This is a genomic window from Pseudonocardia broussonetiae (assembly GCF_013155125.1).
In the GTDB taxonomy this organism is placed as follows: Bacteria; Actinomycetota; Actinomycetes; order Mycobacteriales; family Pseudonocardiaceae; genus Pseudonocardia; species Pseudonocardia broussonetiae.
This window is the reverse complement of the sequence record NZ_CP053564.1, coordinates 2,199,249-2,253,942: the sequence shown is the minus strand read 5'-3', so window position 1 is coordinate 2,253,942 and position 54,694 is coordinate 2,199,249. Positions and strand designations below refer to the sequence as shown.

The 54,694-nt window shown below is 74.0% G+C and carries 62 protein-coding genes and 2 pseudogenes (2 of these 64 only partly in view); 33 read left to right on the top strand and 31 right to left on the bottom strand.

Going from position 1 to position 54,694, the window contains the following annotated elements; all coding sequences use genetic code 11:
* The 3 genes from HOP40_RS11155 to HOP40_RS11145 form a co-directional block, all read right to left on the bottom strand.
* Window positions 1-162, bottom strand: partial view of a sensor histidine kinase gene (locus HOP40_RS11155; RefSeq protein WP_275691348.1) — the 5' portion only. 1,029 nt of this gene lie to the left of the window's left edge; 162 of the gene's 1,191 nt are visible here — the first part of the coding sequence; it begins with the start codon at window positions 160-162; its stop codon lies off the left edge, out of view.
* A gap of 246 nt (window positions 163-408) precedes the next feature.
* On the bottom strand, window positions 409-1,152 hold the full coding sequence (locus tag HOP40_RS11150; protein ID WP_172157412.1) for a phosphoglyceromutase: 744 nt from the start codon (window positions 1,150-1,152) through the stop codon (window positions 409-411).
* A complete protein-coding gene (locus HOP40_RS11145) occupies window positions 1,149-1,655 on the bottom strand; it encodes a MarR family winged helix-turn-helix transcriptional regulator (protein WP_172157410.1) in 507 nt (168 codons plus the stop codon). The genes HOP40_RS11150 and HOP40_RS11145 overlap by 4 nt, the downstream gene beginning before the upstream one ends.
* Window positions 1,656-1,728: 73 nt before the next feature.
* Between HOP40_RS11145 and HOP40_RS11140 the strand changes: the two genes are divergently transcribed.
* Window positions 1,729-2,235 carry a VOC family protein gene (locus tag HOP40_RS11140; protein ID WP_172157408.1) on the top strand — a complete coding sequence of 169 codons (507 nt, stop codon included), beginning with the start codon at window positions 1,729-1,731 and terminating at the stop codon, window positions 2,233-2,235.
* Here HOP40_RS11140 and HOP40_RS11135 read toward each other — a convergent pair.
* Genes HOP40_RS11135 through HOP40_RS11120 form a run of 4 tightly spaced genes read right to left on the bottom strand, consistent with a single transcriptional unit; the run spans window position 2,184 to window position 6,005 of the window.
* Window positions 2,184-2,690, bottom strand: coding sequence for a MarR family winged helix-turn-helix transcriptional regulator (locus HOP40_RS11135; protein WP_172157406.1), 507 nt, complete (start codon window positions 2,688-2,690; stop codon window positions 2,184-2,186). The two genes, HOP40_RS11140 and HOP40_RS11135, sit on opposite strands and share 52 nt — an antisense overlap.
* Window positions 2,691-2,748: 58 nt before the next feature.
* Entirely contained in the window at window positions 2,749-3,801 is a 1,053-nt protein-coding gene (locus tag HOP40_RS11130) for a helix-turn-helix domain-containing protein (RefSeq protein WP_172157404.1), read from the bottom strand.
* A gap of 60 nt (window positions 3,802-3,861) precedes the next feature.
* A complete protein-coding gene (locus tag HOP40_RS11125) occupies window positions 3,862-4,821 on the bottom strand; it encodes an alpha/beta hydrolase (protein ID WP_205347155.1) in 960 nt (319 codons plus the stop codon).
* An 8-nt stretch (window positions 4,822-4,829) separates the two neighbouring features.
* Complete coding sequence (locus HOP40_RS11120) at window positions 4,830-6,005, bottom strand: serine hydrolase domain-containing protein (RefSeq protein WP_172157402.1); 1,176 nt, start codon at window positions 6,003-6,005, stop codon at window positions 4,830-4,832.
* A gap of 174 nt (window positions 6,006-6,179) precedes the next feature.
* Here HOP40_RS11120 and HOP40_RS11115 point away from each other — a divergent pair, with 174 nt between their 5' ends.
* Together HOP40_RS11115 and HOP40_RS11110 are read left to right on the top strand one after the other, a co-directional pair.
* A complete protein-coding gene (locus HOP40_RS11115) occupies window positions 6,180-6,728 on the top strand; it encodes a dihydrofolate reductase family protein (RefSeq protein ID WP_172157400.1) in 549 nt (182 codons plus the stop codon).
* A gap of 23 nt (window positions 6,729-6,751) precedes the next feature.
* Window positions 6,752-7,177: a VOC family protein gene (locus tag HOP40_RS11110; protein ID WP_172157398.1), complete on the top strand. Its 426-nt coding sequence runs from the start codon at window positions 6,752-6,754 to the stop codon at window positions 7,175-7,177.
* Between the two features lie 6 nt (window positions 7,178-7,183).
* Here HOP40_RS11110 and HOP40_RS11105 read toward each other — a convergent pair whose 3' ends face one another.
* Window positions 7,184-7,516: a YnfA family protein gene (locus HOP40_RS11105; RefSeq protein ID WP_172157396.1), complete on the bottom strand. Its 333-nt coding sequence runs from the start codon at window positions 7,514-7,516 to the stop codon at window positions 7,184-7,186.
* A gap of 144 nt (window positions 7,517-7,660) precedes the next feature.
* On the opposite strand from HOP40_RS11105, the gene HOP40_RS11100 reads away from it, so the two are divergent.
* The 4 genes from HOP40_RS11100 (at window position 7,661) to HOP40_RS11085 (ending at window position 9,778) form a co-directional block, all read left to right on the top strand.
* A complete protein-coding gene (locus HOP40_RS11100) occupies window positions 7,661-8,272 on the top strand; it encodes an FMN-binding negative transcriptional regulator (protein WP_172157394.1) in 612 nt (203 codons plus the stop codon).
* A 68-nt stretch (window positions 8,273-8,340) separates the two neighbouring features.
* The gene (locus tag HOP40_RS11095; RefSeq protein WP_172157392.1) at window positions 8,341-8,673 is read left to right on the top strand and encodes an ArsR/SmtB family transcription factor; all 333 of its coding nucleotides are present in this window, start codon (window positions 8,341-8,343) and stop codon (window positions 8,671-8,673) included.
* Window positions 8,670-9,152: an SRPBCC family protein gene (locus HOP40_RS11090; protein ID WP_172157390.1), complete on the top strand. Its 483-nt coding sequence runs from the start codon at window positions 8,670-8,672 to the stop codon at window positions 9,150-9,152. Before HOP40_RS11095 ends, HOP40_RS11090 begins: the two co-directional genes overlap by 4 nt.
* 11 nt (window positions 9,153-9,163) lie before the next feature.
* Window positions 9,164-9,778, top strand: a complete 615-nt coding sequence (locus HOP40_RS11085; protein ID WP_172168211.1) for a maleylpyruvate isomerase family mycothiol-dependent enzyme — start codon at window positions 9,164-9,166, stop codon at window positions 9,776-9,778.
* A 250-nt stretch (window positions 9,779-10,028) separates the two neighbouring features.
* Here HOP40_RS11085 and HOP40_RS11080 read toward each other — a convergent pair whose 3' ends face one another.
* Window positions 10,029-10,478 carry a hypothetical protein gene (locus tag HOP40_RS11080; RefSeq protein WP_172157388.1) on the bottom strand — a complete coding sequence of 150 codons (450 nt, stop codon included), beginning with the start codon at window positions 10,476-10,478 and terminating at the stop codon, window positions 10,029-10,031.
* A gap of 249 nt (window positions 10,479-10,727) precedes the next feature.
* Between HOP40_RS11080 and HOP40_RS11075 the strand changes: the two genes are divergently transcribed.
* From HOP40_RS11075 to HOP40_RS11050, 6 genes are all read left to right on the top strand, one after another.
* Complete coding sequence (locus tag HOP40_RS11075; protein WP_172168209.1) at window positions 10,728-11,078, top strand: ArsR/SmtB family transcription factor; 351 nt, start codon at window positions 10,728-10,730, stop codon at window positions 11,076-11,078.
* The gene (locus HOP40_RS11070; RefSeq protein WP_240157625.1) at window positions 11,075-11,749 is read left to right on the top strand and encodes a cation efflux transmembrane domain-containing protein; all 675 of its coding nucleotides are present in this window, start codon (window positions 11,075-11,077) and stop codon (window positions 11,747-11,749) included. The genes HOP40_RS11075 and HOP40_RS11070 overlap by 4 nt, the downstream gene beginning before the upstream one ends.
* Before the next feature lie 171 nt (window positions 11,750-11,920).
* Window positions 11,921-12,781 carry a sugar phosphate isomerase/epimerase family protein gene (locus HOP40_RS11065; protein ID WP_172157385.1) on the top strand — a complete coding sequence of 287 codons (861 nt, stop codon included), beginning with the start codon at window positions 11,921-11,923 and terminating at the stop codon, window positions 12,779-12,781.
* 568 nt (window positions 12,782-13,349) lie between these two features.
* The gene (locus HOP40_RS11060; protein ID WP_172157383.1) at window positions 13,350-13,739 is read left to right on the top strand and encodes an ATP-binding protein; all 390 of its coding nucleotides are present in this window, start codon (window positions 13,350-13,352) and stop codon (window positions 13,737-13,739) included.
* A gap of 374 nt (window positions 13,740-14,113) precedes the next feature.
* A complete protein-coding gene (locus tag HOP40_RS11055) occupies window positions 14,114-14,599 on the top strand; it encodes a VOC family protein (RefSeq protein ID WP_172157381.1) in 486 nt (161 codons plus the stop codon).
* Between the two features lie 50 nt (window positions 14,600-14,649).
* Window positions 14,650-14,955, top strand: coding sequence for a hypothetical protein (locus HOP40_RS11050; RefSeq protein ID WP_172157379.1), 306 nt, complete (start codon window positions 14,650-14,652; stop codon window positions 14,953-14,955).
* Window positions 14,956-15,269: 314 nt separating this feature from the next.
* On the opposite strand, the gene HOP40_RS11045 is transcribed toward HOP40_RS11050, so the two are convergent.
* Window positions 15,270-15,791: a hypothetical protein gene (locus HOP40_RS11045; RefSeq protein WP_172157377.1), complete on the bottom strand. Its 522-nt coding sequence runs from the start codon at window positions 15,789-15,791 to the stop codon at window positions 15,270-15,272.
* A gap of 214 nt (window positions 15,792-16,005) precedes the next feature.
* Entirely contained in the window at window positions 16,006-17,097 is a 1,092-nt protein-coding gene (locus HOP40_RS11040; protein ID WP_172157375.1) for a DUF1152 domain-containing protein, read from the bottom strand.
* Between the two features lie 88 nt (window positions 17,098-17,185).
* Here HOP40_RS11040 and HOP40_RS11035 point away from each other — a divergent pair, with 88 nt between their 5' ends.
* The 9 genes from HOP40_RS11035 (at window position 17,186) to HOP40_RS10995 (ending at window position 24,440) form a co-directional block, all read left to right on the top strand.
* Window positions 17,186-17,932, top strand: a complete 747-nt coding sequence (locus tag HOP40_RS11035; RefSeq protein WP_172157373.1) for a GntR family transcriptional regulator — start codon at window positions 17,186-17,188, stop codon at window positions 17,930-17,932.
* 108 nt (window positions 17,933-18,040) lie between these two features.
* Window positions 18,041-18,475, top strand: a complete 435-nt coding sequence (locus HOP40_RS11030) for a plasmid replication, integration and excision activator (protein WP_172157371.1) — start codon at window positions 18,041-18,043, stop codon at window positions 18,473-18,475.
* Between the two features lie 106 nt (window positions 18,476-18,581).
* Entirely contained in the window at window positions 18,582-18,989 is a 408-nt protein-coding gene (locus HOP40_RS11025) for a hypothetical protein (protein ID WP_172157369.1), read from the top strand.
* Window positions 18,986-19,291, top strand: a complete 306-nt coding sequence (locus tag HOP40_RS11020; RefSeq protein ID WP_172157367.1) for a WhiB family transcriptional regulator — start codon at window positions 18,986-18,988, stop codon at window positions 19,289-19,291. Before HOP40_RS11025 ends, HOP40_RS11020 begins: the two co-directional genes overlap by 4 nt.
* 56 nt (window positions 19,292-19,347) lie before the next feature.
* Window positions 19,348-19,605 (top strand): hypothetical protein, encoded by a 258-nt coding sequence (locus HOP40_RS11015; protein ID WP_205347154.1) that lies wholly within the window; start codon window positions 19,348-19,350, stop codon window positions 19,603-19,605.
* A complete protein-coding gene (locus HOP40_RS11010; protein ID WP_172157365.1) occupies window positions 19,605-21,197 on the top strand; it encodes an FtsK/SpoIIIE domain-containing protein in 1,593 nt (530 codons plus the stop codon). Before HOP40_RS11015 ends, HOP40_RS11010 begins: the two co-directional genes overlap by 1 nt.
* Window positions 21,194-22,843, top strand: coding sequence for a replication initiator (locus HOP40_RS11005; RefSeq protein WP_172157363.1), 1,650 nt, complete (start codon window positions 21,194-21,196; stop codon window positions 22,841-22,843). Before HOP40_RS11010 ends, HOP40_RS11005 begins: the two co-directional genes overlap by 4 nt.
* Window positions 22,840-23,049, top strand: coding sequence for a helix-turn-helix transcriptional regulator (locus HOP40_RS11000; protein WP_308112777.1), 210 nt, complete (start codon window positions 22,840-22,842; stop codon window positions 23,047-23,049). The genes HOP40_RS11005 and HOP40_RS11000 overlap by 4 nt, the downstream gene beginning before the upstream one ends.
* Window positions 23,046-24,440 carry a tyrosine-type recombinase/integrase gene (locus HOP40_RS10995; RefSeq protein ID WP_172157361.1) on the top strand — a complete coding sequence of 465 codons (1,395 nt, stop codon included), beginning with the start codon at window positions 23,046-23,048 and terminating at the stop codon, window positions 24,438-24,440. Before HOP40_RS11000 ends, HOP40_RS10995 begins: the two co-directional genes overlap by 4 nt.
* A 194-nt stretch (window positions 24,441-24,634) precedes the next feature.
* Here HOP40_RS10995 and HOP40_RS10990 read toward each other — a convergent pair whose 3' ends face one another.
* From HOP40_RS10990 to HOP40_RS10955, 8 genes are all read right to left on the bottom strand, one after another.
* Entirely contained in the window at window positions 24,635-26,206 is a 1,572-nt protein-coding gene (locus HOP40_RS10990; protein WP_172157359.1) for a 4-coumarate--CoA ligase family protein, read from the bottom strand.
* Between the two features lie 308 nt (window positions 26,207-26,514).
* Complete coding sequence (locus HOP40_RS10985; protein WP_172157357.1) at window positions 26,515-26,865, bottom strand: hypothetical protein; 351 nt, start codon at window positions 26,863-26,865, stop codon at window positions 26,515-26,517.
* A 73-nt stretch (window positions 26,866-26,938) separates the two neighbouring features.
* A complete protein-coding gene (locus HOP40_RS10980) occupies window positions 26,939-27,919 on the bottom strand; it encodes a DUF4349 domain-containing protein (protein ID WP_172157355.1) in 981 nt (326 codons plus the stop codon).
* Between the two features lie 100 nt (window positions 27,920-28,019).
* Window positions 28,020-28,406 (bottom strand): hypothetical protein, encoded by a 387-nt coding sequence (locus HOP40_RS10975; protein WP_172157353.1) that lies wholly within the window; start codon window positions 28,404-28,406, stop codon window positions 28,020-28,022.
* A 24-nt stretch (window positions 28,407-28,430) separates the two neighbouring features.
* Window positions 28,431-28,934, bottom strand: a complete 504-nt coding sequence (locus HOP40_RS10970) for a type III secretion system chaperone family protein (protein ID WP_172168203.1) — start codon at window positions 28,932-28,934, stop codon at window positions 28,431-28,433.
* An 8-nt stretch (window positions 28,935-28,942) separates the two neighbouring features.
* Window positions 28,943-30,241: a D-inositol-3-phosphate glycosyltransferase gene (gene mshA, locus HOP40_RS10965; protein ID WP_172157352.1), complete on the bottom strand. Its 1,299-nt coding sequence runs from the start codon at window positions 30,239-30,241 to the stop codon at window positions 28,943-28,945.
* A 7-nt stretch (window positions 30,242-30,248) separates the two neighbouring features.
* Window positions 30,249-33,122, bottom strand: a complete 2,874-nt coding sequence (locus HOP40_RS10960; protein WP_172157350.1) for a sacsin N-terminal ATP-binding-like domain-containing protein — start codon at window positions 33,120-33,122, stop codon at window positions 30,249-30,251.
* A complete protein-coding gene (locus HOP40_RS10955) occupies window positions 33,119-33,910 on the bottom strand; it encodes a DUF3027 domain-containing protein (RefSeq protein ID WP_240157624.1) in 792 nt (263 codons plus the stop codon). The genes HOP40_RS10960 and HOP40_RS10955 overlap by 4 nt, the downstream gene beginning before the upstream one ends.
* Window positions 33,911-33,937: 27 nt before the next feature.
* Between HOP40_RS10955 and HOP40_RS10950 the strand changes: the two genes are divergently transcribed.
* Genes HOP40_RS10950 through HOP40_RS10940 form a run of 3 tightly spaced genes read left to right on the top strand, consistent with a single transcriptional unit; the run spans window position 33,938 to window position 36,921 of the window.
* Complete coding sequence (locus tag HOP40_RS10950) at window positions 33,938-34,714, top strand: glutaminyl-peptide cyclotransferase (protein WP_172157348.1); 777 nt, start codon at window positions 33,938-33,940, stop codon at window positions 34,712-34,714.
* A 38-nt stretch (window positions 34,715-34,752) separates the two neighbouring features.
* Window positions 34,753-36,444, top strand: a complete 1,692-nt coding sequence (locus HOP40_RS10945) for an MFS transporter (RefSeq protein ID WP_240157623.1) — start codon at window positions 34,753-34,755, stop codon at window positions 36,442-36,444.
* A 9-nt stretch (window positions 36,445-36,453) separates the two neighbouring features.
* On the top strand, window positions 36,454-36,921 hold the full coding sequence (locus HOP40_RS10940; protein ID WP_172157344.1) for a DUF2771 family protein: 468 nt from the start codon (window positions 36,454-36,456) through the stop codon (window positions 36,919-36,921).
* Between the two features lie 18 nt (window positions 36,922-36,939).
* Here the strand turns inward: HOP40_RS10940 and HOP40_RS10935 are convergent, their stop codons facing one another.
* Window positions 36,940-37,329: a cold-shock protein gene (locus tag HOP40_RS10935; RefSeq protein ID WP_172157342.1), complete on the bottom strand. Its 390-nt coding sequence runs from the start codon at window positions 37,327-37,329 to the stop codon at window positions 36,940-36,942.
* Window positions 37,330-37,503: 174 nt separating this feature from the next.
* On the opposite strand from HOP40_RS10935, the gene HOP40_RS10930 reads away from it, so the two are divergent.
* On the top strand, window positions 37,504-38,676 hold the full coding sequence (locus HOP40_RS10930) for a cytochrome P450 (RefSeq protein ID WP_172157340.1): 1,173 nt from the start codon (window positions 37,504-37,506) through the stop codon (window positions 38,674-38,676).
* Here HOP40_RS10930 and HOP40_RS10925 read toward each other — a convergent pair.
* Window positions 38,673-40,331 (bottom strand): AMP-binding protein, encoded by a 1,659-nt coding sequence (locus tag HOP40_RS10925; RefSeq protein ID WP_172157338.1) that lies wholly within the window; start codon window positions 40,329-40,331, stop codon window positions 38,673-38,675. The two genes, HOP40_RS10930 and HOP40_RS10925, sit on opposite strands and share 4 nt — an antisense overlap.
* Window positions 40,332-40,456: 125 nt before the next feature.
* Here HOP40_RS10925 and serS point away from each other — a divergent pair, with 125 nt between their 5' ends.
* Window positions 40,457-41,722 carry a serine--tRNA ligase gene (serS, locus tag HOP40_RS10920; RefSeq protein WP_172157336.1) on the top strand — a complete coding sequence of 422 codons (1,266 nt, stop codon included), beginning with the start codon at window positions 40,457-40,459 and terminating at the stop codon, window positions 41,720-41,722.
* A 27-nt stretch (window positions 41,723-41,749) separates the two neighbouring features.
* Here the strand turns inward: serS and HOP40_RS10915 are convergent, their stop codons facing one another.
* Entirely contained in the window at window positions 41,750-42,925 is a 1,176-nt protein-coding gene (locus HOP40_RS10915; protein ID WP_172157334.1) for a S8 family peptidase, read from the bottom strand.
* Between the two features lie 143 nt (window positions 42,926-43,068).
* Here HOP40_RS10915 and HOP40_RS10910 point away from each other — a divergent pair, with 143 nt between their 5' ends.
* Window positions 43,069-43,683, top strand: a complete 615-nt coding sequence (locus tag HOP40_RS10910; protein WP_172157332.1) for an AMIN-like domain-containing (lipo)protein — start codon at window positions 43,069-43,071, stop codon at window positions 43,681-43,683.
* 762 nt (window positions 43,684-44,445) lie between these two features.
* On the opposite strand, the gene HOP40_RS36765 is transcribed toward HOP40_RS10910, so the two are convergent.
* From HOP40_RS36765 to modA, 4 genes and pseudogenes are all read right to left on the bottom strand, one after another.
* Complete coding sequence (locus HOP40_RS36765; protein WP_420821816.1) at window positions 44,446-45,012, bottom strand: TOBE domain-containing protein; 567 nt, start codon at window positions 45,010-45,012, stop codon at window positions 44,446-44,448.
* Between the two features lie 39 nt (window positions 45,013-45,051).
* Window positions 45,052-45,477 (bottom strand): annotated as a pseudogene (locus tag HOP40_RS36760) (ABC transporter ATP-binding protein); the annotation flags it as partial.
* Window positions 45,478-45,547: 70 nt separating this feature from the next.
* Window positions 45,548-46,315, bottom strand: coding sequence for an ABC transporter permease (locus HOP40_RS10900; protein WP_172168197.1), 768 nt, complete (start codon window positions 46,313-46,315; stop codon window positions 45,548-45,550).
* Between the two features lie 56 nt (window positions 46,316-46,371).
* Window positions 46,372-47,211, bottom strand: coding sequence for a molybdate ABC transporter substrate-binding protein (gene modA / locus HOP40_RS10895; RefSeq protein WP_338053058.1), 840 nt, complete (start codon window positions 47,209-47,211; stop codon window positions 46,372-46,374).
* Window positions 47,212-47,280: 69 nt separating this feature from the next.
* On the opposite strand from modA, the gene HOP40_RS10890 reads away from it, so the two are divergent.
* The 3 genes from HOP40_RS10890 (at window position 47,281) to HOP40_RS10880 (ending at window position 49,970) form a co-directional block, all read left to right on the top strand.
* Entirely contained in the window at window positions 47,281-48,486 is a 1,206-nt protein-coding gene (locus HOP40_RS10890; protein ID WP_172157318.1) for an acyl-CoA dehydrogenase family protein, read from the top strand.
* Window positions 48,487-48,634: 148 nt separating this feature from the next.
* Complete coding sequence (gene moaA / locus HOP40_RS10885; RefSeq protein WP_172157316.1) at window positions 48,635-49,696, top strand: GTP 3',8-cyclase MoaA; 1,062 nt, start codon at window positions 48,635-48,637, stop codon at window positions 49,694-49,696.
* Between the two features lie 13 nt (window positions 49,697-49,709).
* Window positions 49,710-49,970 (top strand): MoaD/ThiS family protein, encoded by a 261-nt coding sequence (locus HOP40_RS10880; protein ID WP_275691347.1) that lies wholly within the window; start codon window positions 49,710-49,712, stop codon window positions 49,968-49,970.
* A 7-nt stretch (window positions 49,971-49,977) separates the two neighbouring features.
* Here HOP40_RS10880 and HOP40_RS10875 read toward each other — a convergent pair whose 3' ends face one another.
* The gene (locus HOP40_RS10875; RefSeq protein WP_172157312.1) at window positions 49,978-50,952 is read right to left on the bottom strand and encodes a P1 family peptidase; all 975 of its coding nucleotides are present in this window, start codon (window positions 50,950-50,952) and stop codon (window positions 49,978-49,980) included.
* 164 nt (window positions 50,953-51,116) lie between these two features.
* Between HOP40_RS10875 and HOP40_RS10870 the strand changes: the two are divergent.
* Window positions 51,117-51,698 (top strand): annotated as a pseudogene (locus HOP40_RS10870) (2OG-Fe(II) oxygenase).
* Between the two features lie 30 nt (window positions 51,699-51,728).
* Here HOP40_RS10870 and HOP40_RS10865 read toward each other — a convergent pair.
* The gene (locus HOP40_RS10865) at window positions 51,729-52,817 is read right to left on the bottom strand and encodes an alpha/beta hydrolase fold domain-containing protein (protein WP_172157310.1); all 1,089 of its coding nucleotides are present in this window, start codon (window positions 52,815-52,817) and stop codon (window positions 51,729-51,731) included.
* Between the two features lie 123 nt (window positions 52,818-52,940).
* Here HOP40_RS10865 and HOP40_RS10860 point away from each other — a divergent pair, with 123 nt between their 5' ends.
* Window positions 52,941-53,534, top strand: a complete 594-nt coding sequence (locus HOP40_RS10860) for a TetR/AcrR family transcriptional regulator (RefSeq protein ID WP_172157308.1) — start codon at window positions 52,941-52,943, stop codon at window positions 53,532-53,534.
* Here HOP40_RS10860 and HOP40_RS10855 read toward each other — a convergent pair.
* The 3 genes from HOP40_RS10855 to HOP40_RS10845 form a co-directional block, all read right to left on the bottom strand.
* Window positions 53,531-53,776: a hypothetical protein gene (locus tag HOP40_RS10855; protein WP_172157306.1), complete on the bottom strand. Its 246-nt coding sequence runs from the start codon at window positions 53,774-53,776 to the stop codon at window positions 53,531-53,533. The genes HOP40_RS10860 and HOP40_RS10855 overlap by 4 nt on opposite strands.
* A 58-nt stretch (window positions 53,777-53,834) precedes the next feature.
* Window positions 53,835-54,596, bottom strand: a complete 762-nt coding sequence (locus tag HOP40_RS10850; RefSeq protein ID WP_172157304.1) for an SRPBCC family protein — start codon at window positions 54,594-54,596, stop codon at window positions 53,835-53,837.
* Between the two features lie 72 nt (window positions 54,597-54,668).
* Window positions 54,669-54,694: the final stretch of an FAD binding domain-containing protein gene (locus tag HOP40_RS10845; protein WP_172157302.1), read on the bottom strand. Its footprint extends 826 nt past the window's final position; only the last 26 of its 852 coding nucleotides appear in the window; its start codon lies beyond the right edge, outside the window; the stop codon is at window positions 54,669-54,671.

The window sequence follows — 54,694 nt, the reverse complement described above, 5'->3', positions numbered from 1 at the left end:
GGAGCGGAACACCCGCTGCAGGAGGTCGGCCATGGGCGGGCCGGGCGTCGGCGGGGCCGGGACGGGAGCGGGCTCGACGCGCCGCCGCGCGGTCCGCGCCCCGACGACGACGCCGAGCGCGAGAGCGGCGGCCGCGATCAGCACGCACAGCAGTGCGGTCACGGGCGGCATCGTAGGCAGGCGGGGGGCCGCGATGGCCAGCCCCGGGGCCCGGTCGTGACCGCCGTGACGTCCGGGAACGCGATATTTCGGCCGTCGTTCACGCGGCGTTCACGACGCCCGCCGTCCACCACCCGATTGCAGGAAAGCCACGTTCACGCAACGAGGTTGCGTGAACGTGGCTTTCCTACAACTCGGGAGGGCGCGCCGCGAGGGCGCCGCGCGGGGCTGCGCGAGGGCTGCGGGCCCTCAGCGCCCCTGCGCCGCCACCGCCGCCGCGGCGTCGGCCGCCGCCTGCGGGTCGAGGTAGGTGCCGCCGGCGACCGTCGGGCGCAGGTCGTCGTCGAGGTCGTAGCGCAGCGGCATGCCGGTGGGGATGTTGAGCGCGGCGATGTCGGCGTCGGAGATGCCGTCGAGGTGCTTGACGAGCGCGCGCAGCGAGTTGCCGTGCGCGGCCAGCAGCACGGTCTTCCCGGCGCGCAGGTCGGGCACGACCGCCGACTCCCAGTAGGGCAGGAACCGCTCGACGACGTCCTTGAGGCACTCGGTGCGCGGGACGGGCGCACCGGCGTACCGGACGTCGCCGCTCTGGTCGAACTCCGAGCCGACCTCGATCTCCGGCGGCGGCGTGTCGTAGGAGCGGCGCCACAGCATGAACTGCTCCTCGCCGAACTCGGCGAGCGTCTGCTTCTTGTCCTTGCCCTGCAGGGCGCCGTAGTGCCGCTCGTTGAGCCGCCAGTCGCGCGTGACCGGGATCCAGTGCCGGTCGCACGCGTCGAGGGCGAGGTGCGCGGTCGAGATGGCGCGGCGCAGCAGCGAGGTGTGGACGACGTCGGGCAGCAGCCCCGCCTCCCGCAGCAGCTCACCGCCGCGGCGGGCCTCCTGCTCGCCCGTCTCGGTGAGCGGCACGTCCACCCATCCGGTGAACAGGTTCTCGGCGTTCCACACGCTCTGCCCGTGACGGAGCAGCACCAGGGTTCCCATGGCGATCACTCTGCCAGCCGGGCCTCCTGCCGCGGGGACCGGCCGGGGAACGCGGCCGGGGCGTCGAGCCCCTCCAGGATCGCGGCGCCGATCTCCCGGAGCTGGCACACCTGCTCGGCGGACAGGCGGTCGAAGACGTGGGAGCGCACGGTGGCGACGTGCCCGGGGGCCGCGGCGGCGAGCACCTCGAAGCCGGCGTCGGTGAGCCGGGCCAGGGTGCTGCGGCGGTCGTCGGGGCAGGGGACGCGGCTCACCCAGCCGTTGGCCTCCAGGCGCGACACGGCGTGCGAGAGCCGGCTCTGCGAGCTCTGCGTCATGACGGCGAGGTCGCTCATCCGCGCCGTGCGGCCGGGGACGTCGGACAGCATCGCCAGGATCAGGTAGTAGGTGTGGGGCAGCCCGGAGTCGCGCTGGAGCTGGCGGTCCAGAGCCGCGTCGAGCAGCGTCGTCGCGGCCTGGAAGGTCAGCCAGGCCTCCAGCTGGTCCTCGGTGAGCCACCGGTCGTCCGTCACGGCGCCACCGTAGCGCAAATCAGTTGAGCTTTCATGTGTTAGCCTGTTGAACGTTCAAGCGAAGGAGGCTCCGATGCCCGTCCAGCGGCTCAACCACGCCGTCCTCTACGTCCGCGACGTCGACGCGAGCGCGGCGTTCTACCAGCAGGCGCTCGGCTTCCGGCCGGTCGCCGGCATGCCCGGCCGCGCGGTGTTCCTGCAGGCCGAGGGCTCGACCAACGACCACGACCTCGGCCTGTTCGCGATCGGGGCGCAGGCCGGAGCGTCGACGGCGGGCCGCGGCACCGTCGGGCTCTACCACCTGGCGTGGGAGGTCGACACGCTCGCCGAGCTGCGCCGCATCGCCGGCGTCCTGCGCGAGCACGGCGCGCTGGTCGGCGCCTCCGACCACGGCAGCACGAAGGCGCTCTACGCCCACGACCCCGACGGCATCGAGTTCGAGGTGAGCTGGCTCGTGCCCGCCGACCTGCTGGGCGAGGACACGGGGATGCGCACCGCCGCGCTCGACGTCGACGCGGAGATCGCCCGCTACGGCGCCGACACCCGCGGCGGCGTGGGGGTCTCGATCCCGGTCGGCTGATCGGGGTCGGCCGCCTCGTGCAGGCTGCCGGTGAGCTCGGTCAGGACCGACCGCAGCTCGGCGATCTGGTCGTGGCTCATGCCCGTGGCCTGCACGACGCGGCGCTGGATGTCGGGCACGCGCTCGCGCAGGGCGCGGCCGGCGTCGCTGAGCGAGACCAGGACCGAGCGCTCGTCGCTCTCCTGGCGGCGCCGCGCGACGAACCCGGCCGCCTCGAGGCGCTTGAGCAGCGGCGACAGCGTGCCCGTCTCCAGCTGCAGCGCCGACCCGATCGCGGTGACCGTGGCCTCCTCGCGCTCCCAGAGCACGATCATCACGAGGTACTGCGGGTAGGTGAGACCGATGGCGTCGAGCTGGGGCCGGTAGCAGCCGATCATCGCGCGGGAGGCGGCGTACAGCGAGAAGCACAGCTGCTCGTCGAGGTCGGTCGACGCTGCGGTCTCCGGCTGGGCCATCGACCCACTGTAGGCCCGTGAGCACGTGCTCTCACCCCGGCCCCGCGAACCGGGACGTTCAGCCCATCGGGTTGCCCCGCACAGGTGCGGGGAGGTCGAGGACCCGGGAGTGCCGCAACCGCCACACCAGGTACGCCATGCCGACGCGCGAGCGCCCGAGCCCGTCGAAGGGGTCGAAGCCGAGCACGTCGGCGATCACGTCGAGGCGGGTCTGCATCGTGCTGTGGTGGACGCCCGCGAGGCGCGCGGCCTGCCGCACCGACCCCGCGCGCACCACGGCGTCGAGCGTCGGACCGCCCCAGGAGTGCGTCATGACGGTGTCGAGCACGTCGACGTCGGGCAGGTCGGCGTCGGCGGGCGTGTCGGCGAGCAGCGCGACCAGGCCGCCGTAGTCGTCGGCCTGCACGCTGGGCAGCTCGGGCGGCAGGCACAAGCGCAGCGCGACGAGCGCCGTGCGGAACGAGCGGTGCAGCTGCTCCACCGGCCCCGCGACGCCGGTGCCGGCCGGGCTCGCGACGACGGGCGGGTGGTCGTGCGGCACGACGACGGCGTGGATCGGCCCGAAGGGCGTGGGCACGACGTCCTGCGGCCCGGCGGGGTGGTCGGTCCAGGCGGCGAACAGCGGCGCGGCGACGACCCGGTGCCGGCACCCGGCCGCCAGGCCCAGACGGGCGGCGGCGGTGCGGCGGTCGTCGACCGGCACGGACGCGTCGAGCAGCAGCCCCAGCTCGCGGCGGTTGTCGAGGTCGCGGCGCCCGCGCCCGTGCCGGATGCGGACGGCCAGCGCGAGGCGCTCCAGGATGATCGCGTCGTTGACGTGCGGGGCGCCGTCGCGCTCGAGCCACACCGAGAGGCCCTCGGAGGCGCTGCCCGCGTCGGCCGGCACCAGGACCTCCTCGGGCCGGACGTCGCCGCGCGGCGTGACCCGCATCGACCGGCGGGGGTGGTCCTGGTGGTAGCCGGCCGTGCACCCCGACAGCGACGCCGCCGCGCTCAGCAGCGCGCGCGTGTTGACGTTGCCGATGACGAGCTCGTCGAAGCACGCGATGACGCGCAGGCTGAGGCTGGCCTCCGGGTCGAGCGCCGAGATCCGGCCCAGGAGCTCCTGCATCGCCACCACCGCCCTGTGACCAGTTGGCCGACCCTACCGCTCCCGACCCCGCCCGACCGCTCAGTCGGCGAGGACCTTCTCCACCCAGGCGTCCCGGGTACCGATCATGCCGCGGGCGAGCACGGTGTGCGGCGCGAAGATGTCGAAGGCGTGGAAGCCGCCCGACCACACGTGCAGCTCGGCGTCGCCGCCCGCGGCCCAGATCCCGTCGGCGTAGGCGATCGCCTCGTCGCGGAAGATCTCCGCGGCGCCGACGTCGATGAACGCCGGGGGCAGCCGTCCGAGGTCGGTGGCGCGGGCCGGGGCGGCGTAGGGGGAGACGTCCGGCCCGCCGCGCGCCGCGCCGAGCAGCGCCGTCCAGCCCGTCTCGTTGCTGACGCGGTCCCACACCCCGACGCCGTCGAACTGGCCGGTCGACGGGGTGGTGCCGCGGTCGTCGAGCATCGGGTAGTCGAGCACCTGCCCGCACAGCCGCGGCCCGCCGCGGTCGCGGGCGGCGAGCGCCAGCCCGGCGGCGAGCCCGCCGCCGGAGCTGGCGCCGGCCACCAGGAACCGGTCGCGCCGGATGCCGAGGCGCTCGGCGTGGGTCGCCGCCCACTCGCACGCCGCGTAGACGTCCTCGCGCGGGTAGGGGTCGGGGAACTCCGGCGCGAGCCGGTACTCCACGGCCACCAGCACCGCCCCGAGCCGGTCGACCCAGTCCAGGACGAGGTCGGCCCCGCTGAACCGGTCGCCGAACATCAGTCCGCCGGAGTGGACGAACAGCACGCCCGGCCGCGGGCCCGACGCCGCGGTCGGCCGCAGCACCGACACGGTGATCGGGTCGCCCCCGTGCCCGGCGATCGTCTCCTCGTGCCGCGCGATCGGCCGGCCGCGCAGGGTGTCCTCGATCGGCGGCGACGCGTAGGAGCGCCGCATGAACGCGATGAGGTCCGGCGTGATCGTCGGCGGGAACACCCCGCCGACGACGGCCAGCCCGGCCTTCAGCTCGGGGTCGAAGTCGGGCCGCGCCGTCGTCACGGGGTCTCCTACAGGGACGCGTACAGGGCGGTCTCGAAGTCCCCGTACATCTTCCACGCCTCGTGCTCGGTGATGAAGGGCAGCGAGTTGGTGTAGATCGACGCGCAGATCCCCGTCGTCCGGTCGACGAAGAAGTGCGTGTTGAACAGGCCCGCCCAGGCGCCGGTGCCCGCGCGGCGGCGCCCCGGGAGGTCCTCGGTGTTGAGCATGAGGCCGTAGCCCCACTTCCAGCCCGGGCCCGCGTGCATGGTGTCGGTGATGGGCGGGTCGGCCGTGGGGATCTCGGCCGGGAAGTCGAGGTCGCCGATCTGGTTGGAGAACGCGGCGTCGACCGTCGCCTCCGACAGGATCCGGGCGCCGTCGAGCTCGCCGCCGCGCAGCAGGGCGCGCTCGAACCGGATGTAGTCGCGCGGGGTGGAGTACAGGCCGTGGCCGCCCGCCCACCAGTCCGGCTCCTGGTTGAGGATCTCCCCGGCCGACGTCCAGGCGCCGTCCTCGCCCTTGACGTGCACCGTCACGGCGTTCGCGGTGCGCCCGGCGTCGAGGCGGAACATCGTGTCGTCCATGCCCAGCGGGCCGGTGATGCCCTCCTTGACGACGACGTCCAGCGTCGTGCCGGCGACGGCCTCGACGACCTTGCCGAGCCAGTCGGTGTTGATGCCGTAGGTGTAGCGCTCGCCCGGGTCGTGCAGCAGGGGCGCGCCGAACGCCTCCTTCTTCCCCGGCACGACGTTGGGGGTGCCGGTGGCCGCCTCGAACTGCACGAGCTGGTCGTTCCAGAACCAGTACCCCAGCCCCGACGTGTGCGTGACGAGCTGGTGCACGGTGGCCCTCGACGCCGGCGCGCGCAGCCGCGGCGTGTCGCCGTCCCATCCCTCGAGCACCTGGACCTGCGCGAACTCCGGGCAGTACTCCTCGATCGGGGCGTCGAGGTCGAGCTCGCCGCGCTCCTTCTGCTGCAGCGCGGCCGTCGTCGCGACCATCTTGGTCATGGACATGATCCGGAACTGCGTGGACGTCGTCACCGGGTCGGAGCTCTCGCCCACCACCCGGACGCCCGCGCCGCCCTCGTAGACGATGCCGTCGCGGTCGGCCGCGATCGCGGCGACGTGCGGGACCGCGCCCGCGTCGACCGCTCCCTGCAGGACCCTGTCGATGGCGGTGCCGTCGATCGTCGAACCCATCTGCTGACCTCCGTTGGCCGTGGACGATGTGGGCGCCATCGTCCGGAGTCCGGGCGGGCGCCGTAACCGACAGCGGTGCGCAGGTTCGGGTGCGCCGGCCGCCATGTGGCGGGTCGGCCCGATGAGTTCCGCCGGCGGCGGCGGTCGGACCCGTCACGACCACGAGGAGGACCCATGGCCACCCTGCTGTACTCCGCCACGATGTCGCTGGACGGCTACATCGCCGGGCCCGGCGGCGACATGTCCTGGCTGACCGAGCACCTCGGTGGTCCGAACCCCACCGCCGACCGGCTGCTGGCCGGCGTCGGCGCGATCCTGGCCGGGCGCACCACCTACGGCGGCGACGACCCCCACCGCGGCACCGAGCAGGAGGGCGCGTTCGGCGGCGCGTACACCGGCCCGTCGGTCGTGCTGACGCACCGCCCGCCCGACGACCCGCCGCCCGGCGTCGTGTTCTCGTCCGACCTGCACGAGGCCGTCGCGCTGGCGTCGGAGGCGGCGGGCGAGCGGTACGTCAACGTCCTGGGTGCCGACGTCGCCCGGCAGTGCGCCGACGCCGGGCTGCTCGACGAGGTGCTCGTGTTCGTCGCCCCGGTCCTGCTCGGCGACGGGACGCGCCTGTTCCACCGCCCCGGCGGGCCGTCGGTGCGGCTGGAGCCGGTGCCCGGCGAGACGGAGCACTGGTACCGGGTCGTCCACCGACCGGCGGTCACCACGGCGTGACCCACGCCACTAGCGTCGCGGACATGACCCCTCCCCCCTCCACCGGGCTCCACCACTTCGCCGCGACCGTGCGCGACGTCGAGGCCAGTGCCGCCTGGTACGAGCGCGTGCTCGGCCTGCAGCGGATCCCGGCGCCGTTCCCGCACTGGGGCAACGAGGAGAGCGGTCACGCGGTCGTGCTCATGCACCCCGAGAACGGCCTGGCCATCGGCCTGCACCACCACGTCGCCAACGGCGGCGAGACGGCCCACGAGTCGCGCACCGGGCTCGACCACCTCGCCATCGGCGTCGCGCACCACGACGACCTCGACCGGTGGGCGGCCTGGCTCGACGAGTCGGGGGTCGAGCACTCCGGCGTCATCGACGCGACGGAGCCGATGCCCTACTCCGTCATCGTGTTCCGCGACCCGGACAACATCCAGCTCGAGCTGGCCTACATGGGCGGGTGACGCCGCTCAGCCGCGCGGGGCGTACATGATCACCGCGACGCCGGCGAGGCAGACCAGCGCACCGACCACGTCGTAGCGGTCGGGGCGGTAGCCGTCGGCGACCATCCCCCACGCCAGCGAACCTGCGACGAACACGCCCCCGTACGCGGCGAGGATCCGGCCGAACTGGGCGTCGGGCTGGAGGGTGGCGACGAAGCCGTAGGCGCCGAGCGCGATCACGCCCGCCCCGATCCACACCCACCCCCGGTGCTCGCGGACGCCCTGCCACACCAGCCACGCCCCGCCGATCTCGAACAGGGCGGCGACGACGAACAGTGCGACCGACCGGGCGATCAGCACGGTCCCGGCTCCTCGCCGAGGGTCGCGGTGGGGCGGGGGGTGGGCACGCGGGGACGGTAGACCAGCCTCCCGCGCACGTCCGGACGCACGCGGGAGGCCGGCGGATGCGCAGTTCGCGCGGCCGGCGCTCGTAGAGTCGGGGGCGTGTACGTCCCCACCCACTTCGCACCCACCGACGACGACGTGCGGGAACTGCTCCGCCACCCCGGCGCCGCCGACCTGGTGACGGCCGGCCCGGACGGGCCGGAGGCGACGATGCTGCCGTTCGTGCACGACCCCGACCGCGGCGTGCTGCTGGGCCACTTCGCCCGCAACAACGACCACTGGACGCGGGCCGACGGCCTCCCCGCCCTGGTGATCGTGCGCGGCCCGGACTCCTACGTCAGCCCCTCCTGGTACGCCTCGAAGGCCGAGCACGGGCGCGTCGTCCCGACCTGGAACTACGTGACGGCGCACGTGCGCGGCCCCGTCACGGTGCACGACGACGTCGACTGGGTGGAGCAGGTCGTGCGCCGGCTGACCGACCTGCACGAGACCGGTCGGCCCGCCCCGTGGAGCGTCGACGACGCCCCGGAGAAGTTCCTGCGCGGCCAGCTGCGGGCGATCGTGGGCGTCGAGGTGCGCATCGACCGGATCGACGCGAAGTTCAAGCTCAGCCAGAACCGCCCCGCCGCCGACGTGGACGGCGTGATCACCGGCCTGGAGTCGGTCGGCGACACGGCGGGTGCGCGGGCGGTGGCGGCGCACCGACCCTGACGCCCGGGCCCCCCACGGCGGCCGGGACCGTTGCGCACACCGCATCCGTACGTCTAGCCTTACCGTTCGTGACGGCTTACGGAGATGCGGGGCTGGGTCTGCTCGGCGACCCGACCCGCCGCGCCATCTTCGAGCTGCTCGCCCGCGGGCCGCTCTCGGTCCAGCAGCTCGCGGACCGGCTCCCGATCAGCCGCCCGGCGGTCTCCCAGCACCTGCGCGTCCTCAAGGACGGCGGCCTGGTCGACAGCCACGCCGAGGGGACCCGGCGCATCTACCGCCTCGACCAGGCCGGGGTGACCGCGCTGCGGGCCTGGCTGGACGGGGTCTGGGCCGACGCCCTGACCGGGTTCCAGAAGGTCGCCGAGACCCCTCCCCCCGAGCCCCGACAGGAGACCCCATGACCACGACGGCCCCGATCCCCCCGATCACCGACAGCGCCACCGTCGCGGTGCCGATCGACGAGGCGTTCCGGGTGTTCACCGGCGAGGTCGACGCCTGGTGGCCCCACCAGTTCCACATCGGCGCGGCCGAGGTGGAGGAGGTGGTCCTGGAGCCCCGCGTGGACGGCCGCTGGTACGAGCGCGGCGTGGACGGGACGGAGTGCGACTGGGGCCGCGTGCTCGTCTGGGACCCCCCGCACCGGCTGGTGCTCACCTGGCAGATCAACGGGTCCTGGCAGTTCGACCCCGACCCCGCGCACGCCAGCGAGATCGAGGTCCGGTTCACCGCGAGCGGCCCGGCGGAGACCGTGGTCGACGTCGAGCACGGCTCCTTCGAGCGGCTCGTGGGCGGCGGGACGATCAACGACGCGATCCGCGGTGGCGGCGGCTGGGTGTTCCTGCTCGACGGGTTCGGCGCGGTCGTGGCGGGCCGGTCGTGACCGGCGACGCGATGGCCCTCGCGCGGGACGAGCGGGCCGACCTCGCCGACCTCCTCGCCACGCTGACGCCGGCGCAGTGGGACGCGCCGTCGCTGTGCGCCGGGTGGCGCGTCCGCGACGTCGTGGCGCACATGTTCAGCTACGAGGAACTGAGCACGGTCGGCCTCGTCGCGCGGTTCGTCCGGGGCGGGATCCTCCCGGACCGGGTCAACGGCGCGGGCGTCGCGGCGTACGCCGGTCGCAGCCCCGACGACCTGCTCGCACTGGTCCGGGACCACCAGCAGCCCCGGGGCCTCACGGCCGGGTTCGGCGGGCGGATCGCCCTGACCGACGGCGTCATCCACCAGCAGGACATCCGCCGCCCCCTCGGCCTCCCCCGTGAGATCCCCGCCGACCGCCTGCGCGTCGCGCTGGACTTCGCGCGCACCGCGCCGACCATCGGAGCGGCGAAGCGCGTGCGCGGACTGGCGCTGGCCGCCACCGACCTGGACTGGAGCGCCGGCACCGGCCCGGTGGTCGAGGGGCCCGCCGAGTCCCTGCTGATGGCGATCGCCGGGCGGCGTGGCACCGCGCAGGAGCTCACCGGCCCGGGTCAGCCGGTCCTCGCCGCCCGCGTCCCGGAGTGAAATGGAACCGTTCCACACTTCCTGAAGAACGGCACGACGAGCGATTCGCGATCATTGCGGGCGGCGCGAGCGCATTTGCAGGAGATCTGCATTCTCGACGGCGACGAACCGCTGGTGATCCCATTACGACAATGGTGCCGTCGTGCACTGCGACCACCTGTCGTCGCGATCGGAGCACGGGCGCGCGGCGGGACCGGGATGCCGTGGCGCATCCCGGTCCCGCCGTCCGCCGTCGTGCGGCCGCCGGACGTCAGGCGGGGGTGATGACCGCGTTGGCGTCGGAGTCGGCGTCGCACGGGGCGGAGCCGTCCTCCAGCTCGTCGACCAGGACCGCGACGCTGACGTCGCACACGTTGGCCGCCACGGTCACCGGCACCTGCACGGCGACGTCGCTGAGGTTGACGTTGACCAGGCCGGACTGCCGCGGCGCAGGACCGCTGCTGGACGTGGTGATGGCGTCCGCGTCACCGGTGGCCGTGCAGTCCGCCGCCCCGTCCTGCAGCTGGGACACCAGTACCGCGACCGTGACGTCGCAGATGTTGGCGGCGATCGCGATGGGGACCTGCACGTCGAGGTCGGACACGTTCACGTTGATCAGGCCCTCCTGGGCGGGCGGGGGCTGGGCGACGGCGGGGCCGGCGAGACCGATGGTCGCGGTGGTGGCCAGTGCTGCTGCCGCGGCGGCGATTCGTGTGCGCATCGTCAATTCCTGTCGGTGGGTCGAATGGGACCAGCCCGGCATACCCATGCCGATTCGCCGACAACCCGGGTTCATGCCCCACGGGCTCGAATTGCTCCGACCGCCGCGCAGGATGCGCCACTTCCGCGCACGGTTGCTGCGAACGCGACGCGCTGCGTGTCCGGTCGCAGCGAATGGGGGCTGCACCGTTCCACCGGGAGCCCGACCGCGCTTCCCATCGTCCTCAGCCGCTACCATCGCTGCGTGACGATGAGTTGTGGTGCCGTCGACGTGGTGCCGGCCGTGGCGCTGTTCCGGTCCCTGGCCGACCCGGCGCGGCTGGCCATCGTCCTGCGGCTGGCCGAGGGCGAGGCCCGGGTCGTCGACCTGACCCGGATGCTGGGGCTGGCGCAGTCGACGGTCTCCCAGCACCTCGCGTGCCTGCGCGACTGCCGGCTCGTCGACTCCCGCACCGAGGGCCGGCAGTCCTACTACGCGCTCACCCGCCCCGAGCTGATCGACGTGCTGCGCAGCGCGGAGGTGCTGCTCGCGGAGACCGGGGCCGCGGTCGCGCTGTGCCCGGCGTACGGCGCGCCGGCCCCGGTGGAGCAGGCGTCGTGACCGCCGCCGCGCCCACCGCCGAGCGGCAGGCCGTCCTGCGCCGCCGCGTCCGGTGGCTGGTCGCGGGCACGATCACCTACAACCTGGTCGAGGCCGCCGTCGCCCTCACGGCCGGGACGATCGCCTCGTCGGTGGCGCTGATCGGGTTCGGCCTGGACTCGCTGATCGAGGTCGGCTCCGCGGCGGCCGTCGCCTGGCAGTTCGCCGGCCCCGACCCCCGGCGCCGCGAACGGGTGGCTCTGCGGGTCATCGCCTGGTCGTTCTTCGCCCTGGCGGCCTACGTGGCGGTCGAGTCGGCCCGGGCGCTGCTGGGCGGGGCCGACGCGGAGCACTCGACCGTCGGCATCGTCCTGGTGGCCGTGAGCGTCGTGGTGATGCCGTTCCTGTCGCTGGCGCAGCGCCGGGCGGGGACGGAACTCGGGTCGGCCAGCGCGGTGGCCGACTCGAAGCAGACCCTGCTGTGCACCTACCTGTCCGCGGCCGTGCTCGTCGGCCTGGTGCTCGACGCGGCGCTGGGGTGGTGGTGGGCCGACCCCGTCGCCGGTCTGGTCCTGGCCGTCCTCGCCGTGCGGGAGGGCCGTGCCGCGTGGCGCGGGGACCTGTGCTGCGCCCCGCCGCCGGTGTCCGGACCGGCGGCGGAGGCGTGCTCGGACGGCTGCTGCCCGCCGTAGCGGCTCGGGCCTGCGCCCGCAGGTCCGGGTTCCGCTGCCTGGAAGGGCTGGGGCGGATCGTTGACCTCGTCGGAGTGCCTCGAGAGGCTGGCGGAACGAGGCCCGCGGTAGCCGGGTGGTGCTGGCCCGGGACGGGAGGGCTCGTGCGCATCCTCGGGGTGACCGCCGACCGTGGCTGACACCGGGCGCGGCTACGACCTCGTCGCGAGCTTCTTCACCTTGACCGGCGCCGGCTTCGGCGAGGAACCCCGGTTCCCGTTCACCGAGCGGTGCCGGGCGGCCGCGGCGGCGGGGTTCACCGGGATCGGGCTGCACGTCGACGACCTGCCCCGCACGATCTCGTCCGGGCTGGACGTCGCGGACATGCGCGCGGTGCTGGCCGAGACGGGTCTGCGTGTCGTCGAGATCGAGTTCCTGGGCGGCTGGGCGCTGGATGGAGATCCGGTCGACCTGGATGCCGGCGTCGCCCGCGTCGAAGCGGTGGCCGATGCGTTCGGGGGCCGCCACGTCAGCGCGGGCGAGTTCCGTGGCGACGGCACGCTCGACCTCGACGCCGCTGCCGCACGGCTCGATGCGCTGGCAGGCCGCCTCGCACAGCGCGGCCTGCTGGTCGCCGTCGAGGCGTTCCCGTGGTCCGTCCTCGCGGGCCCGGACACCGTCGCGGAGCTGCTGGGCAGGGTGCAGGCGTCGAACGTCGGGAGCCTCATCGACGTCTGGCACTTCTCCCACAACGGCGGAGAACCCGCCGCGCTGACGGGGCCGGTCGCCGCGGTCCAGCTCAACGACGGACCGCGGGTGCACGCGGACTTCCTCGCCCACGCCCGCGCCACGCGCCGGCTGCCCGGAGAGGGCGACCTCGACGTCGTCGGCCTGGTCCGCGCCGTGCTGCGCGCCGGCTTCACCGGGCCGTGGTGCGTGGAGGTCAACACCCCGCAGCTGCGTGCGCTGCCGGTCGAGGAGGCGGCACGTCGGGCCGCCGCCGCCGCAACGGCGGTCCTCGCCGCAGCCGGGGCGCCACGCCGGCCGGTCTGACCGGTGCGCGCCGCGACCCGTCGAACGTCGCGCGGGTGCTGCCGGGACGGAGCGGCAGAGGCCCCGGCGGGCCACGGTGGCAGTTCCACCGTGGACGCCGGGGCCGGTCCGCCTCAGGCGGTGGCCGCCTCCCGCGCCCGCAGGTCCTTGCGCAGGAACCGCGGGCCTCGGCGACACACGGCCCTCGACCTGCGACAGCGCTGATTTTGATCATGTCGCTGCCGGTGGTCGTTACGTGCCGGTCCCGTAGACGGTGCGGGAAACGCTCTACGACCTTCCTGCACGCCGGATGCTGGTGGTGATCTCGTCGCGGCGCGGGTGGAACCCTTCCGGGTCGAGGGGCGGGGTGCAAGGCACGTCTTCCCGCCTTGTGCCCCGCCCCTCGACCCGGTAGCCGTCTCGGCGTGCCGCGGCGAGATCACCACCCCGCCGCACTCCCCCGATCTCCGAGCGGTGCCGGGCGCGGGCGGAGCCCGCATGATCTGCAGGCCAGAGTTTGATGCGATTCTCACCGGGCACGCATGGATGAGCTATCGACCAACAGCCGACGCAGGGAGCCCGGGTACAGGTGGCTGAAGCGTCGTGGCGGTTCGAACCTCAGATCACCGCGCCCGCGGGGATCCGAAGACACCTCACCTCAGCGCTGAACCAGTGGGGCGTCGCTCCGAGAGACCGGGATGACGTGATGTTCGTCCTGAACGAGCTGGTCACCAACGTCATCGAGCATGCGGGCACGCCGGGCGAGGTCCACGTCGGGCATGACGGCGAGGTCGCGGTGATCCGCGTCATCGACTTCTCACCCGACATTCCCCGGCTCAGACTGTCCATGTCGGAGCATGAACCGGCCTGCGGGTTGCGACTGGTGGCCGCACTGAGTCGCAACTGGGGCTACGTCGTCTTACCGGGAGGGAAGACGGTCTGGGCAGAGGTTCAGGCGAGATCCGGGGAGGCACCGTGACTACTCGTGGCCTCAGTGGGGGTCCCGAGCTGGTGACCTCGTCCAGTGAGGTTCGGCGCACATCCCAGGAGCTCGCCGGCGATGTCGCTCGGCTTGCCGACGAGGTGGCCCGCACTTCCGAGCGCTTAGCCAAGCTCCTGCGCGAGCGAGCCGATGCCCATCCCGATCCGACTCGGGCTGATCATCTGCGGCGGGCGGCAGCGCGGGCCGAGGAGTTCGTACGCGAAGAGCGCTCGGCGAGCCGGCGGTGGCGCAGGGTCCACGCGTCCGACGACTGACGAGTCTCGTGGAGCTGTGCCGCGCGGCTCGTCTGTGAAGTCAGCCTGCCCGCCGAGGTGCTCCCGCTACGCTCACGGCGAGGCCGAGGGGGCGCCATGACCGACGAAGTGGGCCCGACCACCGTGGCATGCGGTTGCTGCGGCGAACCCCGGCCTGCGGAAGACGTCTCGAGGTTGGGACTGCACCCCGAGATCGCCGTGTGCGGTAGCTGCCTCCACAACATGGCCGGCCGCGTCGTCGCCCGTCCTGCGATCACTCCAATCTTTGCTGTGCACGACATGGCCGCCGCTCGCGAGTTCTGGACTCGGGCCGGGCTGCGCGTCGATGAGTACAGCCCCGAGTACGCCTTCGTCATGCACGGGGAGGCCGAGATCCTGCACCTGGATCTGCGGGCGGATCTGGACCCGGAGCGCAACGCCGCAGCCTGCTACGTGCACGTCGCTGATCCCGTCGAGTGGAATCGGCAGTGGAAGGAGCAGGGCCTGCCGGTGAGCGACGTCGTGATCGAGCCATGGGGGATGGTCGAGTTCAACGTGAAGGATCCGAGCGGCAATCTGATCCGGATGGGCCGCAACGACTAAAGCGTTCACCGGCTGCCCCTCGGGGGGCTGAGCCAGGCACACTTGCGGCTATGCGGGTCGAGCTGCTGGTTGTGTCGGACTGCCCGAACGAAGCGCCGGCCTACGAACGTCTGCGTCGGGCGCTCGATGATACCGGGCGCTCCGACACCTTGATCATGGTCCGCACGCTCACTGAGGACTCGATCGGATCGGCGGCTGCGTTCGCTGGGTCGCCCACGGTCCTGATCGATGGGGTGGATCCGTTCGCGGAGCAGGCGACGCCGGCGGCGAACCTGTCGTGTCGGGTCTATCGGTCTGCGGACGGGGTGTCCGGCGCGCCGTCGCTGGATGAGCTTCGTCGGGTCGTTCGTCGCTGAATCAGTCCTGGGAGCACGCTCGCTCGTCTTCTGGCAGTGGGGCCGGGTAGGCGGCCACGGCGCCGCGAACGGGCCGGAGGTGTAGTGAGCGAGTGCCGGGGCCGGCGTGGCCGGCCCCGCGCCGCCGGAGGCGGCGCGCTTGATCCTAAAGAGACAGATTCGGCAGCACTGCTGGTGACGCCCGCCGAAGCGCGGTGGGTGGCCAGGGGAGGCGTCGCCCGGAGCGCAGGGGCTACCACGGTCGAACGACCCGCAGCGTGGCGGCGAGCGTTAAAGCTCGTCGACGCCACACACCGCGACGTTGGGTGCGAGCGTTAGCGCGTGAGGAGCGTAATGGCTGCAACCGTTGCCGTGACCGCTGTTGCTGATGCCCCAAAAAGAGGCACCATAATTGCTGGATTGCGAAACCATGACAAATCGATAGGAATAACGGATGTTCTGCTTGGAGCAAGCTCCCATACCCTGCTTGCTGTTAGCCAAGCAACTACTGCAACCACAGCCAAAAATATGCCCATGATGGATACCGACACCGGGAATGGGAGCGAATTTAAATCAATCAGCCGGGAGAGCAAGCTCCAACAGACTAGGACTCCTACAAGGAGGCTGGCCCAGAGCAGTGCCCGGGCAACCAGTAGCGCCGCACGGCGCGTCGGAATCGCGGAGTACCGGCTTTCAATCTGATGTGCGCGAGCAAGGGCCGTTCCAGTGCTGGCTTCTGCCGACTGATCAAAGGTTCCGATCAATTCGAAATCAAGAGCGGAGTCGTCGGGGTAGAACACCAGCAAGTCCATTTTGATCAGGTCGTGCGGACGGTGGACCTCCACTAGCTTGGTCACATCTGTAGAGCGTGTCTGTTCTCCACCTCGCCACTCGGCTGACGTGATAACGCGGCTTGCGCCGTCAATAGCGAGAGCGATCAGCTCCGAAAGCTCCCCGCCTGTCAATCTCTTAGGCCGCAGCTTTCGTGAAACAGTTACCCGCGTCGGCTGTAGCATCAGTCCCCTACTCCTTTGAAGGGACCTACTCTACTGGACCCGTGAGAGCGACCGCCTACGTGGTTCGATACAACGACGGTTCATACCGTTTAGAACGATTGGTCGCGAGCAGATCAGTTAGGGCGGTAAACGTAGAAAGTGTCGTTGCGCCGACGAGTTCCGACAGGCGGCGGACACTGATGAACTCTGCTCCGTGCAGGCGGGCGCTGTCGGCGAAGCGATCAACGACGGGTAGATCGGCTTCGGTGGGCTCGTGAGCATGACCGGTGGCCAGCCGTTTAGCCTTTTGGGTCTCGTACGCAATCTCGGAGATTCCGGTGACTTCGCGGATTGACCGCTCTGCGTCATCAAGCGATTTGGCGTCGAGTATCTGCGCAGCGGGGGTCACTTCGGCGGCTCGCTTCGCGTCGACCGCGGACAGAAGCGTCGTGGCGTCTGTCATCTCGACGTGATCGCCTGCGTCACGGACTTCGACACTTCCGCGGCGTCCCGCGGCGGCCGCGGCAAGCAGCCCAGATGCCTCGGACGGGTGCCACCCGAACACATGGCGGACGGCGGCGATGGATTCGGCGTCAAGCGCGGGAAGGTCCTGCGCGTCGAGCTGGGTCAGGCGCTCCGCAATCACGGCGGCCGGCAGCTCGCCGTCGAGACCGGCACCGGCGATGAGTAGCCGGGTCGGGATTCCAGTCCGAACGCATGCGGCGAGTGCCAGCTGATCCGCGAGCGGGCTGCGCAGCCCCAGGTCCGCGCCGTTGGTGAGGGCATCGCCTCCAACGTCGATCAGGTCTACGTCGTCGAGCTGGAAGTACTCGACCGCTGCCACGATCTGGTGGGCCATGCCGACCGCTCCCCCGCTCGGATCGAGCAGCAGGAGCCGCGCGGGCAGCTCGGCTGCGAGCCTCGGGAGCGACGAGCCGGCGCCGCCGATGGGCGTGGTCGTGGCGACCACTTCGAGCACGTTCGGAGCGAGCTTGCGCAGTCCGGTGAAGTCGGCGGCGGTGCGTGGTCCGGGGAGTGGGTCGATCATAAGTCGGTCCCATGAGTAGGTCATGACGATCGGCGGGCCGGCTGTGGCGTGGCGGCCGGCAATCGCGGCGCCGGTGATGGCGTCGCCACCGCCTCCGGCGGCCACAGTGAGGGTCCCCACCTGCGCGACCCTACGTGAACTCCAGTGAACGATAGGCGCCTACAGTGGCAAGTGGCATAGGACAGTTGATGAGCCCAGCGAGGGGCAGATGCCCGAGATCCAGAAGGTGCTCCCGAAGTACCTGCAGATAGCCGGCCACATCCGCGACCAGATCGTGCGCGGAGACCTCAACCCCGGTGATGAGGTCCCGTCGGAGCGTGAGCTGGCGGTGCGGTGGAGCGTGGCCCGCCCGACCGCGGCCCGCGCACTGGAGTCGCTGCGCGTTCAGGGTCTCGTGGAGTCCCGGCAGGGGTCGGGCACCTACGTGCGGGCGAGTCAGGCCGCTCCCCGGGCGCGTGAGCGCTACGAGCGGGGCCGCGACCTGGGCACGATGTACGGGGCGGCCGAGTCCGTCGAGTTCCTCGCCACCGACATCGTGACCGGCGCCGATCACGTCGTCGAGGCGCTACAGCTCCCGACCGGCAGCGAGGTCATCCGCCGCACTCGTCTGCTGCGCGGTGAGGGCGGCCGACCGATCGAGCTGTCGACATCGTGGTTCGCCCCTCAGCTCGCCGGGCCGGCCCCGCGGCTGCTGCACCCGGAACGGCTGCTGGGCGGGACGGGCAAGTACATCGCCGAGGTGACCGGCCGCGACTCCGAGTACGCCCGGGACCAGGTTGCGGCGCGCCTGGCAACGGCCGAGGAACGTCGACTGCTCGAACTCCCCCGCCCGGCCGCCGTCCTGGTCTACCGACTGACCGCCTACGGCAGCTCGGACCAGCCGATCCAGTTCGACGAGGCCACCTACCCACCCGATCATTGGGCCTTCCGCCAGGAGTACCCGCTGGCCCGGTAGCCCCGGCCGTGGGCAAGTCATCCACACCCCCATTGCCTCAGTGGCCTATGCCACTTATAGTGGTAAGTGGCATAGGCCAGACAGCCTGCCGCACACTCAGGAGGCGCAATGGCGATCAACGGCAAGTTCAAGGTCAACCACGGGGACGTGTTCCCGCACGGCGCCTACGTCGTCGGGGAGGTCGAGCCGGTCCGGGACTTCGAGCGCTCGACCCGAGAGCGGCCGGTGCAGGCCACCGACAAGGAGACCGGCCAGTTGGTGTGGTCGGTGTCGGTGCTCGACCCCGACCCGGACGCCCGTAAGGACGCCAAGACGGTCACCGTGAAGATCGCCGCCCCGCATCAGCCGGTCCCGCCGGAGGCGATCGCGGGGATGCCGTTCCGTCCGGTGGAGTTCGACGGGCTCACCGTCACGCCCTATCTCAACGAGAACGGCGGCCGGACCCGTATCGCCTACAGCTTTCGGGCCTCGGCGATGCGCGCCCCGCAACAGGCCGGCGCGGGTAAGCCGACGCCCCGCGCGCACACCGGGGAGGCCGCCTGAGCGACATGGCGGAGGGGAGCCGCGGCTGCAACCGGGCTCCCCTCCTGACCTTCCACGAGCCCAACCCCTGGCAAGGAACCGAGTCCCGGAAGGACACCGACCTTAGATGCGCACACCCCTGATCGCCCCACCCGCTGACTCGGCGGCGACGCGAGTCGTCCCGGACATCCCGGCCCACATCGTCACCGCCCTGGCCGAGCTGGACGACGCCTACGACCTCGCGGCCCGGATGCCGCACACCAGCAACGTCGAGCACGCCCACCGCGCGCTCGCCCTGGCGCGGGTCTGTGCCCGGCGGGCGGCGTGGTGGCGGGTCCTGGCCCGCTGGACCTACCGCGCCGGATTCGACCGGCTACACGGCAAGGCGGCCCTGGCGGCCGGGCACAGGCAGCAGGAACGGTCCCGGTTCTGGCGCGACACCGCCGCGGACTGGCGCGCCCGCACCGACCACCGGCCAACCTCCGACGCCGCCGGAGCGCTGTCCAACTGGGCCGAGCTGGGGGTGACGGCATGACCGCCCCGGTCCACCTCGCCGACCTCGCCGGATGGGACTGGCGCCAGCTCGCGGCCTGCGCCGCCGCCGACCCGGAGACCTTCTACCCGCTCGACCTGACCCCCACAGGACCGGCCGTCACCGCGGCCCGCCGGATCTGCACGGGGTGCCCGGTCCGGGTGCCGTGCCTCGCCGACGTCATGGCGTCCGAGAGCCCGGCCCGGCGCTGGGGCATCACAGCCGGCCTCACCCCGGACGAGCGGACGGCCCTGTTCCTCGGGCAGCGTCCACTGATCGGGCCGACTGGGGCGGTGGCTGCGTGAGCGCCCGGACCCGATCCCGCGTTAACGCCACCTTGACGAATGGACGAACGGCGCGGGTGGTGGAGAACTCGGAGTTCGCCGCGTTCGGCCGTCGGGTCATCCGAGCCGCCGGCCGTCGGATCGCTGCCGGTGACGTGGACGCTCTGCCCGACCTCGCCGCCCTCTCCGTGGAACTTGACGCCGCCATCAGCGACGCCGTGACCGGGCTCCGAGAGGCCGGCTACTCCTGGGGCGAGATCGCCGCCCGACTCGGCGTTACCCGGCAGGCCGCGCACCAGCGATGGTCCGCCCCTGTCGCTGGGGAGGTGGCGTGATGAGTACCGCGCAGATCGTTCTGGTCGCCCTCGTGGCCGGGGGTGGGCTGTGGGTGCTGCACAAGGTCGGGCGCTGGTTGACCCAGCTCCTGGAAGCCCTGGCCGCGATCGCCGTCGTGTTCGTGACGCTCTGGCTGATCGTCAAGGGCGTCTTGTGGGCAGGACGCCAAGTCGTGAAGCACTGGCGGACCAGTGTCAGCACCGCCGTTGCAGCGGCCTGGTGCTACCTGCTGGGCTGGCCCTCGCTCGCCATCACCGCCGCGGTCATCGGGCTCGGCTTGCTCGGGTGGTGGCAGCTCGGCCGCGACTCTTTCGAGCCTTGGGCCGGTCGGCACCTGCGGGCCTGGTGGCTGCGGTGGGTGCTCTACGCCCGGAAGATGCCCGGCTGGCTGCGAGCCTGCGGGCTGACCGTCGCCGACCGCGATCCCGGCGTGCACGTCCAGGTCAACCCGTTCCGGCGGTCCGCGGTCCAGCCGAAGGTGAAGCCCGGCGCGGGCCGCACACCCCGCGTGGTCGGGGTCCGCTCGGGCGGGTCCTGGGACGAAGTGCGGGTACGGCTCGTGCCCGGGCAGACCCCGGAGGACTTCGACCTCGCCGCCCGCTCACTGGCCGTCGCCCGCGGGGTCGCTCGCTGCCAGGTTCGCGAGCTCGGACCGGACCTGGTGTCGATCGACTTCCAGCGCCACGACCGCCTCGCCTCGGTCGTCCCGTGCCAACACCTCGGGAACCTGACCTGGGTCCGCGGCGAACACGTCGACTTCCGCCGCGTGTGGTCCGGGCGCAGCGAGTACGGCACCGACTGGTTCCAGGCCATCGAAGGCAGCCACACCCTCGTCGCCGGCTCCACCGGCGCGGGCAAAAACTCCTTCACCTGGGCTCCGATCATCTCCCTGGCCCCGGCCATCCGCGACGGCCTGGTCCGCGTCTCCGGCATCGACCCCAAGGGCATGGAGCTGGCCTACGGCCGGCGGGTATTCCACCGCTACGCCTCCACGTCGAAGGACGCGTTGGCGCTGCTGGACGACCTGATCGACGGCATGACCGCCCGCAAGGAGCAGTTCTCCACCCACAAGCGGGTCGTCCCGATCAGTCGGGAGTTTCCGTTGGAGCTGGTCGAGTTCGACGAGATCGGCGCCCTGGTCCGCTACGTCGGCGACCGCAAGACCCGCGAAGCCATCGTCGAACGCGTCGCACTGCTCACCACCCAGGGCCGCGCACTCGGGTACTCCGTCCGCGGCTACGTCCAGGAACCGACCAAGGACACCGTCCCGGTCCGCGAGCTGTTCCCCCGCCGGATCTGCCTGCGCGTGGCGAGCAAGTCCCACGTATCGATGGTGCTCGGCGAGCACGCCTACGACCGCGGCGCCTGGGCCAACCGCATCGGCGAACACGAACCCGGGATCGGCTACCTGTTCGGCGAAGGCATCCGCGAACCCCTCCGGGTCCGCTCGGCCTGGGTGCCCGACCACGTCATCAAGGACCTGGAGCACTTCGTCCACTCCCCCGCCTCGCCCCCGCTGGCCATCCCCGTGCAGGGCGGGCCGTTCGCGGCACCCGTTCCGGCGCTGCAACCGATCGGAGGCCAGGCATGACCACCACCGAACCGGTGACCGTCGACTACGACCAGCTCACCCGCGCGCAGAAGGCCCTGATGTCCCTGTCCGGGGACGTCGCCCAGCAGCTCGCCGAAGACCACGGCGTCTGCGTCCGCCCGCTGGCCATGCGCCGGCTCGACCTGACCACCGGGCGGGTCGACGTCGTCCCCGTTCCCTGCGGATCCCGGCGGGATGACGTCTGCAAGCCGTGCGCGGACAAGTGCCGCCGCACCCGGATGACCCAGTGCCGGGAGGGCTGGCACCTCGAGCACGAACCCATCCCCACCCGACCCACACCGACCGAGACCCAGAAGGAGCTGCTGGCGGTCCGGGCGGACCTGCACGCGGTCTACCAGGAGGAGGACGAGGAATCCGAGCGCGAGGCCATCCGCGACACCGTCGCCGTCCTCGACGAAGAGCTGCGCCGGGCCGGCGTGACGGGCCGGTTGGAACCGCTCGACCCGCCCGAGCGGCCGACGGTGAAGCGCTCGACCCGGCGACGGCAGGACGCTCCGAACCTGCCCCGGCGGCCGGTGGAGAAGCGCACGCTCGGGCAGGTGTTCGGCGGCAAGTACCGGCCCTCCACCTTCCTCACCCTCACCCTGGACTCCTACGGGCGGGTGGACGGGGACGGAGCTGCGCTCGACCCGGACGGCTACGACTACCGCCGCGCTGCCCGCGACGCGATCCACTTCCCCAAGATTGTCGATCGGTTCTGGCAGAACACCCGCCGCTGCGTCGGGTGGGAGGTCCAGTACTTCGGGACCATCGAGCCCCAGAAGCGCGGGGCGCCGCACTTCCACGCCGCGATCAGGGGCACCATCCCGCGCGCGGAGCTGCGGGCGATCACCGCCGCGACCTACCACCAGGTGTGGTGGCCCGAGCACGACCAGCAGGTCTACTGCGGCGACCACGCGCCCGTGTGGAACGACGACGCCCACGGCTTCGTCGACCCCGACACCGGCGCCGAACTCCCCACCTGGGAGGAGGCCACCGACCCGGAGGTGCTGCTGACTCCCGGGCACACGGTCACGTTCGGCGCCCAGGTGCACGTCAAGGGCATCCTCGGCGGCACCGAGGAGGCCGGGCGCCACATCGGCTACCTGACCAAGTACCTCACCAAGTCCGTCTCCCAGGCCGCCGGGCTCGTCGAGGACCCGACCGCTCGGCAACGCGAGCACCGCCGCCGTCTCGTCGCCGAACTCGACCGCACCCCGTGCTCCCCGCAGTGCCCGATCTGGCTCCTCTACGGGGTCCAGCCCAAGAAGGTCCGGCACACCGCCGTGCCCGGGCAGTGCAAGGGCAAGGCCCACCGCCCCGAACACCTGGGCATCGGCGGCCGCCGCGTCCTCGTTTCGCGCAAGTGGTCGGGCAAGACCCTCGACGACCACCAGGCCGAACGGGCCGCGTTCGTTCGGCAACTCCTCCACACCGCCGGAGTCCGGCCCGGCTACGCAGTGGATGACGGGCCGTTCGAGTGGGAGAAGACCCGGCCCGGCGACCCGGACGTCCCGACAAGACCGGCGCTGCTGCTACACGCGATCTCCCAGCGACAACGCTGGAAAGCCGACTACACCGCCGCCCAAGCCCTGGCCGGCGACCTGCCCGACGAGCGTTCGGCAACCGAGGAGGTAGCGGCGTGAAGGCGATCGACCGTGACGAGCTGCTGAGTGTCCGGCAGGTGCTCGAACTGCTTGGGGGCGTCTCTCGGGACACCTTCTACGAGTGGCGGGAGAAGCGGACCGCTCCGCCCTGCTTCCGTCTGCCCAACGGGCACCTCCGGGTGCGGCGGGGTGACCTGCTGGACTGGCTGGAGGGCCTGCGGGACGCGCCGGGACGGGCGGCATGAGCGAGCGGCCGACGACCTACCGCGTGAGCGTGTGGAACGTCGTCAAGCACGCCTCGCGCCGTCGGTACGGCGTCCGATGGAAGACCGAGGGGCGGGAGCACTCGGAGTGGTACGCGACCAAGGCGCTGGCGGAGTCGTTCCGGTCGGACCTGCAACGGGCTCAGCGGGCGGGTGAGGCGTTCGAGGTGCAGAGCGGGCTCCCGGTGTCGCTCGCGCGCAAGCGGAACGCGCGGACGCTCCTGGAGGTGGCGACGAGCTACGTCGACTGGTTGTGGGCCAGCGGCGCACCTCCGAACACGCGTAAGGGCGTCGTGACGAGCATGGCCGCGATCGTGCCGCTGTTCGTCCGGCAACTCGATCACGCGCCCGATCCGGCGGCTCTGCAGCGGCTGCTGTCGACGCGCCTGCTCCCGCCGCCTCGTCGTGGTGAGCCGTTGACTGCGGCGCAGACCGCGGCAGCGAGCTGGGTGGTCCGAGCATCTCGACCAGTCGCCGATCTGGGCGATGACATCGTGGCCTCGGAGTTGCTGACGGCGCTCGGCAAGACCGTCTCAGGGCGCTCGGTGACGTCGCTGACGTGGGACAAGCGTCGGGCGGTGCTGCACCGCACGGTGGAGTTCGCGCGGTCGTCGGGGTGGATCGACGTCAACCCGCTCACCGGTCGGCGCCACGTCGTGCGCCACAGCGGGCCGCAGATCGTCGACCCACGCGTGGTGGTCAACCCGGCGCAGGCGCGCCAACTGCTCGCAGCGGTGACCTACGTCAGGGGCCGGCGGCTCCAGGATCGGGACCGTGGTCGGCGGCTGCATGCGTTCTTCGCCTGCATCTACTACGCCGGTCTGCGGCCCGGCGAGGTCCAGTTGCTGCGGGAGGCGGACTGCACGTTGCCCACCTCGGGCTGGGGCGAGCTGGTGCTCACGGGATCGCGCTCGGAGGTCAGCGCCGGCTACTACGCGCCGCGGGGGAAGCGTCACCACGAGCGTCCGTTGAAGCGTCGCGCGGCGGAGGAGGTCCGGCCGGTGCCGATCCCGCCCACGCTCGTCGAGATCCTGCGCGCGCACCTGGCGGAGTTCGGGACGACGCGGGACGGCCGGCTGTTCTCCGGCGTCGAGTCGGGAGAGAACGTGCCGGGCTCGGTCTACTCCCGGGTGTGGGAGGAGGCCCGGCAGATCGGGCTCAGCCCGGCGCAGGAGGTGTCCCCGCTCGCCCGTCGTCCGTACGACCTCCGCCATGCCGCTCTGTCGAGCTGGTTGGCCGCGGGGGTCCCGCCCACCGAGGTAGCCGAGCGCGCGGGGAACTCCGTCAAGGTGCTGTTGACGGTCTACGCAAAGTGTCTGGACGGTCAGCGCTCGGCCTACAACGACCGCATCACGACGCTGCTCGACGGATGAGGGCGGGAACGGCAGAGGCCCCGGCGGTCCACGGTGACAATTCCACTGTGGACGCCGGGGCATCTCCGCGTTCCGTACCGGTCCCGTGGATGACCCCAGATCACCCGGCACTCCGCCGGTCCCTCACAGAGGGGGAAGCGGGAGTGGTCGGGCGTTCGTGCTGGTCAGAGCCCCGTTCCGGCTGGTCCGCCGTCTCAGGCGTTGGCGGCTTCCCGAGCGCGGAGGTCCTTGCGCAGGATCTTCCCGGACGCCGACTTCGGGATGACGTCGATGAACTCCACCACCCGCACCTTCTTGTGCGGGGCGATGCGCTCGGCGACGAACGCCATGACCTCGTCGGCGCTGAGCTCGGCGCCGTCCTGCAGCACCACGAACGCCTTGGGCACCTCCTCGCCCTCCGCGTCCTTCACCCCGATGACGGCCGAGTCGGCGATCTTCGGGTGGGTGAGCAGCAGCGCCTCCAGCTCGGCCGGCGGCACCTGGTAGCCCTTGTACTTGATGAGCTCCTTGACGCGGTCGACGATCGAGAAGACGCCCTCCTCGGTGACCTCGGCGACGTCGCCGGTGTGCAGGTAGCCCTCGTCGTCCAGGGTGGCGGCGGTGGCCTCGGGGTTGTTGAGGTAGCCGACCATCACGTTCGGGCCCTTGACCCACAGCTCGCCGCGCCCGCCGGGGCCGACCTCCTCGCCCGTCTCCGGGTCGACGAGCTTGCACTCGATGTTGGGCAGCGCGAAGCCCGAGGAGTTGAGGTCGAGGTCGGGGCGGTCGTCGGGCATCGCGTGGCTCACCGGCGACAGCTCGGTCATCCCGTAGCCCTGCAGGACCGTGCAGCCCAGCCGCTTGCCCATCGCGTTGCCGAGCTCGGCGTCGAGCGGGGCCGCGCCGGAGAAGATGACGTCGACGCACGACAGGTCGTACTGGTCGACCATCGGGTGCTTGGCCAGCGCCACCGCCACCGGCGGGGCGATGTAGAGCCGCTGGATCTTGTACTCCGACACGATCCGGAGGAACTCCGGCAGGTCGAACTTCGGCATCGTGATGACGGTGGCGTTGCGGTGCAGGCCGTGGTTCATCATCACGGTCATGCCGTAGATGTGGAAGAACGGCAGGACCGCGAGGATCCGCGTCTCCGGGCCGACCTTCATGACCCCGTCCATCTGCACGAGGTTCGCGACGAGGTTGCGGTGCGTGAGGATGACGCCCTTGGCCAGGCCCGTGGTGCCCGAGGAGTAGGGCAGCACGGCGGTGTCGGTCGGGACGACGTCGGCCGCGGGCACCTCGGCGGTGCTCGCGAGCAGGTCGCGCAGCGACGCGTAGCCCTCGGCACCGTCCAGCACGATGATCGAGTCGGCGGGCAGCCCCGCCTGCTCGACGGCCGCGGCCGCGCGCTCCAGGAACGGCGACGCCGTGAACAGCAGCTTGGCGCCCGAGTCCTTGAGCTGGTGGGCGAGCTCGCCGGGGCTGTAGAGGGAGTTGGCGCTGGTCACGATCGCGTTGGCGCGCAGGATGCCGTGGAACACCGCCGCGTAGTACGGCGTGTTGGGCGAGAAGATGCCGACGACGTCGCCCTTGACGATGCCGCGCTCGGCCAGGGCCGCCGCGATCCGCTCGGTCATCCCCCGCAGCTCGGCGAAGGAGATCGACGCACCGGAGGACCCGTCGATCAGCGCGGGCTCGGCGTCGCGGCCGCCGAAGTCGGAGAACAGGAAGTCGAACAGCGGGACCTCGGGGATCTCGACGTCCGGGAACGGGCTGCGAACGGGCATTGCTGCACTCCCTCGGGCACGCCCGTGCGGACCTGCTCCGACGGGCGTCCAACTCTAGACCGGCCGGAGGTGACACCAACTGGGTAGCCCGGAAGGGTTGCCTTGATCGTCACGCGCTGTCATCGTGGCGGCGTCGGACGGACGGGTCACCCACCCGGCCGGACCGTACGGGCGGTGCCCCCGCGCCGCCCGGTGCCCTGTGGCTCCGCGGCGCCCCCGACCGCGCGGCCCTCCAGGGCGGCTCCACGCGGGGTGGCCCGACTCCGACTCCCCCTCCCGGGCGCGGGCCACTCCGCGCCGCCCCGCGCTCAGCCGGGCGGCAGCGGCACGTCGGGCGTGGGCGGCAGCTCGAACGACGGGACCGACGAGCCCAGCTGCTCCAGCGCGGCCTGCGCCCGGTTCAGCTGCACCGCCCCGTAGACCACGACGGCGATGAACAGCAGGCTCGCCAGCGACGTGAGCACGTAGGCGGTGACCCGCAGCGCGGTGACGGCGCGGCCGTCGCGCGGCGGGATGATGATCGTCTTCGTGCGGGTCTGCACCGGCGGGGCCGCCTGGGCGAACGGCTGCGAGGGCGGGTACGGGTGCCCGTACCCGTCGCGCGGTCCGCGCTGCGGCGGCACCGCTCCCTGGTACCCCTGCTGCTGCATGTCGGTCACGAGCCCGGCTCCCGTCGTCGCGAGCGACGTCCCCCCGGACGTCATTCCCCTGTCGCAACTCCCCCAGCAGGCGTTACGCCGCCTGGGCCGACCGGCGGCGTCGGCGTACCACCAGCCACACCAGTCCCGCGACCAGCGCGACCAGCGGCAGGAACGGCAGCAGGAAGCCGAGCACGGTGCCGGCGGCGGTGCCGAGCGCGATCAGCCCCTCCCAGCCGGCGGCGAGCCCGGGGCCGAAGCCGGCGGCGGTGGGCACCGGGTCGTCGACGCCCGCCCCGGGGACGCGCAGGTCGACGGTGACGGTCGAGAACGCGACCTGGTCGCGCAGCGCCGACAGCCGCCCGGTCAGCGAGTCGAGGTCGGCCTCCCGGCGGGCGAGCTCGGACTCGATGGCGACGACGTCGCCGATCGAGGTCGCCTCGGCGAGCAGCGCCCGGACGCGCGCGACGCTCGCCTGCTGGCTGGCGACCCGGGCGTCGAGGTCGACGACCTCCTCCGTCGCGTCGACGACCGACGACGAGCGGTCGGTGACCGTCCCGACCGCCGCGATCCGGTCGAGCACGGCGTCCAGCGCGTCGGCCGGGACGCGCAGCACCACCCAGCCGCCGCGGTCGCCCGCGCTCTCCTCCGCGACGAAGCCGCCCGCGGCGGCCGCGGCCGCCCGCACGTCCCGCACGCCGGTCGCCGCGTCGCCCACCTCGACGGTGAGCTGCGCGGTCCGCACCAGCGAGCGCTGCACGGACCCGACCGGGACCCCCTGCGACACCCCCTGGGACACCCCCTGGGACCCCGCCCCGGTGGCGCCGTCCGGCGCGGGCGCCGCCGGGGCCACGAGCGGCGCGGCGGCGTCGGCCGACCCGGCGTACTCCTCGGTGCTCCGCCCGATCGCGGGCTCCGCGGTCTCGTACGACGCGGACGGCGAGGACGACGACCCGCCGTCGCCGCCACCCACCGCCACCAGCACCGATCCCAGCAGGACCAGGCCCACGACGACCGCGCCGAGCACCAGTCCCGCCCGCCGGGTCGTCCACCGCCGCCAGAGCGCCACGGTCACCGCCTCCTCGTGCCCCCGGTCGCTCCGGGGTGTCACGGGAGGGACGGCGGACCGGCCCTCGCGGGTTGGCCGGGCCGGGTCACGATCGGGTGACGGGCCCTCAGGCCGGGCGGCGCCAGGCGCCGACCAGGACCACCACGGTCGCCGCGGTGATCAGCATGGCCAGCGGGACGTGCACCCAGAGCGTCGTGTCCGCGCCGAGCGTGGCCTCCACGAACGTGGACGCGAAGACGACGGACGACAGCACCGCCGGCGCGAGGGTGCCGCCGGAGAGGCGCCAGTCGAGGGCCGCGGCGACCACCATCAGGCCGGTGAGGACGTGCAGCAGGATCGCGCCCGTCTGGTGCGACCCGTACGCCCCGCTCACCGAGTTGACCACCCCGCTCGCGGTGACGCCCTGGTACAGCACCCCGAGCGCGGACAGCGCCGCCGTGGCGCGCAGCGCCCAGGTGGTGGCGGGCACGGCCCGCCGAGCGGTGGTGGTCATGGGGTCTCCTGGGGAGTGGGAGCGCTACCGGAACAGGTGCTCGAAGGCCTGGAGGTTAGCGGTGGACTCCCCGCGCTCGGACCGCCAGGCGTGCTCGCGGCGGATGGAGCTCGCGAAACCCAGCTCCAGGAGGGTGTTGAAGTCGCCGTCGGCGGCCTCGAGGACCTGACCGAGCAGGCGGTCGATCTCGTCGGGGGTGACGGCGTGCAGCGCGATGCGGCCGGTGAGGTGGATGTCGCCGATCCGGTCGAGTGTGTAGTGCACGCCGTAGAGCCGGGCGTTGCGCTGCAGCAGGAACCGGTAGACGTTCTCGAACTCCTCGTCCGGGCGCCGGCACACGAACGCCTGCACGAACACGGCGTGGTCGCGCACGACGAGCCAGCAGTGGGTCTGCAGGCGGGCGGTGCCGGGGAGGGTGACGAGGAACTGGCCGGGCTCGCGGCGGTGGTGGTCGACGTCGAGGTCGGCGAGCGCGGCGGCGATGACGGCGTCGGTGTCGCTGCCGGGGCTGTTCGGGATCTCGGGCATCTCGGGCGTCACAGCGCGATCATCCCCGCCGGCACCCCCTGGCGCTCGGCGAACTCGGCTGCCGCACCCGCGTAGGTGTCGAGCAGCGACTCGGTGGTGCGGTCCCAGGAGAAGCGGCGCGCGTGGCCCACCGCGGCGGCGCCGAGGACGTCGCGCCGCAGAAGCGCGGCGCGCAGGGCGTCGGCCCACTGCCCCGAGCCGTGACCGGGCACGAGCAGGCCGGAGCGCCCGTCGGCGACGGCGACCGGGAGCCCGCCGACGCGCGCGGCCACGACCGGCGTGCCGCACGCCTGCGCCTCCAGCGCGACGAGCCCGAACGACTCGTTGTGGCTCGGGACGGCGACGAGGTCGGCCGCGCGGTAGACGTCGACCAGGCCCGCGCCGCGCTGCGGCGGCAGGAACCGGAGCACGTCGGTGATGCCCAGGCTCGCGCCCAGCTGCTGCAGCGACGTCGGCTCGGCCAGCCCGCTGCCCGACGGCCCGCCCGCCACCAGGACGACGAGCCGGGCGCGCAGGCCCGGGTCGCGGCGCAGCATCTCCGCGGCCGCGCGCAGCAGCACGTCGGGGGCCTTGAGCGGCTGGATGCGCCCGACGAACGCGAGCACGACGGCGCCGGGCGCGATCCCCAGGGCGCGGCGGGCGGCGGCGCGGTCGCCGGGGACGAACCGGTCGAGGTCGACGCCCGGCGGGATCGTGACGACGCGGCCGGGGTCGGCGCCGTAGAGCTCGACCAGCTCGCGGGCCTCGGACTCGGTGTTGCCGATCAGCCGGTCGGCCTCGGCGACGACCTGGTCCTCGCCGATGACGCGGACCATCGGCTCGGGTTCGTCGCCCGCGGCCAGGGCGGCGTTCTTGACGCGGGCGAGCGTGTGCGCGCTGTGCACGAGCGGGACGCCCCAGCGGTCGCGGGCCAGCCACCCGACCTGACCGGAGAGCCAGTAGTGGGAGTGCACGACGTCGTAGTGGCCGGGGTCGTGGCGGGCCTCGGCGCGCAGGACGCCCGCGGTGAACGCGCAGAGCTGGCTCGGCAGGTCGTTCTTGCCCAGCCCCTCGAACGGCCCGGCGGCGATGTGGCGGACGAGCACGCCGGGCGCGAGCTCCGCCACCGGCGGGTGCTCCGACGACGTGGCGCGCGTGAAGACCTCCACCTCGACGCCCCGCTGCGCCATCCGCCGCGCGGTCTCGACGATGTAGACGTTCATCCCGCCCGCGTCGCCCGTGCCCGGCTGCTCCAGCGGCGAGGTGTGCACGGACAGCACGCTGACGCGACGGGGCCGGCGCTGGAGAGTCACACCTCTGTGTAGCACGTGTCCTTCACCCGGCAAGCAGCGCGAGCAGCGCCCGCAGGGGGTCCTCGGCGTGCCAGCCGCCGACGCCGTCGGGCCACACCGGGACGCGGAACCGGCCGGTGACGGGCCGGGTGACCTGCACCCACAGCTCGTCGTGGCGGACCACCGAGCCCGGCGGGACGGCGACGCCGAGCGTGTGGCACGCCACGACGACCTCGGCGACGTCGGCCCACGGCACCGCCGTCCCCGCCCCTTCGACCGTGCCCCCGACGACGTCGGTGGCGAGCGGCAGGTCGAGCAGGTCGGCCAGCACGACGGGGTCGCCGCCCGCCACGAGCTCGCCGGCGGGGAGCACCGAGGCGGGCCAGGGGGCGTCGAGCACCACGGCGACGTCGACGGACACGACCGTCCCGTCGAGCGCACGCACGCGCTCCGGGGCGTCGAGGTCGGCCGGGTCGACCCGCCCGGCGGTGACGGCGTCGGTCAGCGCGATGTGCGCGTCGGCGACCAGCGCGACGTCCGGGTGGCGGGCGGGGTCGGCGAGGCGGTCGAGGAGGTCGGCGGCGCCGCGGGCGTCGGTGACGGTGAGGTCGGCGCGCACCCCGACGGCGCGCCACACCTCCTCCGACCCGTGAGTGGATACGAGTGCCGGGGCACTCGTATCCGCGCACGGCTCGAGGTCGTGAGTGGCGATCGTGGCTGGGGCCACGGTTGCCGCGCACGGGTCGTAGAGGGCCGCGATGCCCGTCGCCGAGGGCAGCCGCCAGTGGTCGGCCCGCCGCCCGCCCAGCCGCACGTGCCGGGCCAGCCACCAGGGCGTGTAGCCCTCCCGCAGCGCCTCGCGGGTCTCGCGCACGGAGCCGAGGAGGGCGAGGGCGGCGGGCCAGGCGTCGTCGGCGACGAGGTCGAGGTCGCGCACGGCCACCACCCGTCGCGGCGGCTCCGGCTGCGCGTCCCACCAGCGCTCCTGGTCGTCGAGGTCGTGGTCGGGGCCGGTCGGCTCCTCGTCGACGACGACCGCGAACCCGTCCACCACCCCGACGGCGACGAGCGCGGCCCGGTCGGCCCACGGCGCGTCGACGACGCCCAGGGGCGGGTCGTCGCCGAGCAGCGGCGCGAGCGCGGCGTCGGGCAGCATGAGCTCGTCGGCCCGGGCCGGGAGGCCGTCGTCGGCGGGCAGGGCCAGCGCGCCGTAGCCGTCGGGGGCGCTGCCGACCCGTTCCACCAGTGCGAGCACCGCCTCGGCCAGCGGGCGGACGTCGAGCCCCGCGTCGGCGTCGTCGAGCGAGCCCTCGACGGCCGCGAGCAGCGCCGGGTGCTCCAGCAGTGCGCGGGCGTCGGCCTCCCGGGCGCCCAGGCGCACGAGCAGCGGGTGGACCGCGTCCGGGTGCGCGAGGTGCAGGCCCGGCAGCGACACGGAGAACAGCGACGCGGAGAGATCGGCGCCCGCGGGCAGCAGGACGGTCGGCGGGCCGTGCGCGACGCGGCCGTCGGCGAGCGGGACGGGCAGCGCGCGCAGGTCGTCGGCCAGGCCGGGGACGGCGCCGGCCAGGGGCTCGAGCGCGGCGTACAGCCCCCGCCACCACGACGGCGGCCGCTCCACCCCGCCGAGCCGCTCCACCAGCCCGGCCGGGGACAGCCGCTCCACCTCCAGCGCCGCGGGCGGCGGGGCCGCGGCCAGGTCGGCGAACCCGAGCAGTGCGACCAGCTCCTCGGAGCCGGGCAGGTCGAGCCACCGCGCGCGGGCGGGCACGAGCTCGGAGCCGTCGGCGCCGGGCAGCCACGCCGCCGTCCGCAGGGCGTCGACGACGAGCTCCCGCAGCCGCCCGTCGAGCGGGGACCGGGGGAAACCGGGCGCGGGGACGAGGGCGGCCCGCTCGGCCGGCGGGGTGGCGCGGACCAGGTCGAGGTAGGCGTCGACGGCCCCGGCCAGCACGGCGTCGGCGCCCGGACCCGTGCGCGCGCGACGCCGGTCGGGCTCCATCGGCACGGTCGCGATCAGCCGCGCGGGCAGCCCGAGGCGCTCGCCGGTGGCGGTGGGCGCGTGCAGGACCTCGTCCTCGCCCAGTGCGCCGTCGAGCGGGAGCGCCCACGTGGCCGACCAGTCGAGGCGCCCGCGCTGCTCGACGGCCTCGTCGGCCGCCGCGGCGAGGCGCCCGGAGCGGCGCGCGAGGCGCCAGCGCCGCCCCGCGACGACCGTGTCGGGCCCGTCGGACGACCGGCGCAGCACCTCGCCGCCGACGGCGATCTCCTGCAGGTCGGGCAGCGCGAGCAGCAGGTCGGGGGCGTCGGCGCGGGCGCGGGCCAGCAGCGCGGCGGGGTCGAGCCCGGGGCGCAGCGGCATCCGGACCTCGGTGTCGAACCCGGTGTCCGGCGCCCCGTCGACGGGCCAGACCAGGCGCAGCACCGGCGGCTCGTCGCGGCGCGCGAGCTCGGCGGCCGCACCCGGCAGGCCGGCGACCGCGTCGGCGGTGCGGGCCGCGGAGAACGCGACCCCGCCCGTCGTGGACACGACCTGCGGCGCGTCGGTGACGGCGAGGACCGCCGCGAACCCGACGCCGAACCGGCCCACCGCGTCGGCGTCGCGCTTGGCCGAGGCCCGCAGCGACGCCAGCGCGGCGACGCCCGCCGCGTCCAGCGGGGCGCCGGTGTTGGCGACGCGCAGCTCACCGTCGACGACCGACACCGCGATCCGGCCGGGCCCGCCGGCCGCGCGGGCGGCGTCGGCGGCGTTCTGGGCCAGCTCGACGAACCACGCGTCGGCGTAGCCGCCCAGGCGCAGGTCCTCCTCGACGTTCGCGTCCTCGCGGAAGCGCGTGGGCGAGGACGCCCAGGCGTCGAGGACGGCGGCCCGGAGAGCGGCGGTGCCGAACGGGTCGGCGCCGGACGGGGCGGTCACGAGGGCGAGGGCACCGGCTCCAGGTCGACCCCGTCGTCGTAGACGAGCTCGGCGACCGCGACCGGCGACGCCGCCTCGACCACGACGTCGGAGTGCGCGCCGCAGCCGAACCCGACGGCGACGACGGCCCCGTCGGCGGGCGCGTACTCGTTGCCGCACACGCCGAACGCGCCGCGCATCGAGCCGGCCAGCGAGAGGTAGAACCCGCAGCTGCCGCACGAGCCGGGGGCGGCCTTCGCCATGTCGGCGCCGGGGCCGTGCGGCCCGCCGTACCAGCGGTCGGCGGCGGCGTCGCGACCGGCGCGCGAGAGCACCTTGGTGCGCCCCAGCCCGACCTCGACGAGGATCTCGGTGCCGAGCGAGCCGTCGTCGGGGCCGAGGTAGCCGGGCACGAGGCGCTCGTCGTCGTCGGGGGCGGGGAGCAGGTCGCCGACGCCGAGGTCGCCCGGGCGGATCCGCTCGTGCCACGGCACCCACGCGGGCGCGACGACGGCGTCCGGGCCGGGCAGGAGCACGACCTCGCAGACGGTGATCGGCCCCTCGTCCGGGTCGCCCTCCCAGCCCGACGCGACCGTGACCGACCAGCGCCAGCCCCGGTAGCCGCCGTGCTCGGCGGCGAAGTAGTGGGTGAGCGTGCCCGGGTCCTCGACGACGGCGTCGAGGTGCTCGCCGACGGCGCTCTCGGCGCTCGCGCGGCCCAGGTCGGCGGTGGCGTCCTCGACGGCGGCGGCCCTGGCGAGCTCGACGGCGTGAACGAGCCGGGCGGGAGTGGTGGGTTCGGCGCTCACCGCCGTGATTGTGCCACCCTGCCGGGCATGACCCTCGGGCGCGCGCTCCTCTGCGCAGCGGTGCTGGCGATGGCGGGCTGCGGCGCGGCGGCCCCCGGGCCCGCCGCGGTGCCGGTGCTGCGGGCCGAGGTGGTCGCCGAGGTCCCGCACGACCCGACGGCCTTCACGCAGGGCTTCGAGATCGCCGACGGCGTCCTGTACGAGGGCACCGGGCTCGTCGGCGCCTCGCAGCTGCGCGAGCTGGACCCGTCGACCGGGGCCGTCCTGCGCTCCGCGCCGCTGCCCGACGACGTGTTCGGCGAGGGCATCACCGTCGTCGGCGACCGGATCTGGCAGCTCACCTGGCAGGACGGCGTCGCCTACGAGTGGGACCGCGCGTCGCTGACGCGGGTCCGCGAGGTCCCGCTCGCCGGCGAGGGCTGGGGCCTGTGCGCCGGCGACGACGGGCGGCTGGTCCGCTCCGACGGCACCGCCCGCCTGCGCTTCCACGACCCGGTGACGTTCGCGGAGACCGGGGCCGTCGACGTCACGCAGGACGGGGTGCCGGTGACGCGGCTCAACGAGCTCGAGTGCGTCGACGGGCAGGTCTACGCGAACGTCTGGCAGACCGACCGGATCGTGCGGGTGGACCCGGCCGACGGGCGGGTCACCGCCGTCGTCGACGCCTCCGGCCTGCTCGACCCCGAGCAGCGCGCCGCGACCGACGTCCTCAACGGCATCGCGGACGCCGGCGGAGGCGAGCTGCTGCTCACGGGCAAGCTCTGGCCCTCGACGTTCCGGGTGCGGCTGGTGCCCGCCGGTTGATCCGCCGCTCGGGGCCGTCGATGCGTCAGAATGAGCGCGTGGCGCGCCGCGGGTTCCCCTTCCTCCGCCGCCGCGGCACGTCCTCCCGGCCGCCGGCGTCGCCCCCGCGCCCCGCCGCGCCGGTCCCGGCCGCCCCGGTCGACCCCGCCGACCGCTACGCCCCGCGCCGGCGCTACCCCTGGCACGACGACCCCGACTACGACCCCGCGCTGCACCGCCGCACGCCGCCGCCGCCCCCGCAGTGGTCGCCGCCGCCCGCCCCGGCGTCGCGGACCTGGGTCTCCCCCGCGCCGCCGGACGCCCGCGAGGACGTGCGCTGGACCGAGGCCGGGCCGCCGCCGGTGGCGGAGGACGCGCCGACGACCGGGAAGGCGGAGCCGCCGACGACCGTCCGGATGCCGCGCAAGCTCACCGTCACGCGCGTGGCCGCCCTGCGCAGCCGCCAGATCACCGGCAACGGCATCCGCGCGTTCCACCGCGCCGCCTCCGCCGACGGGGCCGACCGCTCCGGGCTCACGGCGCTCACCTACGCCACGATGATGACCTACGCTGTCGACGCCGCGGTGGCCGTCGCACTGGCCAACACGCTGTTCTTCGCCGCCGCGAAGGCCGAGAGCGTCACCAACGTCGCGCTCTACCTGGCCATCACCGTGGCGCCGTTCGCCGTGGTCGCCCCGGTGATCGGCCCGCTGCTCGACCGCCTGCAGCGCGGCCGCCGCGCCGCGCTCGCGGTCTCGTTCGGCGGGCGCGCGGTGCTGGCCGTCGTCATGGCGCTGAACTACGACAACTGGGGCCTCTACCCCGCCGCGCTCGGCGTGATGGTGCTGAGCAAGTCGTTCCAGGTGCTCAAGGCGGCCGTCACGCCCCGGGTGCTGCCCGCGACGATCACCCTGGCCACCACGAACTCCCGGATCACCACGTTCGGGCTCGTCTCCGGCGGCGTGTTCGGCGGGATCGCCGCGGGGATCGCCGCGCTGTTCGGCTCGCCGGGGGCGCTGTTCTTCACCGCCGCGATCGCCGTGGCCGGGATGCTGCTGTGCCTGCGGATCCCGCGCTGGGTGGAGTCGACGGCCGGCGAGGTGCCCGCTTCGCTGCGCAGCACCGTGCGGGGGCCGCGGCGGTCGGTCAGCCGCGGTGTCGTCGTGGCGCTGTGGGGCAACGGCTCGATGCGCGTGCTCACCGGGTTCCTCACGCTGTTCGTCGCCTTCACGGTGCGGGCGCAGGCGGGCGACGACCCGGCGCGCCAGCTGTTCCTCATCGGGATCGTGGGCGCGGCGGCCGGCATCGGCTCGTTCACCGGCAACGCGGCCGGGTCGCGGCAGCGCTTCGGCCGGGCCGACACGGTCATCGTCTCCTGCATCGCGGTGGCCGTCACCGCGGCCGTGGTGGCGGCGGTGCTGCCGGGGATCGCGACGGCCGCGGTCGTCGCGCTGGTCGCCTCCACCTGCAGCGCGCTCGCCAAGGTCTGCCTCGACGCGGTGGTCCAGCGCGACCTGCCCGAGGAGTCACGGGCGTCGGCGTTCGGCCGGTCGGAGACCGTGCTGCAGCTCGCCTGGGTGTTCGGCGGCGCGCTGGGCGTGCTGCTGCCGCACGACACGTACGGGTTCGGGTTCGTCGTCGCGGCCACGGTGGTGGGGCTGGGCGGCGTGCAGACCGCGCTGATCGCGCGCGGGCGCAGCATCCTGCCGTTCCTGGCGCCGCGGTCGGAGCCGGCCCGCACCCGTCCGTAGGGTGGGCCCGTGCTCCGCCGACTCGTCCCGCTGGCCCTCGCCGCCCCGCTGCTGGCCGCGTGCGGCGCCGGGGCCCCGCCGGACGTCACGTTCGCCGCGGGCGCGCAGAGCGCCGTCGCCGGGCCCACCCAGTACTGCGAGGACGACTTCGTGACCTGCACGAACGACGCCACCGCGCCCGTCACGCTGCCGGTGCCGCCGGGCACCGCGCTGCTGGTCACGGTGCCGCCCGCGGTGTCGGAGACGCCGTGGCAGATCGTGTTCACCTACCGCGACGGCGCGGGCGAGCAGGTCGACGAGCGCACCACGGTGTTCGCCCCGCAGGCGCAGGAGTCCTACGCGCTGGAGCTCCCCGCGGACGCCCGCCTGCTCACCGCGCAGGTGCAGCAGTACGGGCCGCCCCCGGAGATCGACGAGGCCACCGGCGAGGTCGTGTTCCCGATCCGGTCGAGCTGGGTGCTGACCGTCGCCGGCTGAGATCCGGTCGAGCGCGGGTCAGGAGCCGTCGAGGTCGCGCGCCACCGCGCGGACGACCTCGGCCGCCAGCTTCGCCGTCTTCCGCTCCGGGTAGCGGCCGCGCCGCAGGTCGGGCTGCACCTTGGTGTCCAGCAGCCGGATCATGTCCTCGATCAGGCTGTGCAGGTCCTCGGCGGGGCGGCGCGTGGCCTCCACCACCGACGGCGGGGAGTCCACCAGCTTCACCTGCAGCGCCTGCGGGCCGCGTCGTCCCTCGGCCATCCCGAACTCGACGCGCTGGCCCGGCTTGAGGGCCTCCACCCCGGCGGGCAGCGCCGCCTTGCGGACGTAGACGTCCTCGCCGCCGTCCTGGGCGAGGAAACCGAATCCCTTGCCGGCGTCGTACCACTTGACCCTGCCGCTCGGCACCTGGTCTCACCCGTTCCTCGATCGTCGGTCCTCGTGCCCCGCGTCCTCGCGACCGCACGACGAACGCGCCCTGATGCCTGGGCCGCCTTCTGGGCCCACCTGCCGACACCGGGACGCGTCGCACCAGCTTAGCCCGGCGGCACCCGTCCGTGCAGCGGCCGCGAGGATGCCCGGATGCACCCCGACGCCGCGACCCGGCACGAGTGGCGGCTGCTGCTCGCCGCCCGGCCCGCGCTGGCCGCGCTCCTGCTCGGCGGGCGCGCGGCCGTCCCCCTCCGCCGCGTCCCGCGGCTGGGCTGGGTCAGCGCCGACCCGCTGGTCGCCCGCGAGGTGCTCACCGACCACCGCTCGTTCACCCTGCTCGGCGAGGGCGGCGTCGGGCACCTGTGGGCGCAGGTGCTGGGCGACTGGGTCTACGACTTGTTCGACGGCGCCGGCCACCACGACCTGCGCACCCGCGCGCGCGACCTGTTCACCGAGGCGACGGCCGCGGCGCTGGTCCGGGGCGCGTGGTCGCAGCGCCTCGCGCAGGCGCGGGAGGCGCTCGCGGCCGGGGAGACGGTCGACGTCGCCGACCTCGCCCGCGTGCTGGTCGGGCGGATGCTCGCCTCGCTGCTCGGCCTGGGCGACCTCGACGACGACCGCGCCCGCGCGCTGTTCGCCACCGGCGAGCGCCTGGCCGCGACGGCGCTGGGCAGCGCCGCCGACACCACGCTGACGCCCGCCGCGGTGGCCGGGGCGAAGGCGATCGTCGACGACCTCACCCGCGGCGTCCCCGACGCGTGGGCGCACGCCGGCCCGGAGACGCTGCTGGGCCGCTGCCGCGCGCTCGGCCTCGGGCTGCGGGAGACCACCGGGCTCTCGGCGCTGCTGATGGTGGCGGGCACGGAGACCGCGGCGTCGGCGATGGGGCGGACGGTCGCGCTGCTGCACGACACCGGCGCCCAGCACCGCCTGCTCGCCGACCCCGCCGCGCTGCCCGACGCCGTCCGCGAGGGGCTGCGCGTCACCACGCCCGCCCCGGTGATCGGGCGGTCGGTGCGGCGCGACGTCACCGTGGCCGGGCGGCGGCTACGCGCCGGGGAGCGGATCGTGCTGCTCACCTGGACGGCCAACACCGCCCCCGGCGGTTTCGACCTCGACCGCCCCTACCTGCCCGAGAACCGCCAGCTGTGGTTCGGCGCGGGCCGCCACCTCTGCCTGGGCGCCCCGCTGGCCCGCGCGGAGCTGGGGGCGCTGCTGGAGGCGGTCACGGCCGCCGGGCGGCCGTGGACGGTGGTGCGGCGGGCACCCGCCCGCCGCGCCCTCGTCCCGACCTACCGCGAGCTCTCGGTGCGGATCGCCTAGGCGTTCCTGACCGCCGCCGCGTCCTCGAGCCCGAGCAGGCCCACGCTCTTCTCCCGCATCTCGACCTTGCGGACCTTGCCCGTGACGGTCATCGGGAACTCGTCCACGACCATCACGTAGCGCGGGATCTTGTAGTGGGCGAGCTTGCCGGTGGCGAACTCGCGCACCTTCTCCACCGTCAGCTCCTCGGCGCCGTCGCGCAGCGTCACCCAGGCGCACAGCTCCTCGCCGTACTTCGCGTCGGGCACGCCGATGACCTGGGCGTCGAGGATGTCGGGGTGGGTGTAGAGGAACTCCTCGATCTCGCGCGGGTACACGTTCTCGCCGCCGCGGATGACCATGTCCTTGATGCGGCCGGTGATGTTGAGGTAGCCCTCGTCGTCCATGATCCCGATGTCGCCGGTGTGCATCCAGCGGGCCGCGTCGATCGACTCGGCGGTCTTGTCGGGCTCGTTCCAGTAGCCCAGCATCACCGAGTAGCCGCGGGTGCACAGCTCGCCGGGCTCCCCGCGGGGCAGGGTCAGGCCGGTCTCCGGGTCGACGACCTTGACCTCCAGGTGCGGCCCGACGCGGCCGACGGTGGCCACGCGGCGCTCCAGCGAGTCGTCGACGCGGGTCTGCGTCGACACCGGCGACGTCTCGGTCATGCCGTAGCAGATCGAGACCTCGGTCATCCCCATCCGGTCGACGACCTGCTTCATCACCTCCACCGGGCACGGCGAGCCGGCCATGATCCCGGTGCGCAGCGACGACAGGTCGTAGTCGCCGAAGGTGGGGTCGTTGAGCTCGGCGATGAACATCGTGGGCACGCCGTAGAGCGAGGTGCACCTCTCCTGCTGCACCGCGTGCAGCGTGGCCTTCGGGTCGAAGCCCTGGCCGGGGATCACCATCGTCGAGCCGTTGGAGGTGCACGCGAGGTTGCCCATGACCATGCCGAAGCAGTGGTAGAAGGGCACCGGGATGCAGACGCGGTCCTCGGGGCCGTAGCCGCAGAGCCGGCCGACGTTGTAGCCGTTGTTGAGGATGTTGTGGTGGCTCAGCGTGGCGCCCTTGGGGAAGCCCGTGGTGCCCGAGGTGTACTGGATGTTGATCGGGTCGTCCGGGCTCAGGTCGGCCTGGCGGCGCGCGAGCTCGGCGGCGTCGCCGGTGCGGCCGGGCTCGACGAGCGCGTCCCAGTCGGGGGTGCCGATGAGCACCACCTGGCGCAGGTCGGGGCAGTTCGGCCGGACCTCCTGGATCATCGCCGCGTAGTCGGACGTCTTGAACGCGGTGGCCGCCACCAGCACCGAGATCCCGGCCTGCTTGAGCACGTACTCGAGCTCGTGCGTGCGGTACGCCGGGTTGATGTTGACCAGCACCACGCCGATCTTCGCCGTGGCGTACTGGACGAGCGTCCACTCGGCGACGTTGGGCGCCCAGATCCCGAGGCGGTCGCCCTTCTCCAGGCCCGCCGCGACCAGACCGAGCGCCACGGCGTCGACCTCCGTGCGCAGCTCCCCGTAGGTCCACCTCCGGCCCGTCGGGACCTCGACCAGCGCGTCGACGTCCGGCTGCGCGAGCGCGGTGCGGTCGAAGTTGTCGCCGATCGTGTCGCCGAGCAGCGGGACCTCCGACGTACCGGAGGCGTAGGAGGGGACGGCGGGGGCGAGGGACACGGGAAGACCTTTCACACGACGGCGTGGTTCGCGCACATCCTGCGACGGGGACGCGCCGCGTCGCCACCTCCGGATGGGGAGACGCCACCCGGAAGGCGGTGGCGCCGCGCCGATACCCTGGTCCGATGCACGACCCCCGCGTCCTGCTCGATCCCGCCACCGACGCCGTCCGCCGGCTCGCCCGGCGCGGCCACTCCCTCGACGTCGCCGCGCTCGAGAAGCTGCTCGCCGCGCGCAACTCCGCGATCGGCCGGGGCGACGACGCGCGCGGGGAGGCCAAGCGCGTCGCCACGTCGGTGAAGGGCGCCTCCCCAGAGGAGCGCCCCGCGCTGGTCGAGCGCGCCCGCGAGCTCAAGGCCGTCGTCGCCGCGGCGGAGGAGGAGCACCGGACGCTGGAGGCGGAGCTGCAGGACCTGCTGCTCGGCATCCCGAACCTGCCCGCCGACGAGCTGCCCGACGGCACCTCCGACGCCGACGCCGAGCTGGTCCGCAGCTGGGGCGAGCCGCCGGTGATCGACGCCCCGCTCGACCACGTCGACCTCGGCGAGAGGCTCGGCATCCTCGACCTCCCGCGCGCCACCAAGCTCGCCGGCCCGCGGTTCGTCGTGCTCAAGGGGAAGGGCGCGAAGCTCGAGCGCGCGCTCGCCCGCTACTTCCTCGACCTCGCCGAGCAGCACGGCTACACCGAGTTCTCGGTGCCCACGCTCGTCAACGCCACCACGATGACGGGCACCGGGCAGCTGCCCAAGTTCGAGCAGGACCTGTTCCGCACCGGCGTCGACGAGCGCGCGCTCTACCTCATCCCCACCGCCGAGGTGCCGCTCACGAACCTGCACGCCAAGGAGACCCTCGACGCCGAGGCCCTCCCGCTCGCCTACACCGCGCACACCCCGTGCTTCCGCTCCGAGGCCGGGTCCTACGGCCGCGACACCCGCGGGATGATCCGCGTGCACGAGTTCTCCAAGGTCGAGCTCGTGCGGTTCGTCGACCCGGCCCGCTCGCGCGAGGAGCTGGAGCTGCTGCTCACCCACGCCGAGGCCGTGCTGCAGGGCCTGGGCCTGGCCTACCGCGTCGTGCGGCTCGCGGCGGGCGACATCGGCTTCTCCTCGGAGTACACCTACGACATCGAGGTGTGGCTGCCCGGCCAGCAGGCCTACCGCGAGATCGCGTCGGCGTCGGACTTCGGGACGTTCCAGGCCCGACGCGCCGGCATCCGGACGAAGGCCAAGGACGGCACCCGCGGGTTCGCGGCCACGCTCAACAGCTCCGCGCTCCCGATCGGCCGCACGCTCGTCGCGCTGCTGGAGCAGGGGCAGCAGGCCGACGGGTCGGTCCGGATCCCCGAGGCGCTCGTCCCCTACACCGGGTTCGACGTCCTCAGCCCGGCGTAGGCCCGCCCCGGCCCAAGCCACCGACGGTCAGAGGCCGCCGGTGCTCAGCAGCCGGTTCGCCGTCCCGCCGTCGTCGCCCCCGCGTACCGCGCCGGGGGTGGCGTTGGCGACGAGCCAGCGCTCGACGTCGGCGCTCGAGGCGTCGCCGTAGGTCGCCTTGTAGAGCGCGGCGACCCCCGCCGCGTGCGGTGCGGCCATCGAGGTGCCCGTGTAGGACGCCGTGCCGCCGCCGGGGACGCTGGAGACGATGCCGGTGCCGGGGGCGTAGAGGTCGACGCAGCTGCCGGTGCTCGAGGAGGAGGCGCGCTGGTCGTCGATCGTCGAGTTGGCGACGACGAGCACCCCGTCCGACGCGCGGGGCGCGACGCCGCAGTCGTCCGCCCCGGTGTTGCCCGCCGAGGAGGCGACGAAGACCCCGTCGCCGACGAGCGAGCTGACGGCGCTGAGCAGGACGTCGGACGGGCCGTAGCTCCACGACATCACGGCGACCGACGGGCCCCGGCGGTTGCGCGCCACCCAGTCGATGCCCGTGAGCAGCGAGGACAGCGTGCCGGCGCCGGAGCAGTCGAGGACCTTGACCGACCGCACCTGCGCCTCCTTCGCCACGCCGTAGTCCCGGGCGGCGGCGATGCCGGCCACCACGGTGCCGTGGCCGTCGCAGTCGCCGGAGATGTCGTCGACGGTGTTGACGGCCTCGCTCGCGCGGCCCCCGAACTGCGGGTGGGTGACGTCGACGCCGGTGTCGAGCACGTAGACCGTGACGCCCGCGCCCGTCGCCCGGGTCGTGTAGGTGTTGTCGAGCGGGAGCGCGCGCTGGTCGATGCGGTCCAGGCCCCAGTTCGGCGGGTTGCGCTGCACGCCCTCGGTGAGGGCGTCGCTGGTGCGGCGGGAGCGCGGCTCGAGCGGCGTGATCCGCAGGTCCTCCTCCACCCCGATGACGCCGGGACGGTCCTGCAGCTCCTGCACCTGCACCCGCGAGAGCCGCGCGGCGAAGCCGGAGAACGCGCGCTCGAACAGCACCGTCGGCTCCACCCCGAGCGCCCGCGCCGCGGCCCGCGCCTCGGCCACCGTGCGGGCGTGCACGACGTAGTCCGAGCCGGCGTCGGGCTCGGGCTGGCCGGCGCTCGCGGCCGGGCCGAGCACCGTCGTCAGGCACAGCAGCGCGATCACCAGGGGGGCGAGGCGCAGGATCAGGCGGGTCACGGGGAGCGACGCTACGTTCACCGCGCGGTCGCCGACAGTGACACGATCGGGGCTCGGGTGACGTGTGTGCCTGATGGTGTGACGCTGGGTTGACGTGCCCGGGAGCGGTCGCTCCACCGGGGCGACGCCCTACGCTCCGCCCGATGACCACGCTCCGTCCGCCCGCGCTGGCGCTGGCCGGACTCCTGCTCGCCGCGGGCTGCGCCGGCGCCCCGACCTCCCCCACCCCGGTCCCGCCGCTGCCCGCGCCGGCGTCGACCGCGCCCGTCGCCGCCACCACCGCGCCCGCGGACACGACCACCGCCACCGCCCCGGCCGACCCCGCCGACCTCGTCACCGAGGCCTCCGCCGACAGCCCCGGCTTCGGCCTGCTGAAGGCCGTGCGCCTGGCCGGGCAGGACGGCGTCGACCGGATCGTGTTCGAGTTCGACGGCGCCGTCCCCGGCTACCGCATCTCCTACGCCGACCTCCCGGTCACCTCCGACCCCGCGGGCGAGGAGGTCCCGCTGGCCGGCGGCGCCGCGCTGCAGGTGTCGCTGATCGGGTCGAGCGCCTACGCCCAGCTCGGCGACCCCCAGCCCGCCTACCCCGTGGCCCGCCGGATCGCCGGGGGCGACACCTCGCAGGTCACCGAGCTGGTGAATCTCGGCGACTTCGAGCGGGTGCTGGTGTGGGCCGCCGGGGTGCGGGAGCGCACCGGCTTCCGGGTGAGCACGCTCAACGGCCCGCCGCGGTTGGTGATCGACGTGGCGCACTAGCCCGATCCCGATCGTCGGGAGTGCGACGTGGTGGTCGTCGTGGGGGCGGTGGTGTCACGGTCCTGGTGGCCGCGGGCCGGTGATCGTCGGAAGTGTGACGTGGCGGTCCTGCGGACGACCGCCACGTCACGTTCTCGCCGATCTTCGCGACCAACCCGCCGCCGGGCCGCGCTCCGGCCGGCCGGACCCATGATCACCAGGAGTGTGACCTGGCGGTCGTCGCCGCGGTGGTGTCACGTTCCCGGCGGCGCCGTCGGCCGGTGAGCGGCGGACGTGCGACGTGGCTGCCGCGCGGACGTCCGTGACGGCACCACCTCGGCGATCTCCGCAGTGGCGGGCCGCCGGGCCCCGCCCCGCCGGCCGGAGCCCTTGATCGTCGGAAGTGTGACGTGGCGGTCGTCGCCGGGGCGCTGGTGTCGCATTCCTGGCCGCGGCAGGCCGGTGATCGCCGGAAGTGCGACCTGGCGGTCGTCGCGGGGGCGCTGGTGTCACATTCCTGGCGGTGCCAGGCCGGTGATCGGCGGGAGCGCGACGTGACGGTCGTGCGGACGACCGTGGCGGCACCTTCCCGGCGATCTTCGCGGCGACCCCGCCGCCGAGCCCGACCGAGCCGCCGGGCCCGACCCAGCCGCCGGGCCCGACCCCGCCGCCGAGCCCGACCCCGCCGCCGGGCCCGCCCCCGCGCCGCTCCCGCTCCCGCAGCCGCAGCCGGAGCCGGAGCCGGAGCCGGAGCCGGAGCCGGAGCCCAGGCAGGCAACCACCTCACCCCGCCGCGTGGATCGCCACCTCCGTGGCCTTCACCGCGAACCACAGGTCGTCGCCCGGCTCCACGGCCAGGTCCGCGACCGCCGCCGGCGTGACGTCGGCGGCCAGCCCCTCGACCCACACCGGCCCCCCCGGCACCGCACCCGCCCGCAGCCGCACCACGTCCCCGCGGGGCTCGATGGCGGCCAGGCGCACCGGCAGCACGTTGCGCGGGCTGCCGGTGGGGCGGGTCGCGTGGACGGCCACGGCCGACGGCGGGAACACCGCCACCGCCGCCTCCCCGGGCTCCACGCCCTCGGCCCGGCCCGAGACCAGCAGGCCGTCGGGGGTGCGCAGGCCGGCCCCGTCGCGGACGCCCGGCACGAGGTCCAGGCCGGCGATCCGCGCGGTGAAGGCGCTGCGCGGGCGGGCCAGCACCTCCCGCACCGGGCCCTCCTCGACGACCCGCCCGGCGGTGAGCACGACGACCCGGTCGGCCAGGACCAGGGCGTCGAGCGCGGAGTGCGTGACGAGCACGGCGGTCTGCTTCGCCTCGCGGATGACGCGCCGGAGGAGCCCGCGCATCGCCGGGGTGGCGTCGACGTCGAGCGCGGCCAGCGGCTCGTCGAGCAGCAGGAGCCCGGGCTCGGGGGCCAGTGCGCGGGCCAGCGCGACCCGCTGCTGCTGGCCCCCCGACATCTGCGACGGCCTGCGGTCGCCGAGCGCGGTCGCGTCGACGCCCGCGAGCAGCTCGTCCGCCCGCGCCCGGGCCTCCCGGCGCGGCACGCCGTGGGCGCGGGGGCCGAAGGCGATGTTGTCGCGCGCGGTGAGGTGCGGGAACAGCAGCGCCTGCTGGGCGAGCAGGCCGACCCCGCGCAGGTGCGGCGGCACGTGCACGCCCGCCGCGGTGTCGGTGACGACCCGCTCTCCCACCCGCACCGAGCCCTCGTCGGGGCGCAGCAGGCCCGCCAGGACGCCGAGCAGCGTCGACTTGCCCGCGCCGTTGGGTCCGAGCACCGCCAGCACCTCGCCGGGCGCGGCCGACAGCGCCACGTCGAGGGTGAACGCGGGACGGCGGACGACGAAGCACGCCTCGACGCCGGTGCTCATGACAGCCACCTCATGACAGCACCGCCCGCGGCCGCGCCACCGCGATCACCACGACCGCGACGACGACGAGCAGCAGCGACAGCGCCACGGCGGCGTCGACGTCGGACTCGCGGGCGAGGTAGACGAGCAGCGGCAGCGTCCGCGTGGTGCCCTCCAGGCTGCCGGCGAAGGCGATCGTCGCCCCGAACTCGCCGAGGCACCGGGCGAACGCCAGCACCGCGCCCGACAGCAGCCCGGGCAGCACCAGCGGCACCGTGACCCGCCTGAACGCCAGCCACGGCGAGGCCCCGAGCGTGGCGGCCACCGACTCGTAGCGCTGCCCGGCCGTGCGCAGCGCCCCCTCCAGGCTGACGACGAGGAACGGCAGCGCCACGAACGTCTGCGCGAGCACCACCGCGCCCGTCGTGAACGGCACCGTGATCCCGAACGCCAGCTCCAGCCCCTGCCCGACGAGCCCGGTCCGGCCGACGAGGTAGAGCAGCGCCAGCCCGCCGACGACGGGCGGGAGCACCAGCGGCAGCAGGACGACCGAGCGCAGGAACTGCATCCCCGGCAGCCGGCCGCGGGCGAGCACCACCGCCAGCGGGCCGCCCAGGGCGATGCACAGCAGCGTCGACACGGCCGCGGTGACCAGCGAGAGCCGCAGCGCGCTCAGCGACGCCCGGCTGAGCAGCAGCTCGGGCAGCCGGGTGAGGTCGGTGCGCAGGACGAGGCCGACGACGGGCAGCGCGATCAGCGCGAACGCGATCCCGGCCGGGACCCACAGGAACCGGGGCAGGCCGACCGCGGCGTCGTGGCCGTCACGGCGCGCGGTCCGCGAGGCGGAGGCTGTGGTCACGGCGCCCCGACGAACCCGGCGTCCGCCAGCACGGCCCGGCCGTCGGCGCCGGTGACCAGCGCCGTCCAGGCCCGCGCCAGCTCGGCCTGCGGGGCCGAGGCGAGGACGGCGATCGGGTAGTCGGTGACGGCCTGGTCGGCCTCGGGGAACGCGATGCCCTCGACCGCGCCGCCCGCGGACGCCACGTCGGTGACGTAGACGAGGCCGGCGTCGGCGTTGCCGGTGGTGACCCGGCCCAGCGTCGAGCGGACGTCGGGCTCCTCGCTGACCGGCGCCAGGGTGATCCCGGTGGCCGTCTCGATCTTCTCGACCGCGGCGCCGCACGGGACCTGCGGCGCGCAGACGACGACCTGCAGGTCCGGGCGCGCGAGGTCGGCGAAGCCGGTGATGCCCTCGGGGTTGCCCGGCGCGGTGACGATCTCCAGCCGGTTCCGCGCGAACACCGTCGGCTCGCCGTCGAGCAGGCCCGCGTCGACGACCGTCGTCATCGTGGCGGTGCTCGCGGAGGCGAACACGTCGGCCGGCCCGCCGTTGACGAGCTGCTGGGCGAGGTCGGAGGAGGCGCCGTAGTTGAGGACGACGTCGACGCCGGGTTCGGCGGCCTCGAACCGCGCCTCGAGCTCGGTGAACACGTCGGTGAGCGACGAGGCGGCGAACACCGTCAGCGTGCGCGCCCCGGGACCCGGCTCCGCGGGTGCGGAGCCGGTGGCGCTCCCCCCGCAGCCGGCCAGGACCAGCACGGCGGCACCGACGGCCAGCAGACGCACCTTCACGGGATTCCTCCGGGGGGTCTCGGCGACGGGACGGACGGCGTCGGCGATCCTGAACTGCGGCACGACAGGGATACTAAGGGCGCAGTTGCGAGTTTGACCAGGGGACCCCCGTCGTGTGGTGCAATGCCTGTCGTGGACTTCGAACCGAGTGCCGTCGCCGCCGACCACACGAAGCGCATGCGCGCGTTCCTCGACGAGAAGGTGCTCCCCGCCGAGGCCGTCTACGACGCCTTCCGCGCCGAGCGCCGGGGCACGCCCCAGGAGTGGGACCTGCCGCCGGTGGTCGAGGAGCTCAAGGCCGACGCGCGGGCCCGCGGCCTGTGGAACCTGTTCCTGCCCGCCGTGTCCGGGCTGTCCAACCTCGAGTACGCCCAGGTGGCCGAGGTGTCCGGCTGGTCGCCGGTGATCGCGCCCGAGGCGATCAACTGCCAGGCCCCCGACACCGGCAACATGGAGACGCTGCACCTGTTCGGCACGCCCGAGCAGAAGGCGGAGTGGCTGGAGCCGCTGCTGGCGGGCGAGATCCGGTCCGGGTTCGCGATGACCGAGCCCGACGTCGCCTCCTCCGACGCCACCAACGTCCAGACCACGATCCGCCGCGAGGGCGACGAGTACGTGATCTCGGGGCGCAAGTGGTGGATCTCCGGCGCCGCCGACGCGCGCTGCAAGATCTTCATCGTCATGGGCAAGACCGACACGGAGGCGGCGACGCACCGCCAGCAGTCGATGGTGCTGGTGCCGCGCGACACCCCCGGGCTGACGATCACGCGCAACCTGCCGACGTTCGGCTACCAGGACCAGCACGGGCACTCCGAGCTGGTCTTCGAGGACGTCCGCGTGCCTGTCTCGAACCTGCTCGGCGAGGAGGGCGGCGGGTTCGCCATCGCCCAGGCGCGGCTGGGCCCCGGCCGCATCCACCACTGCATGCGCCTGATCGGCATGGCCGAGCGCGCGATCGACCTCATGGTGCGGCGCGCGCAGTCCCGCGTCGCGTTCGGCCGTCCGCTGTCCGAGCAGGGCGTGGTGCGCGAGCAGATCGCGCAGTCGCGCATCGAGGTGGAGCAGGCGCGGCTGCTGGTCTACAAGACCGCGTGGCTGATCGACCGGTTCGGCGCGAAGGGCGCGGCCACCGAGATCGCGGCGATCAAGGTGATCACCCCGCGGATCGCCTGCGACGTCATCGACCGCGCCATCCAGGTCCACGGCGGCGCCGGCATGAGCGACGACACCCCGCTGGCCTACTTCTACGTCTGGGCGCGCGCGCTGCGCCTGGCCGACGGACCCGACGAGGTCCACCTGCGCACCGTCGCCCGGCAGGAGCTCGGCCGCCACAACTGACCGCGGCGTGGCCCGGCTCACCTTTTGGAGGGCGTCGAGCCGGGCACCTGCGGCACGCTGAGGGCATCCGATCCGCTTCTGCGGAACGCGACATCCGTGCAGGTCATGGGCCGAATGGACCAGAGGACGGGGCCGCTACTCTCGTGTGGTGACGCCATCCGAGCTCGGCCTCCCCGCTGTGCGGAGGGCCACCACCCGAGACCCGGCACGCCCCGACGACGCCCGCCTGATCGACACGTTCGGGCGGGTCGCCACCGACCTCCGGATCTCGCTGACCGACCGCTGCAACCTGCGCTGCTCCTACTGCATGCCCGCCGAGGGCCTGGACTGGATGCCGCGCGACGAGCAGCTCACCGACGAGGAGCTGCTGCGCCTCATCGGGATCGCCGTGCGCGATCTCGGCATCGAGGAGCTGCGCTTCACCGGCGGCGAGCCGATGCTCCGCAAGGGGCTGGAGGGGCTCGTGTCGGCCTCGGCCGCGCTGGAGCCGCGCCCCGACATCTCGCTCACGACCAACGGCATCGGCCTCGCGCGCCGCGCCGAGTCGCTGGCGGCCGCGGGCGTCAACCGGCTCAACGTCTCGATGGACACGCTGCGCCCCGAGCGCTTCGCCACCATCACCCGGCGCGACCGCCTCTCCGACGTGCTCGACGGCCTCGCCGCCGCCCGCGCCGCCGGTCTCGGCCCCGTCAAGATCAACACCGTGCTGCTGCGCGGCCTCAACGACGACGAGGCCTGCGACCTGCTGCGCTTCGCCGTCGAGGGCGGCTACGAGCTGCGCTTCATCGAGCAGATGCCGCTCGACGCCCAGCACGGCTGGGAGCGCACCGAGATGGTCACGGCGGGCGAGATCCTGGAGAAGCTGCAGGCCGAGTTCACGCTCACGCCCGACTCCGTCGCCCGCGGCGGCGCCCCGGCCGAGCGCTGGATCGTCGACGGCGGCCCGGCCGCGGTCGGCGTCATCGCCTCGGTCACGCGCCCGTTCTGCGGCGCCTGCGACCGCACCCGCCTCACCGCCGACGGCCAGGTCCGCTCGTGCCTGTTCGCCCGCACCGAGACCGACCTGCGCGCGATGCTCCGCGGCGGCTGCTCCGACGCCGAGATCGCCGGGTCCTGGCGCGACGCCATGTGGGGCAAGCTCGCCGGCCACGGCATCGACGACCCGGGCTTCCTGCAGCCGGACCGTCCGATGAGCGCGATCGGGGGCTAGGAGGATGGACACCATGACCACCACCACCGTCACGGTGCGCTACTTCGCGGCCGCCCGGGCCGCCGCGGGCACCGAGGCCGAGAAGGTCCAGCTCCCGACGGGCTCCACCGTCGCCGCCGCCCTCGACGCGCTCCGGGCCCAGCACGGCCCGGAGTTCGCCGTGGTGCTGGCGCGGTGCAGCTTCCTGCTCGACGAGGTCGCCGTGCGCGACCAGGCCGTCCCGCTGGGCCCCGACGCCGTCCTCGACGTCCTGCCGCCGTTCGCAGGCGGCTGAGCCCCGCTCAGGCCCGCCCGACCACATCGCGGTAGCTCCGCCACCCGCCCACCGGGCGGGCGGCGAGCACCGCGTTCGCGATCGCCCGCGCCACCACCTCCGCGGCCGCCGCGTGCAGGGCCACGAGCTCGGGCAGCTCGGGGGCGGGCCGGGCGGCGGTGGACAGGCCGAACACGACGTCGCCGTCCATCGCGGTGTGCACCGGCGACAGCGCGCGGGCCATCCCGTCGTGGCCCATCGTGGCGAGGCGGCCGCAGCCCGCCTTGTCCAGGGCGAGGTCGGTGGCGACCACGGCCAGCGTCGTGGCCGTGCCCGCGGCGGGCGGGCCCGGTACGGCGAGCGCGCGCAGCTCGGCGAGCGCGTCCGGACCCACGTCGAGGTCCGGGCCGGGGCCGAGCAGCCGCCCCGTGCGCAGGTCCACCGCCGACCCCACCGCGTTGACGACGACGAGCGCCGCCACCACCGCCCCGCCGGCGAGTGCGGTGCTCGCGGTGCCGATCCCGCCCTTGAGCCCGCCGGCCACCGCCCCCGTCCCGGCCCCGACGACACCCTGCTCCACCGGGCCGTCGGAGGCCGCGTCGAACGCCGCCGCGCCCGTCGCGGCGCCGGGGCGCGCGGAGAAGTCGCCCCCGCGGCCCAGGTCGAACACGACGGCGGCGGGCACGATCGGCACCACCCCGCCGGGCACGGCGAACCCGGTGCCCGCGGCCTCCAGCCGCTCCACGACGCCGTGCGCCGCGGCCAGCCCGTAGGCGCTGCCCCCGGACAGCACGACCGCGTGCACGCGCTGCACGGTGGCGCCGGGGTGCAGCAGGTCGGTCTCGCGGGTGCCGGGCGCGGCGCCGCGCACGTCGACCCCGGCGAACGCGCCCTCCGGCGGCGCGAGCACGACGGTCGTGCCGCTGAGCGCCCCCGGCCCGGCCAGGGCGGCGTGGCCCACCCGCAGTCCGGGCACGTCGGTCAGGGCGTCGAGGAGGGCCATGGGCCCATCCTGCCGTCGGATTCCCGCCAGCGGGCCCGACGGGCCGCGGCGATGCTGGGGCGGTGCACACACCCGACTGGACCGCGCTGGAGGCGCGCCTCGACGCCGACGGCGTCGCCCTCACACCCCTGCTGACGCCGGACGAGTGCGCGGAGACCGCCGCGATGTTCGACGACGACGAGCGCTTCCGCAGCACCGTCGTGATGGCCCGGCACAGCTTCGGCGAGGGCAGCTACCGCTACTTCGCCGACCCGCTCCCGCCGCTGGTCACGCACCTGCGCGAGGTGCTGTACCCGCCGGTCGCGGCGATCGCGAACCGCTGGGCGGAGCGCCTCGGCGAGCGCGCGTTCCCCGCGACGCACGCGGGGCTGCGCGCCGAGTGCGCCGCGCTCGGCCAGGTCCGCCCGACGCCGCTGCTGCTGCGCTACGGGCCCGGCGGCTACAACTGCCTGCACCAGGACGTCTAAGGCGACCTCACGTTCCCGCTGCAGCTCGCGGTGCTGCTGAGCCGGCCCGACGAGGACTTCACCGGCGGCGAGAGCGTCTTCGTCGAGCAGCGGCCGCGGCAGCAGTCACGGCCGGTGGTGCTGCGGCCGCGCCTGGGCGAGGCCGTGCTGTTCCCGGTGCGCCACCGCCCCCGGCTCGGGGCGCGCGGCTGGAGCCGGGTGCAGATGAGGCACGGGGTCAGCGCCGTCCACGGCGGCAGCCGGCACGTGCTCGGCGTGATCTTCCACGACGCGCCCTGAGCCCGTGCCGCGCCGACCCGTAGCGCTCCCCTACCCCAGCGACCGCGCGAACCCGCTCACGTCGCGCACGGCGGCCAGGTACACGTCGGGCATCGCGCCGCGGAACAGCAGCTCGCCGACGTGGCACAGGCCCAGGTTCACCTTGCCGACCGAGCTGACGCCCGAGCGCAGCAGCAGGCGGTGGTACGCCAGTCCCTCGTCGCGGAGCGGGTCGAGCTCGTTGACCGACACGACGTGCGGCGGCAGCCCCTCGACGTCGGCGGTGCCGGCGCGGTACGGCCAGCACGTCACGTCGTCGGCGTTCGCGCCCTCGGGGTCGTAGACGGCGGCCAGCAGCGGGAACAGCTGCGTGTTGAGCCAGTACCGGTCGTTCTCCCGCAGCGACGCCAGCTCGGTGGGCGCGTCGGTCCAGGCGCCGAGGATGTAGGGGCACTGCGCGTAGACGCCGGCGATCTCGTCGACCCAGCCCTCGCGGCGGGCCTTGAGCGCCACGGCGAGCGACAGGTTCGCGCCGCCCGAGTCGCCCGTGACGACGACGTGGGTGCCGCCGAGCTCGGCGAGGTGCGCGTGCACCCAGCGCAGCCCCGCGGCGACGTCGTCGAGCCCGGCCGGGAACGGGTGCGACCCGCGCACGCCGCCGCCGTTGCGGTACTCCACGCCGACCACGACGTTGCCCGCCGCGGCGAGCTCCTCGCGCCAGCGCCGGTAGAGCGGCCCCTCGGTGGACAGCATGACCATGCCGCCGCCGTGCACCTGGTAGATGCAGGGCAGCGGGCCCGGCGCCCCCTCCGGCCTGTGCACGTGCAGCAGGATGTCGTGCCCGCCCTCGCCGGGGATCGTGATCAGCTCGTGGGTGACGCCCTCGAGCGGCGGCGAGCCCTCGGCCAGCGCCGTGAACAGCCCCTCGAACCCGACCTCTGCCGCCTCGACGAAGCCGAGCAGCTGCTCGCGCGGGGCGTCCGGGCCCAGCGGCGCGTCGTCGCCGTGGCCGTCGATGCCGAACGCCCGGAACACCGCGACCATGCGCGGGTCGGCCCGCGGGTCGGTGCCGATCGTCAGCGCCGGGTCGCCCAGGCGGCCGGGTGCGGCGGCCGCGCCCACGGGGGTGTCGATGCTCATGCGCTCTCCTCGTCGAGATCTGCGACGCATCGGCCCGTTCTTCGCACGGATGCGACAGATGCGCGATGCGTCGCATAGTATGAGCCGCGTCACAAGGGCGCGTCAACGGAAGCGGGGCGAGGAGTGCCGGAGCAGGCCACACCGCTGGAGCGCCAGCTGGCCGGCGGTCCGGCCGGTCGGCCCACCGCGCTCGACGCGTTCGTCGCGGCCCGCCGGGGCTTCCAGGCCGGCGAGCGCCTGGACATGCAGGCGCTGGCCGCCGAGCTGGGCGTCAACCGGGCCACGCTCTACCGGTGGGTCGGGTCGCGCGAGCTGCTGCTGCGCGAGGTCGTCTGGTCGCTGACGCGGCGCACGCTGGCCGACCGCGCCGACGGTGAGCCGCTCGCCGAGACGCTCACCCGGTTCGTCCGCGACGTGCTGGCGCACCCGGGCATGCACCGGTTCGTCTCCGAGGAGGGCGAGACGGCGCTGCGGCTGCTCACGCTGCGCGGCGGCGGTTACCAGCAGCGGCTGATCGCGCTGGTGCGGGAGAGGATCGTGGCCGAGACGGCGGCCGGGCGGCTGTGCAGCCCGGTGCCGGTCGACGACCTCGCGTACACGCTGGTGCGGGTCGTCGAGTCCTACGTCTACCTCGAGGTGATCACCGGCGAGGAGCCCGACGGCGACCGCGCGGGCCGCGTCCTGCGCGCCCTGCTGCCCGGGCCGCAGAACTCCTAGGTCGAGTGCTCCTGGGTCGGGTCGACGTCGCAGACCGGGAAGGGCAGGCGGCCGGAGACCTTGACCCACCAGACGTCGTCGCCGCGGTGCAGGCGCAGGGCGTAGCGGTCCTCGCCGGTGCGCTCCGGGGGCAGGAGGACGCCGATGCGCGCCCAGACGGGGGGCCCGTCGCCCTCCAGCGGCAGCTCGACCCACCAGCCCTCGACCATGCCGCCGGCGGTGATGGACATCTGCTCGGTCACCCGCACATGCTGACAGGGCCGGCGCACCGGCGACCACGGGGTCGCCGGTGCGCGGGGCTCAGGCGCGGGCGCGCCGGATCAGGAAGACGATCAGGAACAGCAGCGCGCCGCCGCCGAGGACCGGGGCGAGGCGCTTGAGGACCGGGCTGCCCGCGGTGTCGAGCAGGTCGATCGCGTCGATCTCGCTCTTCATCGGGGTGAACTGCTTGGCGGGCGCGGTGGCCGTGACGCCGGAGGTGGCCGGGGTCGACGACAGCGTCGGGCCGGACGCCGCGGTGCCCGAGGCGGCGGTGCCCGAGGCCGCGGCACCGTTGGTGCCCGCCGCGGTGTCGGACGAGGACGCCGCCGCCGGGGTCGGGGCGGGGGCCTCGACCTCGGGCGCCAGCTTCTTCGCCACGCACGCCGCGAACTGACCGATGATCTTGTCGGCCACGTCGGAGATGACGCCGCGGCCGAACTGCGCCGGGCGGCCGGTGATGGTCATGTCGGTGACCATCGTGACCGCGGTCTTGTTCGGGCCGTCGGCCACCATCGTGCCGGTGACGGTGGCGTTCGCCGTGCCGTTGCCGCGCGAGTCGCGGCCGCTGGCCTCGATCTTGACGGTGTGGTTGGCGTCGTCCCGGTCGACGTAGGTGCCCTTGCCCTTGTAGGTCAGGGAGATCGGGCCGAGCTTCACCTTCACGGTGCCGGTGAAGGACTCACCCTCGTACTCGGTGAGCGTGGCACCCGGGAAGCAGGGCGCGATCATGTCGGGCGTGTTGAGAGCGACCCAGGCCTTCTCGATGGGCGCTTCGATGGTGAACTTGTTCTCCAGCTGCATGGGGTCTCCTCACGAGACAGACGCCCGTCCCGGCGGCCGGGACGGGCGTCTGCGAAACGGTTCGAGCGGGCGTCAGCCGGCGGCGGTGAGCACCGCAC

Bases quoted from the DNA above. Each gene is read 5' to 3' on its own strand.
- HOP40_RS10875 (WP_172157312.1), bottom strand. From the start codon at position 50,952: ATGGCCCTCCTCGACGCCCTGACCGACGTGCCCGGACTGCGGGTGGGC.
- HOP40_RS10910 (WP_172157332.1), top strand. From the start codon at position 43,069: ATGACCACGCTCCGTCCGCCCGCGCTGGCGCTGGCCGGACTCCTGCTC.
- HOP40_RS11135 (WP_172157406.1), bottom strand. From the start codon at position 2,690: ATGGCCCAGCCGGAGACCGCAGCGTCGACCGACCTCGACGAGCAGCTG.
- HOP40_RS10950 (WP_172157348.1), top strand. From the start codon at position 33,938: ATGACCCTCGGGCGCGCGCTCCTCTGCGCAGCGGTGCTGGCGATGGCG.
- HOP40_RS11010 (WP_172157365.1), top strand. From the start codon at position 19,605: ATGAGTACCGCGCAGATCGTTCTGGTCGCCCTCGTGGCCGGGGGTGGG.
- HOP40_RS10865 (WP_172157310.1), bottom strand. From the start codon at position 52,817: ATGAGCATCGACACCCCCGTGGGCGCGGCCGCCGCACCCGGCCGCCTG.
- HOP40_RS11110 (WP_172157398.1), top strand. From the start codon at position 6,752: ATGACCCCTCCCCCCTCCACCGGGCTCCACCACTTCGCCGCGACCGTG.
- HOP40_RS11120 (WP_172157402.1), bottom strand. From the start codon at position 6,005: ATGGGTTCGACGATCGACGGCACCGCCATCGACAGGGTCCTGCAGGGA.
- HOP40_RS11080 (WP_172157388.1), bottom strand. From the start codon at position 10,478: ATGCGCACACGAATCGCCGCCGCGGCAGCAGCACTGGCCACCACCGCG.
- HOP40_RS10850 (WP_172157304.1), bottom strand. From the start codon at position 54,596: ATGCAGCTGGAGAACAAGTTCACCATCGAAGCGCCCATCGAGAAGGCC.
- serS (WP_172157336.1), top strand. From the start codon at position 40,457: ATGCACGACCCCCGCGTCCTGCTCGATCCCGCCACCGACGCCGTCCGC.
- HOP40_RS11035 (WP_172157373.1), top strand. From the start codon at position 17,186: ATGCCCGAGATCCAGAAGGTGCTCCCGAAGTACCTGCAGATAGCCGGC.
- HOP40_RS11140 (WP_172157408.1), top strand. From the start codon at position 1,729: ATGCCCGTCCAGCGGCTCAACCACGCCGTCCTCTACGTCCGCGACGTC.
- HOP40_RS10990 (WP_172157359.1), bottom strand. From the start codon at position 26,206: ATGCCCGTTCGCAGCCCGTTCCCGGACGTCGAGATCCCCGAGGTCCCG.
- HOP40_RS11050 (WP_172157379.1), top strand. From the start codon at position 14,650: ATGCGGGTCGAGCTGCTGGTTGTGTCGGACTGCCCGAACGAAGCGCCG.
- HOP40_RS36765 (WP_420821816.1), bottom strand. From the start codon at position 45,012: ATGCGCGGGCTCCTCCGGCGCGTCATCCGCGAGGCGAAGCAGACCGCC.
- HOP40_RS10930 (WP_172157340.1), top strand. From the start codon at position 37,504: ATGCACCCCGACGCCGCGACCCGGCACGAGTGGCGGCTGCTGCTCGCC.
- HOP40_RS10970 (WP_172168203.1), bottom strand. From the start codon at position 28,934: ATGCCCGAGATCCCGAACAGCCCCGGCAGCGACACCGACGCCGTCATC.
- HOP40_RS11090 (WP_172157390.1), top strand. From the start codon at position 8,670: ATGACCACGACGGCCCCGATCCCCCCGATCACCGACAGCGCCACCGTC.
- HOP40_RS11025 (WP_172157369.1), top strand. From the start codon at position 18,582: ATGCGCACACCCCTGATCGCCCCACCCGCTGACTCGGCGGCGACGCGA.
- HOP40_RS11115 (WP_172157400.1), top strand. From the start codon at position 6,180: ATGGCCACCCTGCTGTACTCCGCCACGATGTCGCTGGACGGCTACATC.
- HOP40_RS11020 (WP_172157367.1), top strand. From the start codon at position 18,986: ATGACCGCCCCGGTCCACCTCGCCGACCTCGCCGGATGGGACTGGCGC.
- HOP40_RS10880 (WP_275691347.1), top strand. From the start codon at position 49,710: ATGACCACCACCACCGTCACGGTGCGCTACTTCGCGGCCGCCCGGGCC.
- HOP40_RS11130 (WP_172157404.1), bottom strand. From the start codon at position 3,801: ATGCAGGAGCTCCTGGGCCGGATCTCGGCGCTCGACCCGGAGGCCAGC.
- HOP40_RS11085 (WP_172168211.1), top strand. From the start codon at position 9,164: ATGGCCCTCGCGCGGGACGAGCGGGCCGACCTCGCCGACCTCCTCGCC.
- HOP40_RS10975 (WP_172157353.1), bottom strand. From the start codon at position 28,406: ATGACCACCACCGCTCGGCGGGCCGTGCCCGCCACCACCTGGGCGCTG.
- HOP40_RS11005 (WP_172157363.1), top strand. From the start codon at position 21,194: ATGACCACCACCGAACCGGTGACCGTCGACTACGACCAGCTCACCCGC.
- HOP40_RS11030 (WP_172157371.1), top strand. From the start codon at position 18,041: ATGGCGATCAACGGCAAGTTCAAGGTCAACCACGGGGACGTGTTCCCG.
- HOP40_RS10995 (WP_172157361.1), top strand. From the start codon at position 23,046: ATGAGCGAGCGGCCGACGACCTACCGCGTGAGCGTGTGGAACGTCGTC.
- HOP40_RS11075 (WP_172168209.1), top strand. From the start codon at position 10,728: ATGAGTTGTGGTGCCGTCGACGTGGTGCCGGCCGTGGCGCTGTTCCGG.
- HOP40_RS11055 (WP_172157381.1), top strand. From the start codon at position 14,114: ATGACCGACGAAGTGGGCCCGACCACCGTGGCATGCGGTTGCTGCGGC.